This is a genomic window from Caloramator sp. CAR-1 (assembly GCF_030546345.1).
GTDB lineage: Bacteria > Bacillota > Clostridia > Clostridiales > Caloramatoraceae > Caloramator > Caloramator australicus.
Window position 1 is genome coordinate 1 of record NZ_JAUONW010000033.1, and the last position, 41,205, is coordinate 41,205.

The window sequence follows — 41,205 nt, forward strand, 5'->3', positions numbered from 1 at the left end:
TCTTTAACTACCTCAACAAGTTTTGTAAAATCCCATTCTTTTGACAGCATTTCTTCTACATTTTTTATTAATTTAGTAGTGAAATTTATTAAATGTTGTTGTATAATATCATGTTGTATAATATTATTCAAAAGAGACACCCCCTTATTGATTTGTGTTTTTTCCACTTTTTATTTTACCACAGGGGTTGTCTCTTTTAAATTTTTTGTCCTTTTTCGTCCTACAATAATTTTACACTATGCTAAAAAAATAAGCCGGATTAAACCGGCCTATCACTCAAATATTCTGCTTACGGAAAGGTCTTCATATATTCTCTTTATTGCCTCTGCAAAAATAGGTGCAACAGATAAAACTTTTATCTTATCAAGATGTTTTTCTGGTGGAAGAGGAATTGTGTTTAATACTACAAGTTCTTTAATTGCTGATTTTTCAATTCTTTCAACAGCTGGGCCAGATAATACCGCATGGGTGCAGCATGCAAATACTTCCTTTGCCCCCATATCCTTTAGGGCATTTGCTGCATTAGTAATAGTTCCTGCAGTGTCTATCATATCATCTACTAAAATAACATATTTGTCCTTAACATCTCCGATGACATTCATTATTTCTGAAACGTTTGCCTTTGGTCTTCTTTTATCAATTATAGCAATTGGTGCGTGAAGCCTATCTGCAAATTTTCTTGCCCTTGTAACGCTACCAAGGTCAGGTGATACAACTACCACTTCATCTTCATTAAAATTCTTTTCTTGATAGTATTTTGCAAGGATTGGAACTCCAAGAAGGTGATCAACAGGAATATTAAAATATCCCTGAATCTGTGCAGCATGAAGGTCCATTGTTAAAACCCTATTAGCCCCAGCAGCTGTTAAAATATCTGCAACAAGTTTCGCTGTAATTGGATCCCTTGCCTTTGCTTTTCTGTCCTGTCTTGCATAACCATAATATGGTATAACAGCCGTAATCCGACCTGCAGAAGCTCTCTTGAGGGCATCAATCATTATAAGAAGTTCCATTAAATTGTCATTAACAGGTGCACATGTGGATTGAACCACAAAAACATCTGCACCTCTGACAGTTTCATTGATATCTACAGAAATTTCGCCATCGCTGAATCTTCCAACAACAGCATTTCCCATCGGAACACCTACGATATCAGCTATTTCCTTCGCAAGCTCTGGATGAGCATTCCCTGTAAATATTTTGATGTGCTTACCATGTCCAAACATCTTTAACTCCTCCTAAGCTATTTTTTCCAAATTCCTCTTTTTTGCACCCATCCTTCTTTATTAACCTGCTTTTCCCTTGCAATTGCAAGTGATCCATCAGGAACGTCTTGAGTTATTGTAGAACCTGCGGCAATATAAGCACCCTCCCCAACTGTAACTGGAGCAACAAGATTTGTATTACAGCCTATAAAGGCCTTATCTTTAACTATTGTTTTATGTTTCTTTGTTCCATCATAGTTTACAACAACAGTTCCACATCCAAAATTGCATCCTCTTCCAACCTCAGCATCACCAATATAAGTAAGATGTGAAACCTTTGTTCCATCTCCAATTGTTGATTTTTTAATTTCAACAAAATCTCCTATTTTTACATCTCTACCAATGATACTTTCAGGTCTTAAATAAGCAAATGGTCCAACATTAGCCCCTTGCATTATTTTACTTTCTAAAACAACTGAGTTTTGAATCGTTACATCATCCTCAACCTCAACATCCACAAGCCTTGTGTTGGGGCCTATTATACAGTTTTCACCGATTACTGTTTTCCCTTCGAGTATTGTTCCTGGATAAATTATTGTATCCCTTCCTATTTGAACATCCGAATCTACATAAGTATTATTTGGATCTATGAAGGTTACTCCTTCATCCATGAATTTATTTATAATCCTTTTTCTCATTATAACGCTTGCCTCATAAAGCTGCGCCCTTGAATTAACACCTGTAAATTCTTCAAAATCAGTTACATAGGCACCAACTTTTTTGCCATCTGACTTTAATATCTCTATTACATCTGTTAGATAATATTCGCCCTGTGCGTTGTTATTATTCAATCTCTTAAGGGAATCTAAAAGGGATTCTATATCAAAACAGTATGCCCCGGAATTTACTTCTTTAATCTGCCTTTCAAATTCATTTGCATCTTTATCTTCAACTATTCTTTCAAGGTTGCCTTCAAAATCCCTTACAATCCTTCCATACCCCTTTGGATTATCAACAACACCTGTTATAACAGTCGCAGAATATCCCTTTTCAATATGATACTGGAAAACCTCTGATATGGTTTTAGATGTAATAAGTGGAGTGTCTCCTGCAAGAATAATTACTGTCCCTTTTTTACCTTTTAAAAATTCACTTGCACACATTACCGCATGACCTGTCCCAAGTTGCTTATCCTGATATGAATAACTAAATCTATCACCAAGGTATCCTTTAACCTTATCGGCACCATGTCCAACAACAATAGTAAAGTCTTCGACAACAGAATCAAGTGCATGAATAACATGCTCTATCATGGATTTGCCGCAAACCTTATGTAAAACTTTAGGAAGATTGGATTTCATCCTTTTTCCTTCGCCAGCGGCTAATATAATACCATAACACTTATTCATATTCTGCACCTCAATTCGATATTTTTCTACCCTATATATTATATTGTATTAACAAAATTATTGCAATTAAATTAACAAAAAAATAAAAAGGAAGTATTTCACTTCCTTTTTATGATTATTCATTTTCTTCTGGCATGTTCTTTACCTTTTCATATTCTGCAAGGATGGCTGCTTGAAGCTTTTCTCTTGTTTGTGTGTTTATTGGATGAGCAATGTCCTTAAACTCACCATCTGGTGTTTTTCTCGATGGCATTGCTATGAATAATCCATTTTGTCCATCTATTACTTTGATGTCATGAACCACAAATTCGTTGTCAAAGGTAACTGATACAATAGCCTTCATCTTCCCTTCGTTCATAACCTTTCTTACTCTAACATCGGTAATTTGCATAAAATTCACCACCTTCCATGTTGCTTAATTAATATATTCTTCATTTTTTTTCAAATTCCTGCTTAAAATTGTGAATATTTCGAAAAATTTTTATATTAATTCTCCAAGTTAAATTGGAGAATTAATTGTTTTTAAGTTTTACATCAATTATTTCCCTTTCTTCATCGACATTATTCAGTATAAGTAAAGATATGTAATCTTGAACTAACTTCTTTTCAGTCTTAGCCTCTATAAATACTCCAACTCCGACAACTTTAGACTCAAACTCCTCCATTAATTTTATTATTCCCTTTGCTGTCCCCCCGGCCCTCATAAAATCGTCTATGAATACTACTCTACTTCCCTTTTTTACTGCCCTTTTAGGAAGGCTCATGGTTTGAATTTGCCTTTTTGAACCTGAAACATAATTTATGCTTACAGTAGGGCCTTCTGCCCCCTTGTTTTCCCTTCTTACTATAACTAAAGGAACATTCAAGTATCTTGCAGTCATCATGGCTATTGGAATACCCTTGGTTTCTACGGTAAGAACATAATCGGGTTCTTTATCCCTAAAGTAACTTGCAAAAATAATGCCTAATTTATTTGTAATATCCGGAGAAAAAATTAAATCGTTCGTATATAAAAAACCCCCAGGCATAATTCTGTCTTTATTCTTTAAACTTTCACAAAGCTCTTTTAAAAAGCTTTGTTTATCCTCTTCCCTTAAAGAAGGCACAAACCTTACTCCACCTGTTGGCCCAGCCACAGTTTCAACGCTTCCAACTCCAATATCCTCAACAACTTTTTTAAGTATAGTAACATCTTCACTTAAAGTTGATCGAGCCATATTAAAGTTTTCTTGAAAAAAACTTAAACTTATTACTTTGTTAGGATTGTCTGATAATATTTTAAGTATAGCCGCTACCCTTTCCTTCCTGTTTAGTCTTTCCATTTTTCCCACATCCTATTCACTTAAATATTTTTATCATAATTTTTTATTTTTATACATATTTTATAATGGCAAATTCTAAACTATCTAATCTAATTGTAAAAAAAACGAGTCTGATTTTCAACGATTACCAATATTTTATTGATATATTATAATTTAAAATATAAAATAATGTTATGTAAATTTTGTTTAGGAGTGATAGGATGTTTGATCTTGAAAGGGATTTTGATAAAAAAGTTCATTTTATTGGAATTGGTGGAATAAGCATGAGTGCCCTTGCTGAAATACTTTTAGAATACGGCTACAAGGTTTCTGGTTCTGATAGGGCTAAATCCCACCTTACTGATAAGTTACAAGCAATGGGTGCAAAAATATTTATTGGACACGATACTAAAAATATTGAAGATGCAGATATTGTCGTTTATACTGCAGCTGTAAAGGATGATAATCCTGAACTTATGGAGGCAAGAAGTAGGAACTTGATCATTTACGATAGAGCCGAATTTTTGGGACAAATAATGAAAAGATACAAAAAAGGTGTGGCAATTGCTGGAACTCATGGTAAAACCACAACAACCTCTTTAGTTTCATTGATGCTATTTAGGGCTAATCTTGATCCTACTTTAATGATAGGTGGAGAGGTTGATATATTAGGTGGAAATGTTAGGGTAGGTAAAAGTCCATACTTTGTTACAGAAGCCTGTGAATATAAAGAAAGCTTTTTAAAATTCTATCCTTTTATTGGTGTAATTTTAAACATAGATGCAGACCATTTAGATTATTATAAGGATATCAATCATATAAAAGAGGCCTTTTTAAAATTTGGTAAACTTATTCCTAAGGATGGTCTTGTTGTTGGATATGCTGAAGATGAAAACGTCATAGAAATTTTTAAAGACTTAGAATGCAATAAATTAACCTACGGGATAAACAGGGGAGATTTTAAGGCAATAGATATAAAGTATGACGAAAAGGGATGCGCCTCCTTTAAAGTTAATCTAAACGATAAACCATATGGCGATTTTAAGTTGTCTATTCCTGGTGAACATAACGTATTAAACGCTCTAGCTACTATCGCCTGTGGGCACTTTTTAGGAATTGATGTTGAAACAATTAAAAATAGCCTTTTAGAATTTAAGGGAACCCACAGAAGGTTTGAGAAAAAAGGTGAAAAGAATGGAGTAGTTGTGATAGACGACTATGCCCATCATCCTGCCGAAATAAAGGCTACAATTAAAGCTGCTAAAAACTATCCTCATAAAAGAATATATTGCGTATTTCAGCCCCACACATATACAAGAACATATACTCTATTCGATGAATTTTCAACTGCCTTTTTAGGAGTTGACAAACTTATTCTTACCGATATATATGCCGCAAGGGAAAAGGATACCGGACTTGTAAATTCTAAAATGCTCTCGGATGCAGTTGTTAAGCACGGCGTTGACTCTATATACATCAAGGATTTTGATGAAATATTAAGCTATTTAGAAGGCGAACTAAAAGAAGGAGACCTCTTAATAACAATGGGTGCCGGAGATGTTTATAAAATCGGTGAAATGTTTTTAAAAAAGTAAGCCCTGTATAATGCAGGGCTTATGCTTTGGAAAAAGCTAATCTTTTTACCCTTTCGATGTCTTCCTTTGTAACAGGCCTTTCAAAACTTCTAAATCCAGCAAGTTTAAATCCATGTTTTTTAGCAAGATTATGTATCTCTTTAACCCTTTCAAGGCTCAAATCCCTTCCTAAGGAATAGTTTTCAATCCTGCCTTCTAAAGCAAGAAGCATGGTTTCAGCCATGCAGGCATATCCTGTTTTAGGTGGAAAACCAAAGTTAAAATTAAAGTTTACATCTCCAGGGATTTCAACAACTCCACCCTCTATTATTAATACATCCTGCCTTTTCTTTGCTACATCCTTTGAAACATCCCTTGGCCTTGCAACATCGCAAACTATTGCTCCCTTTTTTAAATATTCTGCCTCGATAATGGCATCTTTAGAACTTGATACGGTTATAACAACGTCTGCATTTTGCAGGGCTTCCTTTATATCCGAAGTTATATACACTTTTTTGTTGTAATTTCCTTCTAATTTATTTGCAAATTCCTTTAACCTTTCCATATTCCTTGCAACAAGGAACATATTTTTTGCCTCCGGCAATAAAAGTTCTGCACAAACCTTTCCAATGGATCCTGTTGCACCTACTACAGCAACATTGCATTCATCTAAGTATTTACCCATAATATCAACTGCCTTTTTGGTTGCTTCAACAGCTGTTGCAACGGTTAAACTATTTCCAGATGTTACCGCGATGTTTACGTTTTCAGCGATTGTTATTCCTGCATCCCCAACAACCGATGTTAAAGCCCCAAGGCCTACAATGTCAACATCCAATTTTTCTGCCATCTTTGCCGCCCTTATTATTCTTTTTAAAACATAGTCTTCAGGTAAGGATAACATCTGATTTGATGTTAAAGGAACTGCAATAAAATAACCTTCAGTTTCTGAAAGCTCACTTTTTATCCCTGTTATTTTAGATATTTTTATAGGAGGTAAAAGTTTTATTATCCTCTCAACATTTTTTTCTGAAAGATTTTTTAGAAACTTAAATTTTCTGCTAACATCAGTATATTCAATTGGATGAATAATAAAGGCAAATCTTTTCATCCCAACCCCTCCATTGGTGCACAATTTGTGCACGTCTTTTAATAATATTTTAAGTCCTTTTACCATTATTTTCAAGTATATTATATAAATAAAAAACACCTTTTTAGACTTTTCATCTAAAAAGGTGTTGGTAAATTATAGTAATGTCAAAAAGTCAAAATGTCAAGTGCCTGTCACTTTAGAATTCTGCATTTCTTGGAGTTCTTGGGAATGGGATAACGTCCCTTATGTTGCTCATCCCTGTTAGATACATTATCATTCTTTCAAAACCAAGGCCATATCCTGCGTGCTTTGTTCCACCGTATTTTCTAAGTTCTAGATACCACCAGTAGTCCTCCTCTTTCATTCCAAGCTCTCTTATTCTATTTAAAAGCACATCGTATCTTTCTTCCCTTTGGCTTCCTCCGATTATCTCTCCAACTCCAGGAACCAAAAGGTCTGCAGCTGCAACAGTCTTTCCATCATCATTCAATCTCATATAGAAGGCCTTTATATCCTTTGGATAATTAGTTACAAATACTGGCTTTTTAAATATTTTTTCTGTGATATATCTTTCATGTTCTGTTTGTAGGTCGCATCCCCATTCAACTGGGAATTGGAAGTTCTCTCCTGATTTTTTCAAAAGCTCTATTGCTTCTGTGTATGTTATTCTTGCAAATTCTGAATTAACAACATTATTTAATCTTTCAAATAATGTATTGTCAATGAAATTATTGAAAAACTCCATCTCCTCTGGGCAATTTTCAAGAACATAGCTGATTATATATTTAACCATATCCTCTGCAAGGTCCATGTAATCGTTAAGATCAGCAAAGGCGATCTCTGGCTCAATCATCCAAAACTCCGATGCATGTCTTGGTGTATTTGAATTTTCTGCTCTAAAGGTTGGTCCAAAAGTATAAACCTTTTTAAAGGCAAGGGCATAAACTTCTGCTTCTAATTGTCCTGAAACTGTAAGATTTGTTTCCTTGCCAAAAAAGTCTTCAGAAAAATCAATCGAACCATCTTCCTTTCTTGGAAGATTATTAAGATCAAGGGTAGTTACTCTAAACATTTGTCCCGCACCTTCGCAGTCGCTTCCTGTTATTATTGGAGTATGAACATAAACAAAGCCTCTTTCTTGGAAGAACTTATGAATAGCATAGGCTGCAACTGACCTTACCCTAAATACTGCTGAAAAGGTATTGCTCCTTGGTCTTAGGTGGGCTATAGTCCTTAGGTATTCAAAGGAATGCTTTTTCTTTTGTAGCGGATAATCAGAATGGGAATATCCTTCAACTATTATCCTATCCGCATGAACTTCAAAGGGCTGCTTTGCACCGGGTGTTTCAACCAACTTACCTTCCACAGTTATTGATGAACTAATGGGAAGCTTTTCAATTTCCTTAAAATTATCTAGTTTTTCGTCAAATACAATTTGAAGATTTTTAAAGAAGGTTCCGTCATTAAGCTCAATAAATCCAAAACTTTTAGAACTTCTAACTGTTCTTATCCAGCCGCTAACTTTAACCTCTTGATTTAGATACTTTTCTTGATGTCTATAAAGTTCCTTTACTTCAACCTCAAACATGTTTATCCTCCCTTTCCTGTATATTTTTCCAAATTAAAAAGCCCTTCATCCCTAAATGGGACGAAAGGCTTAACTTCCGCGGTGCCACCCAAATTGCCAAAATGGCCTCTTTGAAGGTACTAACATACCCCCTGGATTTAACGTTCCAGCCACGTCTTAGCCTACTCTCTATCGATTTCGGTAAGAAACTCCGGGATGTTCTTCAATATGGGCTTCGTATCGGTCTTCCACCGCCACCGACTCGCTATGACTACTTCCCATATCTACTCTTCCCATCATAGTCTTTTAATATTTATATAAAATTATAATATTTGATATTAGTATTGTCAAATAAAAGTAGAAATTATGATAAAATAATTATAGCTTTACATTAAACCCTACAGAACTATATTATCCCTTTATCTTTGGGGTGCAATAAACAAGGGGCTCATATGAGCCCCTTGAGCCAATTCTCTATTCTTTTTTCAACTTCTATTTTATTTTTTATAAAAGAATCCTTAAAGCCAATTTCATCAGAAATAATCAAATTCATTTTTTTAGTGAAATATTCATAAGCCTTTTTCTCGTCCGCTGCAAAGGTTGAAAATAGGTATATCTTCTTCTCATTAAAAGGATGATTTTCAATAAAAGATAGGACATATGGACAAGGTCTTCCTGCCCAAATTGGAGTCCCTAAAAATATAGTATCGTAAAGCTCCCAATTAGGCACCCTCTCAACCTCCGGCCTTTCACCAAAAAGGGACATCTTGCCACCATAAAAGAACTTCCAAAATCCTTTATACTTGAACTCTTTTAAGGGCTTTATCTTTATAATTTCAAATCCTGTCCTTTCAGTAATCTTATTTGCCACAAACTCAGTATTTCCATCAAGGGAAAAATAAACAACAGCACCTTTTGTCATAATAAGACCTTCTTTCTATGAATTATTTATTTTTAAACATAAATCATTTTCCTTGTCATGCCTCCATCAACTATGAAATTTGCACCTGTTATGAAGGAATTTTGTGGATCGATTAAAAATAAAACTAGCGATGCTATATCATCCTCGTTGCCAACTCTTCCTGCTGGGTGTTGCTTATGGTCCATTTCCGTTAAATTTGCAATATATCGTTGGCTTTGCTTCTTAAGGTGACTAACTTCAATCCATCCTGGACTTATGCAGTTTACCCTTACATCCGGTCCAAGGCTTATGGCCAGGGCATGGGTTAGGGCAAATACTCCCCCCTTTGATGCTGAATAGGCCTCGGTATTCGATTCCGACATGAAGGCCCTTGTTGAAGCTATGTTTATTATGGAACCTTTTCTTTCTTTTATGTAGGGTGCACAGTATTTTGAACACAAAAATGCACCAGTTAAGTTTACTCCAATTACCCTGTTCCACTCATCAAGGCTAAGTTCTGTTATAGACTTATTTATTGAAATTGCAGCGTTGTTTATTAAAACGTCAATTCCACCGAAATTTTTTACCGTTTCTTTAATAAGTTTTTTAACATCATCCTCCTTCGATACATCGCAGTGAATAAATTTAATGTTGCCTAATGAGCTCAATTCCCTTTCCGTTTCTTCTCCTGCCTCTTTATCTATTTCTGCAATTATGACGTTATAATTTTCTTTTAATAGTCTTTTAGCTATTCCCTTTCCTATTCCTTGACCTCCACCCGTTATAATTGCTGTTCTTTTATGATTATCCATATCGCCACCTCACATTTTTTATCTCTTACTAAATTTATTCTCCATAATGTGTTTATTTCCTACCAATATATAAAAATTTTTAGTCATTTAAGTAAATAAAATTCTTAATAAGTGAAAGTAAAAAAGACCTGTAAGCTATAAAGCCACAGGCCATTTTGGTCGGGGCGACAGGACTCGAACCTGCGACCTTATGGTCCCGAACCACATTATATATGTGTTATATTGTATCATCTAATATTTTTTTGTGTAAAAAAGTGAGATTTTTCAAGGCTTATGGCACTTTCAATATATCGTTACGTATCATTTCGTATTATATAATTTTATTTCGTGCGTTGTCATTATGTTGTCATTGGCAACAAACAAGGAGCCAATCGGCTCCTATTTTATATGCCTAATATTTAATATTATTCTCTACATAATACTTAATCGCAGATTAGAATTATTAAGTCTTTTAGGCTATTTGCTTTATACTGTGCAATAGTAATCCCTACCATATCAAATACCGTATTCAGCTTAGGTTATACTTTTAGGATTCCATCATGGTAATAACTCTTGGTGAATATTTTTTAATTTATAATCCAAGTATTTTACTTTTAGATTTTTCCCTGTGTAATGCTCTGGATTATTAGCTATTACCACTAATAAGGGAAACGTCCCTAATTCATTTTGTAATTGGCCAGTATTTTTAAGCTCCTCATAGGCTTTATAGTTAACTTGATGAGTCAATACCACTTCGACAAATGCTATTATCGTATAATCTTTGTAATCAAACGATATAAAAGCGTCTGGTCTAACATTACCTACTTTGTATTCCATCTTAAACTCATTAATCTTTGCTCCATAAAATTTAAGTGCAGCATATAGGTTTAAAAGTATTAGCTTGTGAGGACTAACAGGTCTTTCTTTGTAATATATCAATTCATTAGTAAGGCCTTGGGCCAATATAGTTTTATTTAATAGCCCTATATCATTCAATTTCTTAAGCCTTTTCCTTGCCATGTCCCTTCCAAATGCAGCATTAGAAAAAAACATTTGATATGCCTGATTAATGGTAATACTCCCGTATTGCCAAACAAATTCAAGTATTTGCAAGTCCTTTTCTGTTATCATACCCATAACCCCCTAACCCAAATATAAAAATCCCTATAACCTTCGATAATATTTCTTATTTCATGTCTAATCCACTCTTTGATAGGTATTGAGAAGTTTAAAATATCATGCAGTGGAACTACGGGCAAATTTTGTTCTTTGATATATTTAACCATTGATTTGATTTCCTCATCGCTAAAAGTATTTAAAATCCTTTTAATAGCATGGTCAGGATATTTTAACTTTTTCAAGTGTTTAATCAACTCTTCTCTGTCTCCAGCATAAACGTGATTATGAATTAAAAAACTTAATGCAATTAATAAAAACGTAGCTGCATTTTTAAACCTTTGTTTTTGTTTATCATTAAGCATTTTGTATTTAAAAATTAAATCGTCTATCATTCCTTGCTCTCCCCTTCCCCCTCTTGATTAATCCATCAAAATTATCAAATTTTTGCTTCCCCCTTTTTACTCTCCTTACAAAGTCCTCGTATTCTTCTTTAGTAATCTCTCGAATTTCAAAATTCTCAAGTATGGCCATATTTGATTTAACAATGTTTCCCTTTTTCTTTTCTCTATGCTTTAATGCAGTTCTTATTATTTCATCACTAATAAAAGGCGTCTTTATTCTCTCATATTTGTTCGTCTTTAAGATAGCTTCCCTTGTTTCAAGTTTAGTCGCCTCATCAGTTTCTATTGCAATCCTTGAAGATATTTCATTAGATTGACGGAAACATAAAATATTTGTTACCTGAGCTTTAAAAGTAGAATTAATTGATTCACTATCTGGCCTTTGTATCAATATAACTCCAAATACGCCTAAGGCTCTTCCATCTAAAAGTATTTTTTTAATGACACTTAAACAATAGGCTTTTTGCAGCTTTTCCTCTTTGCTGTCGGCCTTTTCTGGCATGTAAAAGGCATATTCATCAATAACGACATAGACATAGCTTAATTGTTTATCCTTAAATTTTTCATTATACTGGTCTATATTTTTTATACCCTTTTCAGCATAATTAAATATCAAATTTACTCTTTCATTTATAATCTTTTCTATCTCTTCAAACATAGTTACGGCCTCGTTTAAATTAAAAGCCATGCCTACTACATTTTCATATCTTTTAAAATAAATTAATTCCTTTTTCATTAATTGAGTTAGGAAAAATTGGACTTTATCTTTTGAATGATTTGCCATAAGATTAGCTAAAATAATTTCTAATGCAGAGTTTTTGCCTGAGCCGGTAACGCCAGTAATAAGGATGTGAGGGAACTTGTTCATGTTTATTATAACGGGGCCTAAATGGTTATATCCCACATACAATTCGTAAGGCATAGTTCGTATTGGTTTAAAATCTCTTTCTTCAAATGGTTTCATAATTAACCTGACTTTTATCCATCCGTTTAATTTTTCGTGTTCCATTTCGGCTATGCACTTTAAACTATCTTCAATTTTAGGCTTTATTTTGTCTAAATCATTAAAGCTAAAACCTGTCGGAATACCTACAATAAGCAAAAATCCATAGTCAGCATCATTGATTTTAGCAATGTTAAATGTCTCCCCAAGCTCGTTCACCAAATTATTTTGAATCATGATTAAGTTCCATTTGTTTTTTATAAGCCTTTTGTGTCTGAATTTGATATAATCAATTCCCCAAATACACCCTGCTATACCTAAAAGCTGCAATATCATCTTTTCCATCCCCCTTTGTATGTTCCGTTTTTTCTGTTTACTTCATTTAAAACGCATACAAGTGCTTGACCTATAAGAGCTGTTGCACATAACCAAAATATTTCCATCCCCATCTCGTATTTTGTAAATTCAAAATGTCTGTGAATCGCTTCAGTGATTTTCTCAAAAAGCCACATATCAAACCTATCCCACATACCCTAAAACCTTATTGAATTACTTTAGTATATACTATGCACATTAATGTAATTTTATTACACTTTCATGTAATTTTTTTATATAAAAATAAAAGAGCCTCATTATTCTTGAAGCTCAAATATATCTTCAACTTTTTTATTAAGTTTCTTTGCTATTTTTAAAGCAGTTTCGACTGTAACTTGTTTTTTCATATTCTCTATTCTATTATAATCGTGAGGTAACATATCTAACATTAGGGCAAACTCCTTCTGGCTCATCATGTATTCCCTCATTCGTATTTCACGCAAACGATTCTTTACCATATCACCACCTCTGTTATATTATTCGCCATATAGGTGGTAATTTCCTGCAAAAAAGAAAAAGCCCGATGGGACGGCGGAATAATTTATGTGAAATAACTGTTTTTTCTTTTGATTCATTTAAACAAATAATTAAATTTGTCTATTAATAATTATGGAGAATTTATAGTAAACTTTCTTAACACAAATTCACTTATTCTTTTATTAGCTCTATTAGTGTCTTTGTTCTTTTACTACCAAAAGACAATTTTATAATGTTTCCTAAATTTTTTGAATCCCATAATTTCAGGCTATTCTCCGAAATTATTAAACTAAATGTAAACATATCTCTAATTATAATATTAAAATAATCTAAAACTTTTTTAATAATTTCACTTTTTATATCATTAAATTCAGTAAAATATTTTATAATGTTGTTTATACTTTCAGGTGTTAGTGAATGTGATATCCCTGAGAGTTCTTTATATGTGGCTTCCATCCTACTATTTATTTTAATACACTCATTTTTTAACTTTCCATCATATTTTTCTTTAATTATGAGTTCTAATGTTTTTTTATTTTCTGAATATACTCTATCATTGATTTTATACTTTTCATCTTTATATGATTCTATAATAAACTTTAAAAAATTTTCTAAACTACTTCTCAATACTAAGGCAGCAGCTCTTGGATAATTATTTAAAATTAAAGCAAATGTTTCTAATAAACAAGAAAAAGAAATTTTGAAATATGTAGATTGGAATATACTTTTTAATTCCACTCTATTTGCAATATAATTTAATGCATAAATTGAAAGAAAAATCTTTTTTAAATCATCATAATTAGAATCTTTATCTTTTTGATAATTAAATTGAACCAATATATTTTCAAACTGTTTTAAAGCATCCTCATAATATCTCATTCCTTACTCCCTCTTTGTTTAATAAAATTCATCCATTCAATAAGTTCTTTATTGTTATTTGAATAATTTTTTTTGCGATTATTATTAATATCCTCATTCGGTAAAATGTTATATATTTTATTAACAATTTCAACTATTTTATTATAGTCCAAATCTGTTTGTATCTTTTTTTGAATTCTTGCCCCCAATAATGTCCTAGTGTCATATAGATAGTCTTTAAATGGTTCTTTATCAATAAAATATTGAATAAAAATATTATTAATAAATCCTTTCAAATCCTCATTTTTAGGAAATAAATCTTTTCTTAAAATAATTTCATATATAATCCCCATAAAAAGCAGCTTACTTTGTGACATATTTAATTTATTTGAAGTTATTATTTTCAAATCTTCTTTTATTTGTTTCAATTCACGTTTTTCATTATCCATAAATTTCCCTCCTTTACTTATTATAATATATTCAACCTATTCAACATTTCATTAGTTATTTTTTCAATTGAGTTTATTAATTGACTGTATCTAGAATCATTTTGAGCTTCATCAAACATTATGAATTTTGTTGGTACAGAAGGAATATATGGTAAATCGTTTTGGAAAAAATGTATAGTGTCATTAAAATAATTAATAATATAATTTCTCATTCCTTCCTCTATTTTCAAATCTCTATGAACAAGAGTAAACACTATGCCAAGCTGTTTTAGTGTTCTCTTAGTTAATTGATATACTTTATCTTCTGTTATTTTGTTTTTTATTTGATCCTGTAATAATTCTATACCTATTAACGAATAAATATCTACTTTACTAGGTATAACATAATAATCTGAAGCAAATAAGCTTGCATGAGTTAATATTGACCACGTTGGTGGACAATCAATAAGAACATAGTCATAATCATTTAAAATATTAGTCCCATCGAAGTGACTTAAAAGAGCACCTACCTTACCAGAAGTATCCCCAGCAATTTCTTTTGTCAATGTTAAATCTCCAGGAATAAGAAATAAATTATCAGTTATTTTTTGGGCCAAACTACTATCAGATAAAGGTTTATCTATATTTGTTGATTCAAATACTTGAAGTACTGTTTGTCTATTTTTTGATAACTGTTCATAGTATTTTGAGGAACTAATTTCTTCTTGTATTAAAACTTCTTCAGTTAATTCTTCAATATTTTGTTTAAAATCTGACTTAATAATTCTATTTATATATAAAAGCAAACTTTGAGTAGCATTAAATTGAGGATCCATATCTACAATAAGAACTCTATTTCCTAGTTGTGAAAGTCTATTTCCTATATTTAAAGTTAGTGTTGTTTTTGCAACTCCACCTTTCATATTAATAAATGATATTACCTTAGCAACCATATTATGCCTCCTATCTTGTTTTCATGATTTAATCTATTTAACTTTTGATAACTACATTAATACTTAATTCTACATTTTTTTTGTTTTTCCTTCAAAAAACAAAAAAAATCCTGGCACTATCTTTCGACAGCACCAGGATATACTTACTCAACATCTTTAATTCCAGGTGTTGTTGGATCAATAATAATCCCTAACATAACCAGCAAGCCTAATGCACTATTCACAATTTCCTCATAGTTTGGTGGAACCTCAAACCATCCAAACTGCTTGGCCATCATAGCAACAAATGCTGCCAATGATACCCAAAACGCCTTATTCCTCAATCTTGCCTTCCAATTCATACTATCCTCACCTCTCAAATTATTTTCACATAATCTTTGCATACCCAACCTTTGCTTGTCCTATACCAAGCGTCTTTTTCTTCGAGTATTTCGATTGTGTCTCCATTTGAATATGTGCCAACAACTTCAAAGTTTGTTCCTGCTCCTTTACGTATGTTTAGCTTTGTTGCCAATACTTGCCCCTTTTTTATCTGTGCCACCTTATCCATTTGTTCCAGCTCCAGCTTTATCAACGGTATAAAATACTTATTTGCCGCTTCAACTGTATTTCCACCAAAAAAGTTTGTTCCTGGGCATGATTTAGTTGAGCCTGTTCCATTTGTTCTTTTACCTGTGTTAAGGTCATACCAGTGGTGATATACTATCGTATCAGTGCTTGGTGTTAATTTGAATTTTTTGCATAGAATCGCATTTACAAATATAATGCTCTTTTTTTGTTCTTCCGTCATCTTATCCCCGCCGATGTCAAATTTACCGACATTTTCAATACAAATGCCATTCTCATTAGCCCCTTTTATGCCTGCTGGAGCAACATCAATTGGCCTGCATATCGCTATCAAGCCGTCTGGGAATATTGTTATGTTCTGTGCTATCTCATTAAATCCCCTTGCAAGGTGGCTTCTTTCCATGCCCTCTAAAAGTCTGAAATGATTATTTTTAAATTCCTTATAGCTTGGAATATAGGTATGGTGATTTTGAATTAACTTTATTATCCTTTTTACCTTAAGTTTTAAAATATATTCTTTAAACTCATCTCTATTCATAAGAATAAATTTCCCCTGCTGTTGCATAGTATCACCTTCATTCCAAAATTTTTATACCTGCTATTATCCCTGCTATAATACCTATCGCCTTAATAAGCTCCATAACCACCTTAAGCCATTTATCTGTTGTGTCGCTTGTCCCAGTTCTAAATAAAGCTTTTAAATCGTCAAGCCTTTCAAATATTTGCTTTACATATATCCTCGTTTCAGCTTGTCCTTCTCTCAGCTCTGCAATCTCTTTTGAATGTAGAGCAAGAGAATTTTTTATTTCTGTTATATCGTTTTCTATGCTTTCAAACCTTCTTGCTTCTATGCACTTTTCTTCTCCCATGTTGCACCTCCGATTACAAAACAAAATCGTCAAATATTTTCTTTCTCAAACCATAACTATTGCAATGTTTCAAAAGTCCCATGTATGACTGAACAGTTGAGTTTATTTTGCTAAAGCTTATTCCTTTTCTTTTAAAAGCTTTTTTCAAATATTTAAGTCTTCGTTTTATTTTAAGTGAAGTTTTCTTTTTAAGCTTAACGTGGGTTGGCCATAATTTATAACCAACAAATTCTATTCCCAGTGTTATAGGCCTTATAGCAGTTTTATTGTTTAAATGTAATTTTAATTCATTATTAAGATAATTTTCTATTTCTGCTTTTAAATAATGCAAATGTTTTTTATTATTACTTAAAACTATAACATCATCCATATAACGCATATAATACTTAACTTTTAGAACATGCTTTACAAATTGGTCTAGTTCATTTAAGTATATATTTGCAAATAGTTGGCTTGTCAGATTACCTATTGGTATTCCTTTTCCCCCAATTCTTTCGCTTTCGCCCGGTTCACCATTTAAAGGCAAACCAAACTTAGTATCTTCACTTTTAATTATGAGTTCCAACAACCAAATCAGATTTTTATCCTTTATTTTTCTTCTGAGGATTTTTGTTAAAACCTCATGGTCTATTCTGTAAAAATATTTAGATATATCAAGTTTTAAGTAATACCATTTTCCTGGTTTTCTTGAAACTTTTCTTAGCCAATATTGAAGTTTTTGAGCTGCTTTGTGTGTTCCTTTCCCAATTCTACAAGCATAAGAGTGTTCAATAAAGGTCTTATTATATATTGGGTTTAACACCCTATATATCGCCCATTGAACTACTCTGTCCTTAAAAGGTAGGGCCATTATAAGCCTTTTCTTTGGTTCATAAACATAAAATTCTCTATATCTTCCTACCTTATACATTTTCCATATTAACTCATTTTGTATTTGAATTAAATTTTCTTCTAAATTTGAACTAAACTTCAATACTTCTTCTCTATATCTTTTACACCTTCTTGCTTCTTTGTAAGCTTCATAAAGGTTTTCAAAATCATAAATTTTTTCATATAAATTATTATATCTTTTCATGTCTCACCTCGTTGTCATAATATGCTGCACGTGACATCTTTCGCAATTGCTACTAGCTGCCTTTGCAGTAATTCAATTTTTTGCCTTTCGGCAAGGGAATGAGCCCCTTTAAATCATGCACTGAACGACACCCCTTGGGGTGTTCGCCTTCTGGCTATGATATAGAGCGGAGCGGAAACCAATGTTGCTGTTGGCATTCGAACGAGGGTTGTTCAAGTTCAAAGCGAACACCCCAGCACTAGCACCGTTGTTCCAGTTGGCCCCACGAAGAGGGAATAACGGCTCATTCCCTTTTAATATAAATTGATTAATTATTTGTTCTCTTTATCCATCCGCCTAGCATTTTTCCGATTTCATTTAACATCTTGGACCAATTTTCATATTTTTTAATAGGCAAATATCTAAGTTGCGAATCTGCTGATAGTCTTATTAAATTTCTTAAAACATCAATCTCTATATCAATTTCCTCTAATGTTGTCTTCTTGTAGTATTTTTTATTTGCTCTAACTATTAATTCAAGCAATTTATACATTGATTTTCTTATGTCTGCTGCAAGAACGTGTTTCTCATGTTTAGGAAATTGTTGCAGGCATATATTCCCGTAAAGTATCATGTCGTATGTTTTCTGCAATAACTTAAAATCTTGTTGCATATAATCACCTTTTTGAAAATTATAGCCTGCTTTCGCAGGCTAATTCAGATTACAGTATTTCAGATTCCAGATTACAAACAATAAGCGGAGCGGAAACCAAGGCTGCTGCCGGCACTCGAACGAGGGAAGAACAAGCACAAAGCGAACACCCCAGCACCAGCACCGCTGCGCCAGTGGGCCCCACGAAGAGGGAATCTTTCACCATAGTTACGAACAATGAATATATCTCCGCCGTGTGATGCGTCAATTGGGAATAGTCCTAATGCTTTTAATAAAGTAGGAGCTGTTACCCCTGATGCTGCGGTTAAACTTTCAAAATTACATTGAGAATATCCATAATCTACTTGCCCACCAGAAGTATACATTATATTGTTTATAGTTTTATTTAATTGCGGATCCCCACCAATATCGGCAAGTGTAGTATTTGTACTTCCTGCTGTTGTATTATCAAATTTTAATGTGTCAGCAGTACCCGGAGCAACCAATGAACCATCTTGTAATATAGCTTTCCACAATGCAGATGTATCTGTATGGTCCGCATTCAGTATAGCTGCATCATTGTCTTTAATTATTTGTATTTCGCCATTTTTTAGCCTTAAGCCTGCTACCCATTCCCATACGTTTCCGTTAAGGTCAAAGATGCCTTCATTTGTATTATCGTGTGCCCAACTTGCAGGTCCGCTCCCAGTTGCAACTCTTCCTGTTTTGCCTGCTTCACTATCAAAATATGTTTCTTTTCCTTTTTCATGAGCTGCTGAAATGTCTGAGCCATAGTTATTATTACCCCTTGGCATAAAACCATTTTTCTTACACCATAAAGCAATTGCAGCCCATTCAGCATTAGTCATGAGGTGCCAGCCATCACCTTTAGCATAACAATAGCTTAAAGCCTGGTCAAAAGTTACATATGTCTTTGGGTCCTGCATAGGCAAACTATATGCTCTGCTATTATATACTATGTTTTGATATTTGCTTATAAAAATATAATCTTTAACAACTCCATTTTTTATAAACGCTGGGTGATATTCATCTCCTGCATAGCCATCTATAACATCTTTGATTTTAAACTTTGGTATAACTACCATTATGGATGGATTCCCTTTATCATCATAAAGAACCGTGTTTTTCCCTCCTGTTGCTGCCTCAACTGCAGCTCTATAAGTGTCCTTAATTGAAAATGTAAATGCCATAAAAGTCCCTCCCTTATTCTATAGAAAATAAATAAAGCTTTACCATCTCTGTATCCAAAGGTAAAGCTTCTATTCTTGTTTTTATTTCTTCGCCATCAATTTCCTCTTCCTCGATTATTGTATATTTTTTAGGTGGTAAAACAACTGTTGCAAGTAGCCAATATCCAATCCCCTCATGTATTACATCATTTTTGGAAATATTGATTACAGTTTCTGTATCTCTTTGTCTTTCTTGCAAGTTGATTTCAATATCAGCAATTCTAAGAATATTGTTTTCTAACTGATAATCTATTTTAGGCCCATCATTCATATGAACTATCTGCATATTATCACCTCACGCTATATCTGGATTAATTATTGTCCATCTTATAGTAACATTATCAGCAAGTCCTGAATATTTAATTTTAAAAGAATTTGCAGTCTTATCATAAACTTCAACTCTTCCGACCCTATCTAAGTCACTTGCCGATTCTACTGTAAGATGAACGTCATAATCTGGACTATCAAGCATTGGAAAACCTGTTAATGTAACAACTGAATAAGGATCCGAAGAAAAATAAAAAGGATATCCTGTTTCTATCCTTCTTTCATCATACAAAGTTACAAAAGTTAAATCCGAGCCTTGATCATTCGCCGGAACAACAATTCTATAAAGTTTTAATGCGTCTGCTGGGACTGTTTGCCCTACATATACTTTATACCTTCCTGCAGAACTATCGTATTGTAAATAAGCATAATATGTTATGCTTGATCCAGTTGGATTGGTTGGGATTAATGCCACCTGTTGTTCATCAGGTATCATATGAACTTTTCCTGCAAAAATTAATGAGACCTCTCCTTGTGTATAGGTTCCTGTTTTTGTGATTTGTATATATCTACTGTTAGGCATTTTGGATATAACACAACCATTTATTACAAATTTATTATAAATAGTTACTGTTCCCTGCTGTAATCTTTGCTTTCTCCATTTTTCAAGTTCTTTATTTACTGCATTTAGCTTTGTTAATACTTCTACTACTAATAATCCAACAACATTATCTCCAATATCTATTCCTTCTTCCATGCGGTTTAAATTTGTTGCACTAAGTGGTGTTCCTTGCTGAATTACATTCCCATTTTGGTCAACTACATGATCATACCATTGTATTTTTTCATACTGACCTGGTGTTATCGACATTTATTACACCTCCTGAACTGTGATAGAAAACTTAACTAATATACCTTGAGTATCATTTTTAGTTATACTTTCTGTTTTTTCTGCGAATAAATTATTATCTTTATCATAAAGCTGGAATTGATTAATTGTTACTGTTCCTGTAATTGTATTGTCGAGTAGCAAGTAAATATTTACTTTGTCATCAACAATTTCAATATTATGAATCGGAACTTGATAATAGGTTGTTCCAATTCTATATTTGCCATATGATACATTGTCTCTAATGAACTCTTTTAACTTTTGTAATGCATTTGATGTTAGCATTTTATCACCTCCTTACGCTTGGCAATATTTAGTTCCACATAGCTCATAAGTGAAACTATAAACATTACTATCCATGTCAAACTTTAAGTTATCTATGTGTGTTAGTCCTATTGTTGAAATTCCATATTTTGTTCCGCATAACTCATAATTAAAATAATAATTTGCTGCTGTGGTAGGCATCTGTAAAATAGACTGAATAGTTCTCCCTATTTTAGCTAAGTCTGGTTTTGTTCCGCATAATGGCATATTGCATAGCAAATAGCTAAATTTGTATGTTTTATTTTCACACTGTAAATTAACTTTATTATTAATAGCTCCAATTATTTTATATTCAATATCAGGATAACTTTGTTCAGCTAAATTTATAGCTTCAATAATAGGAATAAAATCAGTTGGCTTACTAAGCTCCATTTCTATGTTTAATGCTTCTAAGTGGCTTCTTACATTTTTTATTGAATACAATGCTTTTAAAAATTTTCGAACTAAATTATCGTATACCACTAAATTTGTTATAGTTACCTTAAAAGTATATGGTTGACCATTATATTGAAACCATTCACTTATTTCTGCTTTATCACCAAATGTCGTTGCAATCAATTCTTCAACTGAACTCACAGCTCCTTTTTTTATGTGCCATTCTATTGATTTTTTTATCATTGTTCTTTTTCTTTCAATGTCTAATTGTTTGTCATAATAATCAACATGAAATTGCCAAGCAAGTAAGTCGAGTTTTTCTTCACTCAACTCATCAATTCTTGCCAGCAAAATTGCTTCTTTTATTTGATCTGATGTTTTTTGTAATTCTATATCTATTGCTTTTGCCGCTGCAACAATTTTAGGATCAGTTTTTAAATTTGATGGCAAAATGTCTAATATACTAATGTTGTATATATCATTCATCTTCAACACCACCAAAATTAACGCTTACCGAATTTGCTACTGCAACTTGATACAATTCAAGTTGTTGAAAAACTGGTTCATTTAATACAACTCTACTTGCACCTGCTTGCATTACTCTTTTTATTAACTCTGAAGGGTTTATATTTCTTCCAAGTTTACTCTTTCGCCAATCTATATATTCATTTATAGCTTTGTTAACTGCATCATTTATGCTGTTTTGTAGTGTTTCATTTTCTTGCGAGATATAATAAGTTAAATTTATATTATAGAAAATTTTCTCAGGAGCTCTTACAACTACATTATCTGTAAGAGGTCTTACATCTTTATAACTACATACTGCATTAACTAAATCTATTATTTCCTGAGTAACTTCTCCAGAATAAGTTAAAGGTGTTATTTCTACAACTCCTGGCGAAGGCGACCTCACTGTCACATCACAAATTAAAGGCGATGCTTGTTTTGCTAAACTTATATATGCTCCTTCTGGTCCTGCAGTTGAAAATGATTCTGGAGCTTCATATATCCTTTGTCTAAATGATTCATCATCTTCTTCGTCTACTCCACCAGATGATTCTGTAATATTTGTTACCGATTCAAAATAAGGGAATGGATCTACAATTTGATTTATTTGACCTATTATATATTCATTTCCTATTTCACCTTCTACTGTGCATTCAGCATTTACATCTACATACAATTCACCTGGATTAATTTCTTTATATTCTGTTGTTTGAAAATATATTTGACTATCATAATCATTGGTAGTAACCCTTGTCCCAATTGGAATTGGTATCGCTTCTTCTCTTGGTTCTGATATTGTAAATCTTAAAATAGTGGTTGCTTTTGTAGCTGGTTTTCGTAACACCCCTAATAATGCACCGATATGATCAAGAAATTCACCTTTAGCATATCTTAAAGTATTTTGTTTTGCTGCCATATCTATTAATATCCTTTGTTGAACTATAATACTTGCAATTGTTTCTAAAAACATCCTTACAGGATCACCAGGATATAAAGTTTTTCCAACCAAAGCTTCGTAAGTTGTTATGATACTTTCTCGTATATTTTCAACATCTTTATCCACAAAATCAATTTCAGGTAAATCATAAATGTTCATCATTTATTCTCACCTTCACTTTTGGAATTAAAATCCCTTCTGATTCATTCTTATCAAAAGTTATAGATACAACTTCGCATCTTGGCTCATAATTTTCAATAATATTAATTATTTGTGCAGTTAATTTTGTTTGTGCAACTGGAGTAGGTTTATCTAATAAAGAATCTTCTATTCCTATATCTCTATTAAACGGAACTGTCCCTTTAATTGTTGTTAAGAGAGTTTTTATATTTTGAATTATTTCTGCTACGCCTGTTGCACCAAAATCAATTTCATTTACAGGAGGTATTATTTCATATTCGTTCATCTAATCACCCCTAAATAGGCGTAAAAATTGCCATTCTAGTTACTTTAGGTTTAGATACAACTTTTTTAGATTTTTTAACTACGTTTTTCTTTTTTACTTTTTTAGTAGCATTAACTTTTTTAGTAATATTAACTTTCGTATTTTTCTTTTGAATTTTTCTAATGATTTTGGGTATTGTAGTAATGTATTCCTCTAATTCAATATCTATTTCTGCTGTTACTATGTTTCCTTTATTATCAATTACTGTCCATGCTTCATTAATCGATTCTATTGTGTATTTACCCAAACTTTTATTACCTACAACTAAAGTTACTGCCTCACCTTTTGTCATGTAACTTCTTAAAGTTTTTATTTCTTGTGCTGGATTTACACCGAAGGCGGCCGATAATTTTATTTTAAACTTTATTTTATCAAGATCAGGCCCTAAAAACTGCTTAATTGGTTTTACTCCGAGAACATCATGTTTAGCATATCTTGCATGAGTTTCTCTTGAAAAATCATCAAATGTTTTTACATAGTCTGAAGAAACTTCAAATACAACTGTTCCTAACAAACCTATCATATTAACACATCCTCTTAAATATTTTGTATATTGCCACTAACTAAAATATCGCCATTAACTATTAAGTTGCCATTTATTGTTACCTCAGTTGCGCTTTGTATTATAACTTTGCCTTTGCAATCTATTTTTAAAATATGATTTTCCCTATCATATTCAACCTCTGTTCCATCGCTAAATTTTATGTTTCTTTTGTTTTTATTTTTGATTGCAGGTTTATCTTTGCTGGAATATATTGATCCTAATATAAAACCATGATGTAAAGAGTTAGGGAGGAATATGCACACAACCTGTTCTCCAACATCAGGAAGTATATAATCTTTATTTTTTAAAGTATTATGCTGTAACATTGGAAGGTCATAAGATATCGAGTTTTCCTCAAAAATTACTCTTGCTGTTGCATCTTTTTCATTTATAGAAGATACTATTCCAACTCTAATTAAATTCTGTAAAATAAAATCAAAATTTGCATCATTAAATATCATCAATATCCCTCCAGAGTTTTCCTTACCTCTATTTCTGTTATGTATCCGCTGCTATCAAGATTGTGAACAGCTGTTTCAATAAAATATTTACCATCAAATATCCCAAAACCTTCTATTTCTACAACTGAACCTGCACAAAGTTTTATATCTCCTACTAACCTCAAATTAACTTTAAATTCGTTTTTATTTTTTTCTCTTAAACGTTTTTTAGCCTTTTTTATAGCTAACGTTGCCTTAGCTCCTTTAGGTGATTTTTTTATTTTTGCAAAATTGCTTGATTCATTTATTTTTAATGTTTGTCCTACTTTAGGACTATTTTTAGGTGTAAAACTTGCTTTAATTTTTTCACCTGTTTCAGGGTCGTGATAATTTATTTCTGCACTTTTATAAACATCTCTACTACTTGTTGAAAAGCTATAACTTAATAAATCTGCTTCACCTTTAATTATTTTTCTAACTGCATTTTTTGCTTCATATTTTTCTTCATCAAAAATAATAAGTTTTTTATTTGCAACTTTAATCGCTAATCCTGCATCAGTACATAGTTTAAAAAGCAATTCTAAATCATTTTGTTTAACTTGTTCTACTCGATCATACATAGGATCTTCGTCGCAGTCAAAAATAAGTTTAAGGCCTGATTTTGCAGCAATCTCACTCGCAATTTTTGATAATCTAATTGTTTCCCAAGCTCTTGTTTTTTTCTCTCCTCTTAAATTAGATGAAATTGGTATTGATACCGCTTTTATCTCTACTGTGTCTGGAGGACCTAAAAGCTGTATTTCATCGATTTCAAACAAACCACATGGTAATGATTCTGAATATCCAGTTGTATCCCAATTATCTGCTATTATTGAAGCCTTAATTGCTGAACCTTTTTTCGGATACAGTAAACCTTTCCATAATCCTTTTACATCTTCTAATCTTAATTGAATCTCATCTGCTTTCCCGCTTGCATTATCTGTATATGAAAAACTTAAAATAGAAGAGGAGATATCAGCTGATATATCCTCTCCCTCATATTCTATATATAATCTTGCTTGCCTACTCATGGTCATTCTTCCTTCCATGGTAATTGTGCAGATGTATCTTTAATTTCAATATCTGGGATAATTATATCTATACCTGATGGAAAAATAGTAATAGACATATATGAAGGATTAGCTTCCATTAATTCTTTTACATAATTTTCATCACCATAAACTTTGTAGGAAATCATATCCCAAGTATCCCCACTAACAGTAGTATAAATATCCACATATTCATTAGTCTGCAAATGCAAGTCTCCTTTCATCATTTTTTATTTTTCTTAGCATATCCTTTAAATTTAAACTCATAATTGCTTCTTGTGTTGTCTTCTGGACAATAGTTTTAATTTCATTTACGTTAATGCTATCACTACCATTAAAATTGAATTCTTGATTAAAATTAATAATAATGTTATTTAAGTCGTTACTACTAATTGTGTTTTTTACATTGCTTATAGAACTTTTTATCGTTCTGAAACCTCTATTTGAATTCATAGCTTGTTCCTTTAATTGCAATATTTTTTGAGTTTTAGTTGCATTATATATCATTGAACCTCTTGGTAATTTAACTAATTCTGGACCTCTTTCACCGACTAATGTCCAACCACCACGCCAATTATTTGTTCCTGTTGCATTTTTACCTATTTTCTTATCATCAAATTCTACTCTTGCTATTTGTTTTATATTGAACCCTTTGCCCCCTATCAATGGGACCCAATTAGGTATCTTAATTTTATTTAGCAACGAAATCAAACTATTAATCCTACCAATGAAATAATTTATTCCAATTTCTGCTATATTCCTTAACGTTTGCCCTACGCTATTAACAATATTTCTAAATCTTTCGTTCTTTTTATAAAGAACAACAAGTGCTGCTCCAAGTGCTGTAAGAAGCATTATAACTCTTACAATAGGATTTGCTGACATAACAAGATTTAATAATTTTTGAGCTGCTATCTGAGCTCTCGTTGCCCATGTAACCTCTTGTGATATTAATCCATATTTTATTAACAATGAATTTATTTGCAAAAAGGGTGTTGTGATTATTGTGCCTAAATATGCAAGTGTTTTCCAGGCAACTCCAAACCCTAAAACTGAAGCTCCTGCAAGAGTTATTACTCTTGTTAACCCAGGATATTTATCGCTTAAGTTTTGAATAATGTTTGCACCTTTTGAGGTAATATCAGCCATTGATTTTAGTGGCGGTAAAAGTATTAATCCTATTGAATTTGAAAGTGAGTCTAATGTATTTTTCAGTAAAATTAATTTATTTTCTGTTGTATCTGATTTTGTCTCAAATTCTTTTTGCATGCTTCCTGCAAATAAAGCGCTGTTTCCAACTTTATAAAAGTTGTCTTTAAGTGAATTAAGATTAGTGAGCAATGGTGCTATAGCTCCTACACTTTCTTTTCCGAACAAATCTGTTAATACAGCAGCTTGTTTGTGTTTAGGAAGTTTTTGCAGTGCATTTAAAACAGTTAAAATAGCTCCTTGTGCATCTTTTTGCATCAGTTTTGCCATTATTACTGCATTAAGCCCTAGAGCTTTAAATGCAGCTTGTTGAGATTTTGTTGCTGCTTCACCAGCTGTAAGACTTAAAATTAGATTTTTTATTCCAGTTGCAGCAATCTCTTCACTAATACCAGTTGAAACCATTGTAGCACCGAGTGCTGCAATTTCACCAGCTGCTGCACCTCCTACACTACCAAGTGGTCCTATTCTTTTTACAACTTCAGAAATTTTAGGTGCTGATGCCGCTGTTGTATTGCCTAAATAATTAATCTGATCTGCTAATCTTTCTACTTCTTTTTGATTCATTCTAAATGCTGAGCGCCATTGTGCCATCATTTCTCCTGCTTCTTCTGCTGTTATATCAAAAGCGACTCCCATTTTTGCAGCAGTTTCTGCATATTTTACAAGCTCATCTCTTGCAATTCCAGCTTGACCTCCTGCTGCTACGATTGCTGCGAGTCCTTCTACAGTCATTGGAATTTTCTTTGATAATTCAACTATATCTTTTCCCATCTGTTTAAATTGCTCGGGTGTATCAAAATCTACAACTTTTCTTACTTCAGCCATTGCATTTTCAAACTTTATTGCTTGTCTTATTGGTTGCTGCAATATCATAGCTGTTTCTATTGCAGATAACATCTCAGAACGTGCATTTTGCCTTTTATTTTTTAATTCTTTAGCTCTTTTTTGATATTCAATTAACCTTTTTTGAGTTTTAGTCGCTCTATCCAATTCTTTATTTAATTTTGCTGTATCATTTGCAAAATTTATCGTTGATATGCCTGCACTTTTTAATAAATCTCTTAATTGAGCAAGTTTTGCATTCTTTTGCTCTATTTTCTCTTTTAATTTTGAAGCTTTATCTTTTGCTTTTTCAAAATTATTTTGTATTTCCTTTAAAGGTCGTTCTGCTTGTTTTAACTCTTTTGCAAGTGTTTTTACTTGTTCTTTTGCCTGTTTAAATTCCTCTTTAAGTTCATTTGAGGGATTTTCTGTTTTAGATATTTGTTCTTCTAACTTTTTTAAATTATTTGTTGCTGAATCATATTGTGTTTTAAGTGACTTTACTATATTTTCAGATTCTTTTAATTCTGCTGCAAACTTATCAACTTGGCTTTGTGCTAATTTATAACTATCTTCAATTTCTTTTATTTCCTTCTTTAAATTTACATATCCTTCTGCATTTTTATTTACCTTGTTTAGTTCGGTTATTCTCTTATTTAGTTTTTCAATGTTTTTAGAAGCAGAACCAAATATAGCAGGAAATGTCGAATCCAATTTCCCAGACAATTTATATACCGTTTCAAATATCTTCATACTTATCATCCCTTATCTAAGTTCGAGAACTCATCCATCCATTCAGATAATTCTAGCAAAGGACGAGATAACCAAAACTCTAAAGATGTTGACGTCTTCATTGAAAAAATCAGCATGACTTTCATCAAATCTTTTTTAAATTCTCTTACACTTCTATATCCAGTAAAAAATTTTGAACCTGAGCTGTAATAACTGTAAAGTCCTTTAATGGTAGTTTTAATAAAAAGTCAAGCGTTTGTTTTGGTTTTATTGCTCTTGCAGCAATAGCTGCTAGATATGCTTTATCCATTTCATGAACTAATGGCACTTTCCCTATAGCTCTGATTTCATTTTCAGCCTCAATTACATCGATACCTGTTAGAGAATTTAAATCAATCTCTAATTCCTTGACCTCGGTATCCCCTAATTTTACAGGCTTAGATAATAATATTTTTTTCATTGTAACCATCTCCTTTGTTGTTAAATTTTTCAAAATATCATACAATATTATTAGAGGTGAGATTATGCTAATAAAACTCTTCAAATATTCAATAGTTTTTGTTGTCTTAGGTTTTGAAGTTTTGCTCTACTTAATTTTTGCTGCTTTACAAGCAGGTTTAATTGCTATTTTTTCATATGTAATTTCAGAAAAATTGTTTTACCCTGTATTCTTCATTTCATTCCTAATATGCGCTATATATCATATTTATAACAATATAATTACTCTTTTTATTAAAAAAAGCGAATGAGGTCAGAAAGCCTGACCTCATTTTTATTTTTTATTCTATTCCGAGTGCTGTTCTTATATCTTTCAAATAATCGACTCCATCTATAATGCATATATAGTTTAGTTTATCTATTTCTGCAACTGTCCTACCATCTATATCAACTTTTAAATATAAAGCTTCAAGTTCACTCGATGAGTCTGTAGATGAACCTACGTCAAATTTGCCTAATGCTGTTTTTTTAGGAGTGCATTTTGCAGTAACTTTAACTGGTGTTACTTTGTATTGTCCAGCTCCTGCATCATATATTTGAATTGCGCCCCTAAAATCAAGATTATGAGCTTTAGGAGTTGCTAATGTTATAAGTGGTTTTGATAATGTTCTCCAATTTATTTTTACTGTCATGCTCCCAAAATGTCCCAATACAGGACTATCAACTTCTCCAGCAATTCCTGCCCCTTTTATTTTATCAGTCATATATTCTAATTCAGGAAGCTCTATATCAGCTGTTCCTACAAGATCTGTTCCATCTTCATAAACTCTAAAATTTATCAATTTCTCAGGAACTTGATTCATTTATATCACTCCTTAAGCAAATAAATTTTCGAGATACTTAACATCATATTCAAGAATAAAGTCAATTTCTCTTGCAGGGCTCGGTGAAGCAAAATATACATGGAATTTAATTATTCCATCCATAAGGTCTGTTTCAGGATTTTCCTCTTTTAGTAATACCACTTTGCCACCTAATATAAATTGTCTTGCAACTAATCCATTGAACCAAATATTTGCACTATCCACAATTGTTTCTATCAATCTTCTGTTTATTGGATAATCTATCTTTTGCCAGAATGTTAGTGTTAAAACATTACCTATCCAATTCGTCATTCTCCTTAATGGAATAAATGAATCTTTTGGATCAGTTATAGTTGGATAACATCCAGTTCTATTACCCCATACTTTCCAACCACCAGCAATATTTATAGCTGTTACTATGCCCTCGCCGTTTAAATAAGCCGCCTGATCAGGACCTAAGAATATCTCTTCTCCATCTTTTAACACAGCTGCACTTGCTTTTAAATTGTGGTTTGATGGCGACATATATGGTATATCTTCGTTATTTGCATCAGTTCCACATATAACACCTGCAATATGCGTAGATAAGTGGAATATTTCATCGCCTAATTTAATCATTGGCCAACATGAAACTTGATATTTACTTGTATAATTATTAGAATTTTTCCAAGCTGGAACATCACTATATTTTTTTACAACATCTGTTGGTATATCAACCAATGCTAATGCCTTAAAGTGTCCATTTATATTTTGAGCTTTTGCATCCATTACAGCCGCAACTTCTGGTTTTGTTGACCAATATGGAGCTAATAAGAGACCAGGAACTAAGCCATATTTAGGGAATACCTGATTTACTAATTCAAAACCTTTTGCCTTTCCTGTAGTTATATCAATTCCACCGATGATATCGTTCGATGTCACTTTTGATGGGTCTAATTTTGTATATGATACTTTTAATGTAATTGTGTCTTGAGGTATTGTTCCATCTTTTTTTCTTGTTAAAACAAGCTTACCATCATCATTAAATGCGAGTGTATAATCTATCCCTTCTTGATATGTTGTTGCTTCATCATTTGATTTAACTACAACTGTTTCTTTTAAAATTCCTGTTGCATTTATAAGACCGGTATCTTCTGTTAAACTTAATGATTCACTTGTAACGTCTGTCTTGTGTATCGATGGGTCTAAAACATTTATTAAAACAACTGGTGCAACTGAATACAATGCAAAGTGTGACCTTATAAACTCACACAATGTATAATTCTCATAATCTTTTACAAAGCCAAAATTTGCAACTGCTTCATCATACGTATAGCATAATACAGGTTCATTCACTTTATATCCATTTGTTGCTAAGTTAATTGGTGCTGTTCCAACAACGACAGGAAGACCTGCACTTGTCCTACTTGGCGGAACAATTGAAGTAGGAATTTCACTAAAATAAACACCATGTTTATACATTATCTCACCTCACTGATAAATTTTAAAACTTCTTTATACATCAAATTTTCATATGTTCCAGTTTTACTTATGTTCTGCATCACTTTAGATAACTCATTAACTGGCACAATAAGGCCTTTTATTGATGGGCATTTTTCAAAAAGATCATTTAAATGTTCTGGATAACCTATAAAAATTGTGTTTTGAATAAGCCCTTTATTGGTTAGGTTTGGTCCACAATAAATATATCTTATTTTATCTTTTATTTCAGAACTTTTGCCAGTTTGAATTTCATTTGTTTTAATCTTACCTGCCAAAATATTCACTCTCCTTTTCAATAATTTCTTGTGGTTGAGGAATGGTCCATATAGTTTTAATTAATCCGTTCCATTCTGGTAAAGCTTGTTCTTCAAATAACTCCCATTCAAGCGGTAGTTCTAATTTAAATTTCTTCGCTAAAGTTCTTTGTTCGAGTAATCTGTGCCTTATTCTTTGTATAATGTTCAAAGTATCTTGCCAGCCTTCATGATCGTCACTATATGTTCCAATAATTAAATTTATTTTTATCTCGGACGTTTGATCATCCACTCCATTTATAACCCTTATTATTACATAAGGATAATCTGGTATATCACTTTCACCCTTTGCTGGCAGATAACCTACAACAACTTGAGGCTCTTTTTTTGTTTCTCTATTATTTGTTTCAAGCACATATTCTTCTACTACATTCTCGATAAATTTCTTTAATTCGTTAAGAAGCTCAATCGCAACCATAAGACCACCTACGCTTTTTATATTAAAAGTAGATATAAAAAGCACCTACCCTTTAGTAAGTACTCTATTTACCTTCTATTAACTTTTCAATCTCTTCTTCAATAAGCTGATTTAATATTTTTCTTGCATTTGTTTCAACATGTAATCTTATATTCCTTGCTCCAACCATTGTTGGAATAGAAGGTCCATACTTTTGGTATATAGGATATCTTGAAGTTCCAACTCTTTCAAAAACTCCTAAATTCCCTGTTTTTCTTCCTCTTGTAACAAATGCTCTTTTTATTATCCCGCCTTCTCCTCTTTTTACTTCAGCATATAAAATAGAACGATTCTTCCTTTTATACTGCGGTTTTGAAGGTCTTACATTAAAATTTATAAGAGGAACCGCAGTTCCCCTTGATGTTATGCTGGCAGTTAAATCTTTATTGTTTGCTTTTCTTATTTCAATCGTCTTTGTTATAGCACTTTTGGGCTTAACTGTATATGTTTCTTGCACCTTTTTTACTATATCATCCCTTGCTATTTCTACTGCCTTGTTTAAAGCATTTTTTATTACTCTTGTTGAACCATTCTTGATCCCTAACAGCCTTGCTTCAATATTTTCTCGTTGTTCTTTATATATTTGAATCATGACTCATTCGCCACCAACGTAATTTCGTATATTTCTCCAAGTTCTTTTACAAGCTCAACATAATAATATTTATTATCTAACCTTAATCTTTGACCTTTTATAGGCTTTTTATTAAAATCTTCTTTTTTAGCATATATAGTTTTACTTGCTAAAAAAACTCCTTCTGTATAATCATTGTATTGGGATATTGTATTAAAACCTTTTAAAACATCATCATTCACAACAACTATTACTGTTTTACCATCAATTTCGTGCTCTTGTGCAAACTCTTTTATGTTAAAAAATACATTTAAATCTCTTTTAAGATCTTCTTTGAAATTTATCATTATTTACGCCCCTTTTTAGGTTTAATAACCTCGTCTGGGTTAAAATCTATATTTATACTATTATTTTGAGTTGAAACAGTTCCTTTTTCCTCTATTTTATTTTGACCTATATCGTCAACATATTGAGCATATCCTTCAAAGACAAGGCGGGCTTCCTCATCTTTTGATAGCAAGCCCGCCTCTATTATATCATTTGGTTTATAATTAACTCCTTTTACTCTAATATTTGCTTTAATAACCTTAATCGCCATTTTCTCACCTACTTTTAATAAACTTGTGCTACATACCAACTATCAACATCTTCAGGAGCGATTATTGGTCTTGATGCAACTCTTATCTTTTGTATTTCGTTTTCCTCATCTGCCCAAACTTTTGGAACTCTTGTTCCTTCGTATGTTACAAATTTGCCATTTTCCATTTGTGTAATAGAACCATATAATCTCTTTCCTATATTTCTTGGTGCCATAATAATATGTTTTTCTTTAAACATTGGTTTTTCAGTTCCATCATCATCAACAAACCATTCATCATAGCTGTATATTTCAAGTCCTAATGAAGGTAGTTTGCCTATAAAAGTTACAGCTGGTGATTTTATGGAAGGTTCAATGATACCAAAATTATAATTTAATGTATTAAAAATCTTCTGTATAGCTGGATTCTTTACAAAAATATCTACAACATCAGAGGCTAAAATTAACAACTCTGGTGCTCTGCCTGTTTTTTGAATTATAGAAAGTCTCCATCTTCTTAAATCTCCTAATATATCTGCTGTGTCTGTATCCCATTTATCATCTGCTGTAAGAACTTCTTTATTTGTAAAATTGTAATCTACAACCTGTTCTATATAATTGCTACCAACTCTATCAGTTAATGATTTCATCACAATTTTTCCTTCAAATAGAAGCTCTCTGCACATCCACTCTTCTCTTCTTGTTATATATTCATCAAGTTCAGCAAGATCTTTGCCTAAAAGTTCAGCTGCTCTCTCCTCTGGCGTTTTTGCACTATAGATTGATTCTCCCATGCTTCTTTTTAAAGTATCATCAACTGTTAATAATCTTTCTGGAGCAATTTTAGGCACCTTTATTGTTTTTGTTTCAAAACCTTGTCTGTCCATTACTACACCACCAACTCTTGGTGCCACAAATGGTGCCATTTTTCTTTTACCTTTTTTAAAGTCTACATCAATGTTTTCAGTTATAAATGTTTCATAACCTGAGAAAAACGTGTCCCTTAAAAAAGTATTAACAGGCATCATTTTTTCGATTGCCTGCATCATTGTCCTTGTTTCATATAAGTTTACTATTGCTGCCATACATCTAACCTCCTTAATTAATAAGCTATGTTATCTTTTAAGAATATTCCAAGTTCTCTTAAACGTGTTTCATGCTTTTCTACTGTATCTGTTCCACCAAAAATTAGAGCGTTTCTGTTAAAACATCCTGATATATAAGCTTGTGCTGGGAAATCTGTTGTAGCTGAACCATCGCCTGTATCCACATCATCAGCCAATATGCAATCTGCATTTTCAGTTCCATCTGTTTTAGAACTATCAACTACTTTTGCAAGTCCAGTCGCTGTAACTATTCCAAGAACAGTTCCTCTCTTTAGTACACCTTGTCCCTTTTCAAGAGTTATACCTTTTACAAGCACAGGAACAATTGAGTCTGCAATTAAATTGTCTGACCTTACCTCTTCTATTTTTGAATATAAATTTTCAGCCATTATTTACCCCTCCTTTTATTTGCTCCTTCAACAATTTTGTTTACAATATCCTGTGAATTATCCTTTACAACTTTCGCTTCAACCTCTAAAACATTTGAATCTTTAATGTCCTTTTCAAGGTCATTTAAATAATTACTACCCTTTGCTGCATCATTTTTTATAGCTTCAAAAGCAAGCTTTTCTGCATTCATTGGTTCAACATACTTTGCCTTCATAACAAGTTCAGGATCAATGTTTTTAGCAATCTCATCAATTGCTTTAATCCTTTCTCTTTCTTCTTCTTTTGCCTTGTTTCTTATCTCTTCAACAAGGTTTTTAAAATGTTGTTCAAGATCAGCTACAGTTTTAATCTCCATTTTCCCTTTATCCTCCTTTTGGTTTTGATTAGTATTTATATTATCAGGCTTTGGAGCCTGTTGAACAAAGTTTGGTTTTTTTCTAAATGCAGTTAAGTCATGGCCAATATTATTAATGTAAAGTTTATTGCCATTTAGCACTGCATTTACATTTTCAAACATTAGTTTGTCAGCGAATCCTTCCTTAACTGCTTCTTCACCAGTCATCCAAGTTTCTTCATCCATAAGCTTTGATAATTCTTCTTCGTTTTTACCTGTTTTATTCTTATACGCAGTAATTATTGTTTTCTTTATAGAATCTAAAGTATCTTGCATTTTATTAAGTTCTTCTGCATTGTAAGCTCCGAATAAAACTACCATTGGATTATGAATCATCATCATGCCATTTGCGGGAATCTCTATAGTATCTCCTGCCATAGCAATAATCGTTGCTGCTGATGCTGCAATTCCATCAATTTTTACCGTTTTATTAGCTTTATGGTCTTTTAGTAGGGTATAAATAGCATTTGCAGCAAACACATCTCCACCCACTGAATTAATCCTTATTACAAGGTTTTTTATATCTCCTAAGTTTTTTAAATCCTCGGCAAAATTCTTGGGAGTTACTTCATCTCCCCACCATGTTGAATCTGCTATGGGACCATACAGAATTAACTCAGCTGTATCTTCCGATGTATTTTTAAATTGCCAAAACTTATTCACTTTTTTCATCTCCTTTCATTGCCCTTTTAAGTAATTCATTCTCACGTTGAATTTGAATAATATTTTTGTCCCAATCACCGCCAGTTAGCTCTGTTGTTTCTTTTTCTCTTGTTGAAAGTCCTTGTTCTATTCTCTTGATTGCTGCTTCTACTTCTTTAACTGGGTCTATTTGTCCAGGAGATGGACCTGTCCATTCAGTTCCACACCATGCTTTTCTTATTGCTATGTCATTAAAAAATCCAGGTGCAGATATTCTGCCCCTGGCTACTGCCTCAGCAAGCCATATTTCATATATTGGTTGGCAAAAATCATTTGCAAACCATGTTCTACGCATCTTAAACGCCTTCCATGCTTCAAGCAATGCTGCCCTCGATGCAGAATAACTTGCTGTAAACGACTTTGTTAATAGTTCGTAAGGAATTTCAAGAGCAGCACCAATATATTTTGCGAGTGCATTTACAAATGAATCAAAGTTGCTGGAAGGTCGTTTTGGATCTGCAATCACCACATCTTCTCCAGGTCTTAAAACATTAACTGTTCCTGCTCCTAATTCGTATGATGATTCATCTAATTCTAATTGTTCTTCATCTGGTATAGGCGAAGTAATTGGAATTTCGGATGTATTGTTATCTGTTTTTATAAATACAGTAAAAAAGCCTGTAATTACTGCTGCTGTTAATTCAGCTTCTGCATATCTTGTTATTTGTTTTAAACTTTCAATTACAGGTGCTAAATATGGAACTCCTCTATATTGCTCACATCTTTCTGACTCCATTATATGAAGAATATTAGGATTTCCTGTTCTTTCTCCAAAAGCTTCAACTCTGGTCCATTTCTTTTTAAACTCTAATAAAGTGCTGTTGGGATATTGATTGCAAATATAATATGCAACTACACCACCACTATTATCTATTTCAATCCCATTCAATATTTTATTTCCATTTGCAGCTTTAACTATGCCTTGGTTAACTATAACATTATCTGGTGTTGAAACTCTATCCGCTTCAATCAGATGTATCCTTAATCCGTATGGCATATAACTTGTTGGTTTATCATATTTAATCAGGGCAAAAGCATCCCCATTCATTAGCCAGCTCAATAGTGCAAGTTGTTGAAGTTCATAAAAATTATTTAATCTTGTTGAATCACAAAATACTGAGTTTGCCCATATTTCAAATTCTCTTTCTGCATTCCTTTCCCATTCGTCTGCTTCTTCTTTAGTTAACCCTAAATATTCAAAATCAATCCTCGATTTAAGCTTTAACCCTGCTCCAATTATATTAGTTCTATTAGTTTTTAATGCCGATACTGCTAATGGGGCACTCATATAAAGATCTCTTGATCTTTGTCTTAACAAATCTAAGTTTAAATCTATATCCTCATACGGACTTTTACTTACTGCATTCCAGCCAGCTAATGATTTTTTTCTTCTACTTGCTCCACTTTCAGAATATCCTGAATTAATAAAATTTCTTATCATATGTGTGGCTGCTCTGGCTCTTTCTCTTTTTAATGCTGTTTGAGGACTTATATATTCAATAATTTTATCTACAATGTTCATTCAGCTCACTCCTTCACAAGTCCCTTGGAATTATTCTAAACGTTTTTCTTTTCCCTCCACTTTCTATCTCTGCTATTGTTTTTTCTAATTCATTTATCGCTTTTCTAATTTGCCCTAAATCTGCTCTTTTTAATGTATATGGACCCATACTATATTCTTGTCCACTTAATACGGCTGTTTCAGCTTCATAATACATATTTAATCTTTCTTTTAGTTTTTGTAATCTTTCGTTTTGCATATCTCACACCTCGATTCCCTTTTTAATTACTCCATATTTTCTTTTTGGTCTTTGTTCTGTATATTCAATTCCCTCTTTTAGGGCTTTTAATCTCTTTTCTATCTCCTCAAATGTAGGATTTAAGATTTCAATTGCCGCAGTTGCATAATTCCTCACGTCTAAAGGCTCATTTCTTGTATCATTAATTTTTTCCCAAACAAGTTTTATTTGCCCATTTATTTTTTTTCTTACTATTCTTTCTGATGTCAAACCTCTAAAATATGTCCTATCATACCCTCTTCCATTCGGGAAATGACAATATCCTGGACCAGGTTCCTTTATTTTTAATCTTGACATTATTTTAGCTTTACCATTATCTACACCAATAGTAAACAAAGCTGCATTTTCTTTTCTTGTTCTGCTAACTTTAAAAATATAATTAATTCCTTGACCACCTTTACCTTTTATTGCAAATATCCTTCTATATTCATTTTCTTTACAGAACTTATAAACTTCACTTGTAAAATGTCCTCCAGAGTCAATACATGTGCATGCAACTGTCAAACTTGTGCCATCTTTAAAGCTATAACTTTTGGTTAGTTTATCTAAAAGCATTTGCCATGTTGAAGGCATTTCTGGGCTTCCTAAAATTTTTCCATATTCTATTCCCCAGCTTTCATATCCTTTTCCCCATCCTACTACTTCATATTCAAGTCTATCGTCTTGAACGTCGACTCCGGCCGTTAATATTAGAACTCCTTCTGGCAGCTCTGCTTCATATTCTTCACAACGTTTTAGTAACATTTCTTCATCTTCTACATTTCCTTTTTCTTCCCAACTTTCACCAAGTATTGTATTTTTAAATACTTTATATTGTTCTGGATCATTCTTAACTCTTAACCATTCTAAAATTATATTCTCCCAAGAATACCATGGAGACACAAAAGCATTTAAAAAAAAGCTCCTAACCCCTTGTGCTTCAGGGTTTGAAGCTATCCACTTCCCAGGTTGATTTTTCCATGTAAATTCATCAAAACTTTCTAAGCAATTAGGACATTGAAACTTAACATCCCAAACTTTGTAGTTGCCTTTATCATCTTTATCATAATTAAACTTTATTCCATATAGATTTATAAACTGATATTCTCCGCAGTTTGGACATTTTAAACACCATTTTTCTTGTGTTCCTTGTTCATATTCCATTTCAATTCTTGAAGCACCCTTTATTGTAGGTGTTGACACAAATACTTTTTTTCTGTTCCAAAATGTTATTGTTCTTTTCTCAGCAAGCATTAATGGATCGCCTTCAGTTCCTGCACTAATTGGATATCTATCAACCTCATCAGCAAGTAATATTCTAACTGGTCTACTTGCTAATCCCGCAGGACTATTTGCACCCCCTATCGCTAAAAATCCACCAGGGAATACTTTCATTAGAATTGTATTATTTAAATCTCTTGATTTTGAATCTGAAACTTTATTTCTTAAACACTCTGTATCCCTTATCATTGTCGATATTCTTCTTTTAGAATAATCTTGAGCCATTTCCAAAGTTGGTTGTATTAAAAGCATTGGCCCTGGATCTATATCAATGTAGTAGCCTATAATATTATTTATCATTTCACTTTTTCCCACCTGGCTACTACTCATTACAACAACTTTTTCAATTTTAGAGTCATTCAATGAATCCATAATTTCTCGTTGATAAGGTGCTCTATCTGTTCTCCATGGCCCTGGTTCTGCTGATGTTTCTGATGATAATCTTCTATTTTTGTCAGCCCATTCACTTATCTTTAATCTCGGTGGAGGAGCTACTGCTTTCAATATTTTCTTGAACAAGTTCAACGTCTTCCTCTTCAATTTTCTCCCCCTCCTCTAAAAACATTTCTGGATCATATTCAGAAAGCTCATTTAATGCATCATACAATTCTTGCTGCAATATTTCATTTATTACTGCAATACTTTTTTGTCCTATTATTTTTGGTGCTACTTTTGAAGGAATAGCAAGAATTCTATTTCTGAAATTTATTAGCATACCAGTTAAAACTCTTTCTATGTCTTCTGCATCGTGCATTTTGTTTTTTAATTTAGCAAGTTCTATCTCGGCAATTTCTCTTTTAGCTCTTTCATGTTTTGCCTTTTCGATTGTTAAATCAAGTTCTTCATCTTTACAAAACTTATATTTATAGTAATCATGAACACTTTTTTGCAACTCAAACTTCCCATTTGCATCCCTTTGTAAGACCTTTTCTTCGTTAACAAGTTGGTTAACTCTGCGCTCAGTTATTCCAAGTATTTGAGCTAATTTTTTTGCTGTAACATATTTCTCCATAACATCACCTTTTGGAAGGAAGTTGTTAAAAAAATTTTTATACCTAAAAAAAGGCTGCGGTCGCCGCAGCACCGCACCTTTTCATTTTCCCAGAAGGACCCGCTAACTCATAGAGCTATGCTCTAATCCCTTCTCATACCAATACTTTTCTATTGAATCTACCTCTCCACCACAATTAGAACATCTATATCGCTTACCTAATGCTCTATCTGCTGTAATATCTATACTAAAATCATGCCTACTGCAACTTTTTAATTTATTTTGATTTTCTATTACCATTTGAAATATTTCCTTTGCATCTATTGGCATATTATCACCTCGTTTTATGCATGAAAAAAGAGCTCGGTTAGGAGCTCTATATCTATTTCTTTTTTGGTAAACATTTTATGCAATTTTCTAACCACTTATCTAGCTTATCACCTTTGTCACCTTCATAAATATCATAGGCCTTAGGATACATACTTTTAAATTTTTCTTTAAATTGTTCTATTGTAAATTCTTCTCCAAGTGAATCTCTAACCTTTGCTAATTTTTTATGTATATCTTTAACTAAATTCCCTTTAGGTTTTTTGCCTAATCTAATAGGAACTCCTCCTATTTTAACTCCCCATGATTGAGCTACTAAAAAAGCTGCATGCTTAACTTTAAAAACCGGATCGTGTAAAGCTAATTTTACTATAACTCTTTCTGATTCCTTACAATGATAATTTTTAAGTTCATTTACTGCATCCATTCTATCTCTCCAACTTAGCTCATTATTAGCTTTTTTCAATAGTTCATCTACTTTATTTTTGTCAAATTCGCTATTCATGTAAACACCCCCTTCCTATTTCCAATATTCTCTATAAGAAGGGAGTTTCCTGCTATTGTCGAATTATTTTATCTGTTTTAGTGCCCCACCACGCCCTCTTTTATACACATGGCAGCCTTCCTGCATTAACTTTTCAATATCATAAAAGGAGAGGTGCCCCTGCTTCCTCTCCTTCTTTTTATGCTTATTTAATTTTCTATAAACATCTGGCTGCTTATCCTTTAGAATTTCGCCTATTCTCACCTCTCCCACTCCCTTCTGGTAAAATAAAAAGAGCCGCTGGGGCTCTAAATTTTATATTCTTAGTTGCATATATCTATCATTTTTCAAGTGTAACACCTTTGTTATCTTATATACGTTTTTAACACTTTCATTATACTTATTTAAAGTTGTTTCTATTTCTAATTCAGCAAATATAATTGTTTTAGAATTTATATAAACATATCCTTCATGAACTTCATTAATAAATTTTTCATCCTCAATCGTTGCTTTAATAACTTTATTATTATTTATATCAACCAACTCCCATTGTGAGTTACCTGTTAAATCTGGTTTTTTAAMTTTAAATGCACTTGTTATAGTTCCTGTMTCTTATACACA

Annotated in this window: 54 protein-coding genes and 1 other annotated feature; of the genes, 2 read left to right on the forward strand and 52 right to left on the reverse strand. The window is 32.4% G+C overall.

What is annotated here, in order from left to right; genetic code table 11:
• Positions 1-272: 272 nt before the first annotated feature.
• The 4 genes from Q3V94_RS09250 to purR form a co-directional block, all read right to left on the reverse strand.
• Positions 273-1,226 (reverse strand): ribose-phosphate diphosphokinase, encoded by a 954-nt coding sequence (locus Q3V94_RS09250; RefSeq protein ID WP_008908000.1) that lies wholly within the window; start codon positions 1,224-1,226, stop codon positions 273-275.
• Positions 1,227-1,243: 17 nt separating this feature from the next.
• Entirely contained in the window at positions 1,244-2,614 is a 1,371-nt protein-coding gene (gene glmU / locus Q3V94_RS09255; RefSeq protein ID WP_303527080.1) for a bifunctional UDP-N-acetylglucosamine diphosphorylase/glucosamine-1-phosphate N-acetyltransferase GlmU, read from the reverse strand.
• A 115-nt stretch (positions 2,615-2,729) separates the two neighbouring features.
• Positions 2,730-3,005 carry a septation regulator SpoVG gene (gene spoVG, locus Q3V94_RS09260; RefSeq protein ID WP_008908002.1) on the reverse strand — a complete coding sequence of 92 codons (276 nt, stop codon included), beginning with the start codon at positions 3,003-3,005 and terminating at the stop codon, positions 2,730-2,732.
• A gap of 121 nt (positions 3,006-3,126) precedes the next feature.
• Positions 3,127-3,936: a pur operon repressor gene (gene purR / locus Q3V94_RS09265; protein ID WP_303527083.1), complete on the reverse strand. Its 810-nt coding sequence runs from the start codon at positions 3,934-3,936 to the stop codon at positions 3,127-3,129.
• A 200-nt stretch (positions 3,937-4,136) separates the two neighbouring features.
• On the opposite strand from purR, the gene murC reads away from it, so the two are divergent.
• A complete protein-coding gene (gene murC, locus Q3V94_RS09270) occupies positions 4,137-5,510 on the forward strand; it encodes a UDP-N-acetylmuramate--L-alanine ligase (protein ID WP_303527085.1) in 1,374 nt (457 codons plus the stop codon).
• Between the two features lie 19 nt (positions 5,511-5,529).
• Here murC and Q3V94_RS09275 read toward each other — a convergent pair whose 3' ends face one another.
• The 30 genes from Q3V94_RS09275 to Q3V94_RS09420 form a co-directional block, all read right to left on the reverse strand.
• A complete protein-coding gene (locus Q3V94_RS09275; RefSeq protein ID WP_303527088.1) occupies positions 5,530-6,600 on the reverse strand; it encodes an NAD(P)H-binding protein in 1,071 nt (356 codons plus the stop codon).
• A 178-nt stretch (positions 6,601-6,778) separates the two neighbouring features.
• Positions 6,779-8,170 (reverse strand): asparagine--tRNA ligase, encoded by a 1,392-nt coding sequence (gene asnS, locus Q3V94_RS09280; protein WP_303527090.1) that lies wholly within the window; start codon positions 8,168-8,170, stop codon positions 6,779-6,781.
• A gap of 53 nt (positions 8,171-8,223) precedes the next feature.
• Positions 8,224-8,458, reverse strand: a binding site (T-box leader).
• Positions 8,459-8,597: 139 nt separating this feature from the next.
• Positions 8,598-9,071, reverse strand: coding sequence for a flavodoxin (locus Q3V94_RS09285; RefSeq protein WP_303527092.1), 474 nt, complete (start codon positions 9,069-9,071; stop codon positions 8,598-8,600).
• Between the two features lie 32 nt (positions 9,072-9,103).
• Positions 9,104-9,862, reverse strand: coding sequence for a glucose 1-dehydrogenase (locus tag Q3V94_RS09290; protein ID WP_303527094.1), 759 nt, complete (start codon positions 9,860-9,862; stop codon positions 9,104-9,106).
• Between the two features lie 537 nt (positions 9,863-10,399).
• Positions 10,400-10,972, reverse strand: a complete 573-nt coding sequence (locus Q3V94_RS09295; protein ID WP_303527096.1) for a hypothetical protein — start codon at positions 10,970-10,972, stop codon at positions 10,400-10,402.
• Positions 10,969-11,352: a hypothetical protein gene (locus tag Q3V94_RS09300; RefSeq protein WP_303527098.1), complete on the reverse strand. Its 384-nt coding sequence runs from the start codon at positions 11,350-11,352 to the stop codon at positions 10,969-10,971. The genes Q3V94_RS09295 and Q3V94_RS09300 overlap by 4 nt, the downstream gene beginning before the upstream one ends.
• On the reverse strand, positions 11,330-12,649 hold the full coding sequence (locus tag Q3V94_RS09305) for an FtsK/SpoIIIE domain-containing protein (RefSeq protein ID WP_303527101.1): 1,320 nt from the start codon (positions 12,647-12,649) through the stop codon (positions 11,330-11,332). Before Q3V94_RS09305 ends, Q3V94_RS09300 begins: the two co-directional genes overlap by 23 nt.
• Positions 12,637-12,834: a hypothetical protein gene (locus tag Q3V94_RS09310; RefSeq protein WP_303527104.1), complete on the reverse strand. Its 198-nt coding sequence runs from the start codon at positions 12,832-12,834 to the stop codon at positions 12,637-12,639. The genes Q3V94_RS09305 and Q3V94_RS09310 overlap by 13 nt, the downstream gene beginning before the upstream one ends.
• 102 nt (positions 12,835-12,936) lie before the next feature.
• Positions 12,937-13,137: a helix-turn-helix transcriptional regulator gene (locus Q3V94_RS09315; RefSeq protein WP_303527106.1), complete on the reverse strand. Its 201-nt coding sequence runs from the start codon at positions 13,135-13,137 to the stop codon at positions 12,937-12,939.
• 190 nt (positions 13,138-13,327) lie between these two features.
• Positions 13,328-14,035: a hypothetical protein gene (locus Q3V94_RS09320; RefSeq protein WP_303527108.1), complete on the reverse strand. Its 708-nt coding sequence runs from the start codon at positions 14,033-14,035 to the stop codon at positions 13,328-13,330.
• Entirely contained in the window at positions 14,032-14,463 is a 432-nt protein-coding gene (locus Q3V94_RS09325) for a hypothetical protein (protein WP_303527110.1), read from the reverse strand. The genes Q3V94_RS09320 and Q3V94_RS09325 overlap by 4 nt, the downstream gene beginning before the upstream one ends.
• A gap of 20 nt (positions 14,464-14,483) precedes the next feature.
• Positions 14,484-15,395 carry a ParA family protein gene (locus Q3V94_RS09330; protein ID WP_303527113.1) on the reverse strand — a complete coding sequence of 304 codons (912 nt, stop codon included), beginning with the start codon at positions 15,393-15,395 and terminating at the stop codon, positions 14,484-14,486.
• A 143-nt stretch (positions 15,396-15,538) separates the two neighbouring features.
• A complete protein-coding gene (locus Q3V94_RS09335; RefSeq protein ID WP_303527115.1) occupies positions 15,539-15,736 on the reverse strand; it encodes a phage holin in 198 nt (65 codons plus the stop codon).
• Between the two features lie 14 nt (positions 15,737-15,750).
• Positions 15,751-16,527 carry an amidase gene (locus Q3V94_RS09340; protein ID WP_303527117.1) on the reverse strand — a complete coding sequence of 259 codons (777 nt, stop codon included), beginning with the start codon at positions 16,525-16,527 and terminating at the stop codon, positions 15,751-15,753.
• 10 nt (positions 16,528-16,537) lie between these two features.
• Entirely contained in the window at positions 16,538-16,831 is a 294-nt protein-coding gene (locus Q3V94_RS09345; protein WP_303527119.1) for a hypothetical protein, read from the reverse strand.
• 13 nt (positions 16,832-16,844) lie between these two features.
• Complete coding sequence (locus Q3V94_RS09350) at positions 16,845-17,906, reverse strand: reverse transcriptase/maturase family protein (RefSeq protein WP_303527121.1); 1,062 nt, start codon at positions 17,904-17,906, stop codon at positions 16,845-16,847.
• A 307-nt stretch (positions 17,907-18,213) separates the two neighbouring features.
• On the reverse strand, positions 18,214-18,558 hold the full coding sequence (gene avd / locus Q3V94_RS09355) for a diversity-generating retroelement protein Avd (RefSeq protein ID WP_008908181.1): 345 nt from the start codon (positions 18,556-18,558) through the stop codon (positions 18,214-18,216).
• Positions 18,559-18,629: 71 nt separating this feature from the next.
• Entirely contained in the window at positions 18,630-19,748 is a 1,119-nt protein-coding gene (locus Q3V94_RS09360) for an SUMF1/EgtB/PvdO family nonheme iron enzyme (RefSeq protein WP_303527125.1), read from the reverse strand.
• A 13-nt stretch (positions 19,749-19,761) separates the two neighbouring features.
• Positions 19,762-20,073 (reverse strand): hypothetical protein, encoded by a 312-nt coding sequence (locus tag Q3V94_RS09365; protein ID WP_008908179.1) that lies wholly within the window; start codon positions 20,071-20,073, stop codon positions 19,762-19,764.
• 9 nt (positions 20,074-20,082) lie between these two features.
• Positions 20,083-20,925, reverse strand: coding sequence for a hypothetical protein (locus tag Q3V94_RS09370; protein WP_008908178.1), 843 nt, complete (start codon positions 20,923-20,925; stop codon positions 20,083-20,085).
• Positions 20,926-20,928: 3 nt separating this feature from the next.
• Positions 20,929-21,228 carry a hypothetical protein gene (locus Q3V94_RS09375; protein WP_303527128.1) on the reverse strand — a complete coding sequence of 100 codons (300 nt, stop codon included), beginning with the start codon at positions 21,226-21,228 and terminating at the stop codon, positions 20,929-20,931.
• Positions 21,229-21,240: 12 nt separating this feature from the next.
• Positions 21,241-22,128, reverse strand: coding sequence for a phage tail protein I (locus Q3V94_RS09380; protein WP_303527131.1), 888 nt, complete (start codon positions 22,126-22,128; stop codon positions 21,241-21,243).
• Positions 22,121-23,248 (reverse strand): baseplate J/gp47 family protein, encoded by a 1,128-nt coding sequence (locus Q3V94_RS09385; RefSeq protein ID WP_303527133.1) that lies wholly within the window; start codon positions 23,246-23,248, stop codon positions 22,121-22,123. The genes Q3V94_RS09380 and Q3V94_RS09385 overlap by 8 nt, the downstream gene beginning before the upstream one ends.
• A complete protein-coding gene (locus Q3V94_RS09390) occupies positions 23,232-23,552 on the reverse strand; it encodes a GPW/gp25 family protein (RefSeq protein WP_303527134.1) in 321 nt (106 codons plus the stop codon). Before Q3V94_RS09390 ends, Q3V94_RS09385 begins: the two co-directional genes overlap by 17 nt.
• Positions 23,553-23,562: 10 nt before the next feature.
• Positions 23,563-24,114, reverse strand: coding sequence for a phage tail protein (locus Q3V94_RS09395; protein ID WP_008908173.1), 552 nt, complete (start codon positions 24,112-24,114; stop codon positions 23,563-23,565).
• 14 nt (positions 24,115-24,128) lie between these two features.
• Complete coding sequence (locus Q3V94_RS09400) at positions 24,129-24,596, reverse strand: phage baseplate assembly protein V (protein ID WP_008908172.1); 468 nt, start codon at positions 24,594-24,596, stop codon at positions 24,129-24,131.
• The gene (locus Q3V94_RS09405; protein WP_303527135.1) at positions 24,596-25,663 is read right to left on the reverse strand and encodes a phage late control D family protein; all 1,068 of its coding nucleotides are present in this window, start codon (positions 25,661-25,663) and stop codon (positions 24,596-24,598) included. The genes Q3V94_RS09400 and Q3V94_RS09405 overlap by 1 nt, the downstream gene beginning before the upstream one ends.
• The gene (locus Q3V94_RS09410; protein WP_303527137.1) at positions 25,648-25,869 is read right to left on the reverse strand and encodes a tail protein X; all 222 of its coding nucleotides are present in this window, start codon (positions 25,867-25,869) and stop codon (positions 25,648-25,650) included. The genes Q3V94_RS09405 and Q3V94_RS09410 overlap by 16 nt, the downstream gene beginning before the upstream one ends.
• Entirely contained in the window at positions 25,859-28,450 is a 2,592-nt protein-coding gene (locus Q3V94_RS09415; protein ID WP_303527139.1) for a phage tail tape measure protein, read from the reverse strand. Before Q3V94_RS09415 ends, Q3V94_RS09410 begins: the two co-directional genes overlap by 11 nt.
• A 145-nt stretch (positions 28,451-28,595) precedes the next feature.
• On the reverse strand, positions 28,596-28,889 hold the full coding sequence (locus Q3V94_RS09420; RefSeq protein ID WP_303527141.1) for a phage tail assembly protein: 294 nt from the start codon (positions 28,887-28,889) through the stop codon (positions 28,596-28,598).
• Between the two features lie 64 nt (positions 28,890-28,953).
• On the opposite strand from Q3V94_RS09420, the gene Q3V94_RS09425 reads away from it, so the two are divergent.
• Complete coding sequence (locus Q3V94_RS09425) at positions 28,954-29,178, forward strand: hypothetical protein (RefSeq protein WP_303527144.1); 225 nt, start codon at positions 28,954-28,956, stop codon at positions 29,176-29,178.
• Positions 29,179-29,208: 30 nt separating this feature from the next.
• Here Q3V94_RS09425 and Q3V94_RS09430 read toward each other — a convergent pair whose 3' ends face one another.
• From Q3V94_RS09430 to Q3V94_RS09515, 18 genes are all read right to left on the reverse strand, one after another.
• Positions 29,209-29,730, reverse strand: a complete 522-nt coding sequence (locus tag Q3V94_RS09430) for a phage major tail tube protein (protein ID WP_008908167.1) — start codon at positions 29,728-29,730, stop codon at positions 29,209-29,211.
• 12 nt (positions 29,731-29,742) lie between these two features.
• Positions 29,743-31,191, reverse strand: a complete 1,449-nt coding sequence (locus Q3V94_RS09435; RefSeq protein ID WP_303527146.1) for a phage tail sheath family protein — start codon at positions 31,189-31,191, stop codon at positions 29,743-29,745.
• A complete protein-coding gene (locus Q3V94_RS09440) occupies positions 31,191-31,487 on the reverse strand; it encodes a hypothetical protein (protein ID WP_008908165.1) in 297 nt (98 codons plus the stop codon). Before Q3V94_RS09440 ends, Q3V94_RS09435 begins: the two co-directional genes overlap by 1 nt.
• Positions 31,477-31,944, reverse strand: a complete 468-nt coding sequence (locus Q3V94_RS09445) for a hypothetical protein (RefSeq protein WP_303527147.1) — start codon at positions 31,942-31,944, stop codon at positions 31,477-31,479. The genes Q3V94_RS09440 and Q3V94_RS09445 overlap by 11 nt, the downstream gene beginning before the upstream one ends.
• A gap of 64 nt (positions 31,945-32,008) precedes the next feature.
• Positions 32,009-32,575, reverse strand: coding sequence for a phage tail protein (locus Q3V94_RS09450; protein ID WP_303527148.1), 567 nt, complete (start codon positions 32,573-32,575; stop codon positions 32,009-32,011).
• Positions 32,572-32,901, reverse strand: a complete 330-nt coding sequence (locus tag Q3V94_RS09455) for a hypothetical protein (protein ID WP_303527149.1) — start codon at positions 32,899-32,901, stop codon at positions 32,572-32,574. Before Q3V94_RS09455 ends, Q3V94_RS09450 begins: the two co-directional genes overlap by 4 nt.
• Complete coding sequence (locus tag Q3V94_RS09460) at positions 32,901-33,152, reverse strand: hypothetical protein (protein ID WP_303527151.1); 252 nt, start codon at positions 33,150-33,152, stop codon at positions 32,901-32,903. Before Q3V94_RS09460 ends, Q3V94_RS09455 begins: the two co-directional genes overlap by 1 nt.
• A gap of 14 nt (positions 33,153-33,166) precedes the next feature.
• The gene (locus tag Q3V94_RS09465; protein ID WP_303527153.1) at positions 33,167-34,216 is read right to left on the reverse strand and encodes a major capsid protein; all 1,050 of its coding nucleotides are present in this window, start codon (positions 34,214-34,216) and stop codon (positions 33,167-33,169) included.
• Positions 34,217-34,233: 17 nt separating this feature from the next.
• The gene (locus Q3V94_RS09470) at positions 34,234-34,626 is read right to left on the reverse strand and encodes a head decoration protein (protein ID WP_303527156.1); all 393 of its coding nucleotides are present in this window, start codon (positions 34,624-34,626) and stop codon (positions 34,234-34,236) included.
• The gene (locus Q3V94_RS09475) at positions 34,626-35,684 is read right to left on the reverse strand and encodes a head maturation protease, ClpP-related (RefSeq protein WP_303527157.1); all 1,059 of its coding nucleotides are present in this window, start codon (positions 35,682-35,684) and stop codon (positions 34,626-34,628) included. Before Q3V94_RS09475 ends, Q3V94_RS09470 begins: the two co-directional genes overlap by 1 nt.
• Positions 35,677-37,245 carry a phage portal protein gene (locus Q3V94_RS09480; protein ID WP_303527160.1) on the reverse strand — a complete coding sequence of 523 codons (1,569 nt, stop codon included), beginning with the start codon at positions 37,243-37,245 and terminating at the stop codon, positions 35,677-35,679. Before Q3V94_RS09480 ends, Q3V94_RS09475 begins: the two co-directional genes overlap by 8 nt.
• A 13-nt stretch (positions 37,246-37,258) precedes the next feature.
• The gene (locus tag Q3V94_RS09485; RefSeq protein WP_008908156.1) at positions 37,259-37,483 is read right to left on the reverse strand and encodes a DUF6148 family protein; all 225 of its coding nucleotides are present in this window, start codon (positions 37,481-37,483) and stop codon (positions 37,259-37,261) included.
• 3 nt (positions 37,484-37,486) lie between these two features.
• On the reverse strand, positions 37,487-39,322 hold the full coding sequence (locus tag Q3V94_RS09490; protein WP_303527163.1) for a phage terminase large subunit family protein: 1,836 nt from the start codon (positions 39,320-39,322) through the stop codon (positions 37,487-37,489).
• On the reverse strand, positions 39,246-39,794 hold the full coding sequence (locus Q3V94_RS09495) for a DNA-packaging protein (RefSeq protein WP_303527166.1): 549 nt from the start codon (positions 39,792-39,794) through the stop codon (positions 39,246-39,248). Before Q3V94_RS09495 ends, Q3V94_RS09490 begins: the two co-directional genes overlap by 77 nt.
• Before the next feature lie 102 nt (positions 39,795-39,896).
• Positions 39,897-40,103 carry a hypothetical protein gene (locus Q3V94_RS09500; protein WP_303527167.1) on the reverse strand — a complete coding sequence of 69 codons (207 nt, stop codon included), beginning with the start codon at positions 40,101-40,103 and terminating at the stop codon, positions 39,897-39,899.
• Between the two features lie 52 nt (positions 40,104-40,155).
• The gene (locus Q3V94_RS09505; protein ID WP_303527168.1) at positions 40,156-40,605 is read right to left on the reverse strand and encodes a HEAT repeat domain-containing protein; all 450 of its coding nucleotides are present in this window, start codon (positions 40,603-40,605) and stop codon (positions 40,156-40,158) included.
• 63 nt (positions 40,606-40,668) lie between these two features.
• Positions 40,669-40,848, reverse strand: coding sequence for a hypothetical protein (locus tag Q3V94_RS09510; protein ID WP_303527169.1), 180 nt, complete (start codon positions 40,846-40,848; stop codon positions 40,669-40,671).
• Between the two features lie 51 nt (positions 40,849-40,899).
• Entirely contained in the window at positions 40,900-41,127 is a 228-nt protein-coding gene (locus Q3V94_RS09515) for a hypothetical protein (protein WP_303527171.1), read from the reverse strand.
• Positions 41,128-41,205 lie beyond the last annotated feature (78 nt).

Bases quoted from the DNA above. Each gene is read 5' to 3' on its own strand.
- Q3V94_RS09250 (WP_008908000.1), bottom strand. From the start codon at position 1,226: ATGTTTGGACATGGTAAGCACATCAAAATATTTACAGGGAATGCTCAT.
- glmU (WP_303527080.1), bottom strand. From the start codon at position 2,614: ATGAATAAGTGTTATGGTATTATATTAGCCGCTGGCGAAGGAAAAAGG.
- spoVG (WP_008908002.1), bottom strand. From the start codon at position 3,005: ATGCAAATTACCGATGTTAGAGTAAGAAAGGTTATGAACGAAGGGAAG.
- purR (WP_303527083.1), bottom strand. From the start codon at position 3,936: ATGGAAAGACTAAACAGGAAGGAAAGGGTAGCGGCTATACTTAAAATA.
- murC (WP_303527085.1), top strand. From the start codon at position 4,137: ATGTTTGATCTTGAAAGGGATTTTGATAAAAAAGTTCATTTTATTGGA.
- Q3V94_RS09275 (WP_303527088.1), bottom strand. From the start codon at position 6,600: ATGAAAAGATTTGCCTTTATTATTCATCCAATTGAATATACTGATGTT.
- asnS (WP_303527090.1), bottom strand. From the start codon at position 8,170: ATGTTTGAGGTTGAAGTAAAGGAACTTTATAGACATCAAGAAAAGTAT.
- Q3V94_RS09285 (WP_303527092.1), bottom strand. From the start codon at position 9,071: ATGACAAAAGGTGCTGTTGTTTATTTTTCCCTTGATGGAAATACTGAG.
- Q3V94_RS09290 (WP_303527094.1), bottom strand. From the start codon at position 9,862: ATGGATAATCATAAAAGAACAGCAATTATAACGGGTGGAGGTCAAGGA.
- Q3V94_RS09295 (WP_303527096.1), bottom strand. From the start codon at position 10,972: ATGATAACAGAAAAGGACTTGCAAATACTTGAATTTGTTTGGCAATAC.
- Q3V94_RS09300 (WP_303527098.1), bottom strand. From the start codon at position 11,352: ATGATAGACGATTTAATTTTTAAATACAAAATGCTTAATGATAAACAA.
- Q3V94_RS09305 (WP_303527101.1), bottom strand. From the start codon at position 12,649: ATGGAAAAGATGATATTGCAGCTTTTAGGTATAGCAGGGTGTATTTGG.
- Q3V94_RS09310 (WP_303527104.1), bottom strand. From the start codon at position 12,834: ATGTGGGATAGGTTTGATATGTGGCTTTTTGAGAAAATCACTGAAGCG.
- Q3V94_RS09315 (WP_303527106.1), bottom strand. From the start codon at position 13,137: ATGGTAAAGAATCGTTTGCGTGAAATACGAATGAGGGAATACATGATG.
- Q3V94_RS09320 (WP_303527108.1), bottom strand. From the start codon at position 14,035: ATGAGATATTATGAGGATGCTTTAAAACAGTTTGAAAATATATTGGTT.
- Q3V94_RS09325 (WP_303527110.1), bottom strand. From the start codon at position 14,463: ATGGATAATGAAAAACGTGAATTGAAACAAATAAAAGAAGATTTGAAA.
- Q3V94_RS09330 (WP_303527113.1), bottom strand. From the start codon at position 15,395: ATGGTTGCTAAGGTAATATCATTTATTAATATGAAAGGTGGAGTTGCA.
- Q3V94_RS09335 (WP_303527115.1), bottom strand. From the start codon at position 15,736: ATGAATTGGAAGGCAAGATTGAGGAATAAGGCGTTTTGGGTATCATTG.
- Q3V94_RS09340 (WP_303527117.1), bottom strand. From the start codon at position 16,527: ATGCAACAGCAGGGGAAATTTATTCTTATGAATAGAGATGAGTTTAAA.
- Q3V94_RS09345 (WP_303527119.1), bottom strand. From the start codon at position 16,831: ATGGGAGAAGAAAAGTGCATAGAAGCAAGAAGGTTTGAAAGCATAGAA.
- Q3V94_RS09350 (WP_303527121.1), bottom strand. From the start codon at position 17,906: ATGAAAAGATATAATAATTTATATGAAAAAATTTATGATTTTGAAAAC.
- avd (WP_008908181.1), bottom strand. From the start codon at position 18,558: ATGCAACAAGATTTTAAGTTATTGCAGAAAACATACGACATGATACTT.
- Q3V94_RS09360 (WP_303527125.1), bottom strand. From the start codon at position 19,748: ATGGCATTTACATTTTCAATTAAGGACACTTATAGAGCTGCAGTTGAG.
- Q3V94_RS09365 (WP_008908179.1), bottom strand. From the start codon at position 20,073: ATGCAGATAGTTCATATGAATGATGGGCCTAAAATAGATTATCAGTTA.
- Q3V94_RS09370 (WP_008908178.1), bottom strand. From the start codon at position 20,925: ATGTCGATAACACCAGGTCAGTATGAAAAAATACAATGGTATGATCAT.
- Q3V94_RS09375 (WP_303527128.1), bottom strand. From the start codon at position 21,228: ATGCTAACATCAAATGCATTACAAAAGTTAAAAGAGTTCATTAGAGAC.
- Q3V94_RS09380 (WP_303527131.1), bottom strand. From the start codon at position 22,128: ATGAATGATATATACAACATTAGTATATTAGACATTTTGCCATCAAAT.
- Q3V94_RS09385 (WP_303527133.1), bottom strand. From the start codon at position 23,248: ATGATGAACATTTATGATTTACCTGAAATTGATTTTGTGGATAAAGAT.
- Q3V94_RS09390 (WP_303527134.1), bottom strand. From the start codon at position 23,552: ATGAACGAATATGAAATAATACCTCCTGTAAATGAAATTGATTTTGGT.
- Q3V94_RS09395 (WP_008908173.1), bottom strand. From the start codon at position 24,114: ATGATAGGTTTGTTAGGAACAGTTGTATTTGAAGTTTCTTCAGACTAT.
- Q3V94_RS09400 (WP_008908172.1), bottom strand. From the start codon at position 24,596: ATGATATTTAATGATGCAAATTTTGATTTTATTTTACAGAATTTAATT.
- Q3V94_RS09405 (WP_303527135.1), bottom strand. From the start codon at position 25,663: ATGGAAGGAAGAATGACCATGAGTAGGCAAGCAAGATTATATATAGAA.
- Q3V94_RS09415 (WP_303527139.1), bottom strand. From the start codon at position 28,450: ATGAAGATATTTGAAACGGTATATAAATTGTCTGGGAAATTGGATTCG.
- Q3V94_RS09420 (WP_303527141.1), bottom strand. From the start codon at position 28,889: ATGAAAAAAATATTATTATCTAAGCCTGTAAAATTAGGGGATACCGAG.
- Q3V94_RS09425 (WP_303527144.1), top strand. From the start codon at position 28,954: ATGCTAATAAAACTCTTCAAATATTCAATAGTTTTTGTTGTCTTAGGT.
- Q3V94_RS09430 (WP_008908167.1), bottom strand. From the start codon at position 29,730: ATGAATCAAGTTCCTGAGAAATTGATAAATTTTAGAGTTTATGAAGAT.
- Q3V94_RS09435 (WP_303527146.1), bottom strand. From the start codon at position 31,191: ATGTATAAACATGGTGTTTATTTTAGTGAAATTCCTACTTCAATTGTT.
- Q3V94_RS09445 (WP_303527147.1), bottom strand. From the start codon at position 31,944: ATGGTTGCGATTGAGCTTCTTAACGAATTAAAGAAATTTATCGAGAAT.
- Q3V94_RS09450 (WP_303527148.1), bottom strand. From the start codon at position 32,575: ATGATTCAAATATATAAAGAACAACGAGAAAATATTGAAGCAAGGCTG.
- Q3V94_RS09455 (WP_303527149.1), bottom strand. From the start codon at position 32,901: ATGATAAATTTCAAAGAAGATCTTAAAAGAGATTTAAATGTATTTTTT.
- Q3V94_RS09460 (WP_303527151.1), bottom strand. From the start codon at position 33,152: ATGGCGATTAAGGTTATTAAAGCAAATATTAGAGTAAAAGGAGTTAAT.
- Q3V94_RS09465 (WP_303527153.1), bottom strand. From the start codon at position 34,216: ATGGCAGCAATAGTAAACTTATATGAAACAAGGACAATGATGCAGGCA.
- Q3V94_RS09470 (WP_303527156.1), bottom strand. From the start codon at position 34,626: ATGGCTGAAAATTTATATTCAAAAATAGAAGAGGTAAGGTCAGACAAT.
- Q3V94_RS09480 (WP_303527160.1), bottom strand. From the start codon at position 37,245: ATGAACATTGTAGATAAAATTATTGAATATATAAGTCCTCAAACAGCA.
- Q3V94_RS09485 (WP_008908156.1), bottom strand. From the start codon at position 37,483: ATGCAAAACGAAAGATTACAAAAACTAAAAGAAAGATTAAATATGTAT.
- Q3V94_RS09495 (WP_303527166.1), bottom strand. From the start codon at position 39,794: ATGGAGAAATATGTTACAGCAAAAAAATTAGCTCAAATACTTGGAATA.
- Q3V94_RS09500 (WP_303527167.1), bottom strand. From the start codon at position 40,103: ATGCCAATAGATGCAAAGGAAATATTTCAAATGGTAATAGAAAATCAA.
- Q3V94_RS09505 (WP_303527168.1), bottom strand. From the start codon at position 40,605: ATGAATAGCGAATTTGACAAAAATAAAGTAGATGAACTATTGAAAAAA.